At 62.9% G+C, this 56,225-nt stretch carries 56 protein-coding genes (2 of these 56 only partly in view); 49 read left to right on the top strand and 7 right to left on the bottom strand.

Features of this window, described 5'->3' with window-relative positions:
* The 8 genes from AC07SQ_RS16840 to AC07SQ_RS16805 form a co-directional block, all read left to right on the top strand.
* Positions 1–3,619, top strand: the 3' portion of a protein-coding gene (locus AC07SQ_RS16840) for a glutamate synthase-related protein (protein ID WP_495272439.1). Its footprint begins 1,127 nt before the window's first position; the window shows 3,619 of its 4,746 coding nt (coding positions 1,128–4,746); its start codon lies off the left edge, out of view; it ends in the stop codon at positions 3,617–3,619.
* Between the two features lie 35 nt (positions 3,620–3,654).
* A complete protein-coding gene (locus tag AC07SQ_RS16835; RefSeq protein ID WP_070059939.1) occupies positions 3,655–5,133 on the top strand; it encodes a glutamate synthase subunit beta in 1,479 nt (492 codons plus the stop codon).
* Positions 5,134–5,199: 66 nt separating this feature from the next.
* The gene (locus AC07SQ_RS16830; RefSeq protein ID WP_070059938.1) at positions 5,200–6,063 is read left to right on the top strand and encodes an ABC transporter ATP-binding protein; all 864 of its coding nucleotides are present in this window, start codon (positions 5,200–5,202) and stop codon (positions 6,061–6,063) included.
* Positions 6,060–6,842, top strand: coding sequence for a lipid asymmetry maintenance ABC transporter permease subunit MlaE (gene mlaE, locus AC07SQ_RS16825; protein WP_062471733.1), 783 nt, complete (start codon positions 6,060–6,062; stop codon positions 6,840–6,842). The genes AC07SQ_RS16830 and mlaE overlap by 4 nt, the downstream gene beginning before the upstream one ends.
* 41 nt (positions 6,843–6,883) lie before the next feature.
* The gene (gene mlaD / locus AC07SQ_RS16820; protein ID WP_062471729.1) at positions 6,884–7,372 is read left to right on the top strand and encodes an outer membrane lipid asymmetry maintenance protein MlaD; all 489 of its coding nucleotides are present in this window, start codon (positions 6,884–6,886) and stop codon (positions 7,370–7,372) included.
* On the top strand, positions 7,369–8,115 hold the full coding sequence (locus AC07SQ_RS16815; RefSeq protein WP_495272440.1) for an MlaA family lipoprotein: 747 nt from the start codon (positions 7,369–7,371) through the stop codon (positions 8,113–8,115). Before mlaD ends, AC07SQ_RS16815 begins: the two co-directional genes overlap by 4 nt.
* Positions 8,116–8,281: 166 nt before the next feature.
* A complete protein-coding gene (locus AC07SQ_RS16810) occupies positions 8,282–8,944 on the top strand; it encodes an MlaC/ttg2D family ABC transporter substrate-binding protein (protein WP_495272441.1) in 663 nt (220 codons plus the stop codon).
* Positions 8,945–8,956: 12 nt separating this feature from the next.
* Positions 8,957–9,232 carry an STAS domain-containing protein gene (locus AC07SQ_RS16805; protein ID WP_495270009.1) on the top strand — a complete coding sequence of 92 codons (276 nt, stop codon included), beginning with the start codon at positions 8,957–8,959 and terminating at the stop codon, positions 9,230–9,232.
* Between the two features lie 10 nt (positions 9,233–9,242).
* On the opposite strand, the gene AC07SQ_RS16800 is transcribed toward AC07SQ_RS16805, so the two are convergent.
* On the bottom strand, positions 9,243–10,856 hold the full coding sequence (locus tag AC07SQ_RS16800; protein WP_495272442.1) for a serine hydrolase domain-containing protein: 1,614 nt from the start codon (positions 10,854–10,856) through the stop codon (positions 9,243–9,245).
* Positions 10,857–11,008: 152 nt separating this feature from the next.
* Here AC07SQ_RS16800 and AC07SQ_RS16795 point away from each other — a divergent pair, with 152 nt between their 5' ends.
* The 13 genes from AC07SQ_RS16795 to AC07SQ_RS16735 all read left to right on the top strand — a co-directional run bounded on the left by AC07SQ_RS16795 (position 11,009) and on the right by AC07SQ_RS16735 (position 21,934).
* The gene (locus AC07SQ_RS16795; protein ID WP_070059934.1) at positions 11,009–11,956 is read left to right on the top strand and encodes an ABC transporter ATP-binding protein; all 948 of its coding nucleotides are present in this window, start codon (positions 11,009–11,011) and stop codon (positions 11,954–11,956) included.
* 5 nt (positions 11,957–11,961) lie between these two features.
* Positions 11,962–12,717, top strand: a complete 756-nt coding sequence (locus AC07SQ_RS16790) for an ABC transporter permease (RefSeq protein ID WP_354347937.1) — start codon at positions 11,962–11,964, stop codon at positions 12,715–12,717.
* 19 nt (positions 12,718–12,736) lie between these two features.
* On the top strand, positions 12,737–12,979 hold the full coding sequence (locus tag AC07SQ_RS16785) for a BolA family protein (protein WP_062471708.1): 243 nt from the start codon (positions 12,737–12,739) through the stop codon (positions 12,977–12,979).
* A 42-nt stretch (positions 12,980–13,021) separates the two neighbouring features.
* On the top strand, positions 13,022–14,311 hold the full coding sequence (gene murA / locus AC07SQ_RS16780; protein ID WP_062471705.1) for a UDP-N-acetylglucosamine 1-carboxyvinyltransferase: 1,290 nt from the start codon (positions 13,022–13,024) through the stop codon (positions 14,309–14,311).
* Positions 14,308–14,949, top strand: coding sequence for an ATP phosphoribosyltransferase (gene hisG / locus AC07SQ_RS16775; protein ID WP_062471702.1), 642 nt, complete (start codon positions 14,308–14,310; stop codon positions 14,947–14,949). Before murA ends, hisG begins: the two co-directional genes overlap by 4 nt.
* Before the next feature lie 11 nt (positions 14,950–14,960).
* On the top strand, positions 14,961–16,283 hold the full coding sequence (gene hisD / locus AC07SQ_RS16770) for a histidinol dehydrogenase (RefSeq protein ID WP_495272443.1): 1,323 nt from the start codon (positions 14,961–14,963) through the stop codon (positions 16,281–16,283).
* Positions 16,284–16,320: 37 nt separating this feature from the next.
* Positions 16,321–17,148, top strand: coding sequence for a hypothetical protein (locus AC07SQ_RS16765; RefSeq protein ID WP_495262617.1), 828 nt, complete (start codon positions 16,321–16,323; stop codon positions 17,146–17,148).
* A 12-nt stretch (positions 17,149–17,160) separates the two neighbouring features.
* Positions 17,161–17,541: a hypothetical protein gene (locus AC07SQ_RS16760; protein ID WP_095743766.1), complete on the top strand. Its 381-nt coding sequence runs from the start codon at positions 17,161–17,163 to the stop codon at positions 17,539–17,541.
* Entirely contained in the window at positions 17,538–18,641 is a 1,104-nt protein-coding gene (gene hisC / locus AC07SQ_RS16755; protein ID WP_495272444.1) for a histidinol-phosphate transaminase, read from the top strand. The genes AC07SQ_RS16760 and hisC overlap by 4 nt, the downstream gene beginning before the upstream one ends.
* A complete protein-coding gene (hisB, locus tag AC07SQ_RS16750) occupies positions 18,638–19,255 on the top strand; it encodes an imidazoleglycerol-phosphate dehydratase HisB (protein WP_062471688.1) in 618 nt (205 codons plus the stop codon). Before hisC ends, hisB begins: the two co-directional genes overlap by 4 nt.
* Before the next feature lie 19 nt (positions 19,256–19,274).
* Complete coding sequence (gene hisH / locus AC07SQ_RS16745; RefSeq protein WP_062471685.1) at positions 19,275–19,934, top strand: imidazole glycerol phosphate synthase subunit HisH; 660 nt, start codon at positions 19,275–19,277, stop codon at positions 19,932–19,934.
* 63 nt (positions 19,935–19,997) lie between these two features.
* A complete protein-coding gene (hisA, locus tag AC07SQ_RS16740; RefSeq protein ID WP_062471681.1) occupies positions 19,998–20,741 on the top strand; it encodes a 1-(5-phosphoribosyl)-5-[(5-phosphoribosylamino)methylideneamino]imidazole-4-carboxamide isomerase in 744 nt (247 codons plus the stop codon).
* A 20-nt stretch (positions 20,742–20,761) separates the two neighbouring features.
* Complete coding sequence (locus tag AC07SQ_RS16735; protein ID WP_495272445.1) at positions 20,762–21,934, top strand: AAA family ATPase; 1,173 nt, start codon at positions 20,762–20,764, stop codon at positions 21,932–21,934.
* 18 nt (positions 21,935–21,952) lie between these two features.
* On the opposite strand, the gene AC07SQ_RS16730 is transcribed toward AC07SQ_RS16735, so the two are convergent.
* Together AC07SQ_RS16730 and AC07SQ_RS16725 are read right to left on the bottom strand one after the other, a co-directional pair.
* Positions 21,953–22,867: an amino acid ABC transporter substrate-binding protein gene (locus tag AC07SQ_RS16730; protein WP_492743316.1), complete on the bottom strand. Its 915-nt coding sequence runs from the start codon at positions 22,865–22,867 to the stop codon at positions 21,953–21,955.
* Positions 22,868–22,878: 11 nt separating this feature from the next.
* The gene (locus AC07SQ_RS16725) at positions 22,879–24,186 is read right to left on the bottom strand and encodes a dicarboxylate/amino acid:cation symporter (protein WP_495272446.1); all 1,308 of its coding nucleotides are present in this window, start codon (positions 24,184–24,186) and stop codon (positions 22,879–22,881) included.
* 132 nt (positions 24,187–24,318) lie between these two features.
* Between AC07SQ_RS16725 and AC07SQ_RS16720 the strand changes: the two genes are divergently transcribed.
* The 9 genes from AC07SQ_RS16720 (at position 24,319) to tatC (ending at position 29,236) form a co-directional block, all read left to right on the top strand.
* Positions 24,319–25,152: a D-hexose-6-phosphate mutarotase gene (locus tag AC07SQ_RS16720; RefSeq protein ID WP_139701049.1), complete on the top strand. Its 834-nt coding sequence runs from the start codon at positions 24,319–24,321 to the stop codon at positions 25,150–25,152.
* A 29-nt stretch (positions 25,153–25,181) separates the two neighbouring features.
* On the top strand, positions 25,182–25,967 hold the full coding sequence (gene hisF / locus AC07SQ_RS16715) for an imidazole glycerol phosphate synthase subunit HisF (protein ID WP_095743770.1): 786 nt from the start codon (positions 25,182–25,184) through the stop codon (positions 25,965–25,967).
* A gap of 42 nt (positions 25,968–26,009) precedes the next feature.
* On the top strand, positions 26,010–26,399 hold the full coding sequence (gene hisI, locus AC07SQ_RS16710; RefSeq protein ID WP_095743771.1) for a phosphoribosyl-AMP cyclohydrolase: 390 nt from the start codon (positions 26,010–26,012) through the stop codon (positions 26,397–26,399).
* Positions 26,396–26,785, top strand: coding sequence for a phosphoribosyl-ATP diphosphatase (locus tag AC07SQ_RS16705; RefSeq protein WP_095743772.1), 390 nt, complete (start codon positions 26,396–26,398; stop codon positions 26,783–26,785). Before hisI ends, AC07SQ_RS16705 begins: the two co-directional genes overlap by 4 nt.
* A gap of 25 nt (positions 26,786–26,810) precedes the next feature.
* On the top strand, positions 26,811–27,200 hold the full coding sequence (locus AC07SQ_RS16700; RefSeq protein WP_056572726.1) for a DUF4870 family protein: 390 nt from the start codon (positions 26,811–26,813) through the stop codon (positions 27,198–27,200).
* Positions 27,190–27,549: a histidine triad nucleotide-binding protein gene (locus tag AC07SQ_RS16695; RefSeq protein WP_070059922.1), complete on the top strand. Its 360-nt coding sequence runs from the start codon at positions 27,190–27,192 to the stop codon at positions 27,547–27,549. Before AC07SQ_RS16700 ends, AC07SQ_RS16695 begins: the two co-directional genes overlap by 11 nt.
* Before the next feature lie 65 nt (positions 27,550–27,614).
* The gene (tatA, locus tag AC07SQ_RS16690; protein WP_070059921.1) at positions 27,615–27,863 is read left to right on the top strand and encodes a Sec-independent protein translocase subunit TatA; all 249 of its coding nucleotides are present in this window, start codon (positions 27,615–27,617) and stop codon (positions 27,861–27,863) included.
* A gap of 19 nt (positions 27,864–27,882) precedes the next feature.
* A complete protein-coding gene (tatB, locus tag AC07SQ_RS16685; RefSeq protein ID WP_062471652.1) occupies positions 27,883–28,344 on the top strand; it encodes a Sec-independent protein translocase protein TatB in 462 nt (153 codons plus the stop codon).
* 73 nt (positions 28,345–28,417) lie between these two features.
* Entirely contained in the window at positions 28,418–29,236 is an 819-nt protein-coding gene (gene tatC / locus AC07SQ_RS16680; RefSeq protein WP_070059920.1) for a twin-arginine translocase subunit TatC, read from the top strand.
* A 101-nt stretch (positions 29,237–29,337) separates the two neighbouring features.
* On the opposite strand, the gene AC07SQ_RS16675 is transcribed toward tatC, so the two are convergent.
* On the bottom strand, positions 29,338–30,498 hold the full coding sequence (locus AC07SQ_RS16675; RefSeq protein ID WP_495272447.1) for a S1C family serine protease: 1,161 nt from the start codon (positions 30,496–30,498) through the stop codon (positions 29,338–29,340).
* A 291-nt stretch (positions 30,499–30,789) separates the two neighbouring features.
* Here AC07SQ_RS16675 and AC07SQ_RS16670 point away from each other — a divergent pair, with 291 nt between their 5' ends.
* The 3 genes from AC07SQ_RS16670 to pdxA are packed head-to-tail and all read left to right on the top strand — an operon-like array spanning position 30,790 to position 33,949.
* Positions 30,790–32,142, top strand: coding sequence for an MFS transporter (locus AC07SQ_RS16670; RefSeq protein ID WP_070059916.1), 1,353 nt, complete (start codon positions 30,790–30,792; stop codon positions 32,140–32,142).
* Positions 32,139–32,912, top strand: coding sequence for a Nif3-like dinuclear metal center hexameric protein (locus AC07SQ_RS16665; RefSeq protein WP_307584231.1), 774 nt, complete (start codon positions 32,139–32,141; stop codon positions 32,910–32,912). Before AC07SQ_RS16670 ends, AC07SQ_RS16665 begins: the two co-directional genes overlap by 4 nt.
* Positions 32,909–33,949, top strand: coding sequence for a 4-hydroxythreonine-4-phosphate dehydrogenase PdxA (gene pdxA / locus AC07SQ_RS16660; protein WP_495272448.1), 1,041 nt, complete (start codon positions 32,909–32,911; stop codon positions 33,947–33,949). Before AC07SQ_RS16665 ends, pdxA begins: the two co-directional genes overlap by 4 nt.
* A 22-nt stretch (positions 33,950–33,971) precedes the next feature.
* Here pdxA and mscL read toward each other — a convergent pair whose 3' ends face one another.
* Positions 33,972–34,403: a large conductance mechanosensitive channel protein MscL gene (gene mscL / locus AC07SQ_RS16655; protein ID WP_062473649.1), complete on the bottom strand. Its 432-nt coding sequence runs from the start codon at positions 34,401–34,403 to the stop codon at positions 33,972–33,974.
* Positions 34,404–35,154: 751 nt separating this feature from the next.
* Between mscL and AC07SQ_RS16650 the strand changes: the two genes are divergently transcribed.
* The 15 genes from AC07SQ_RS16650 to AC07SQ_RS16580 all read left to right on the top strand — a co-directional run bounded on the left by AC07SQ_RS16650 (position 35,155) and on the right by AC07SQ_RS16580 (position 51,109).
* Positions 35,155–36,231 carry a polysaccharide biosynthesis/export family protein gene (locus AC07SQ_RS16650; RefSeq protein WP_495272502.1) on the top strand — a complete coding sequence of 359 codons (1,077 nt, stop codon included), beginning with the start codon at positions 35,155–35,157 and terminating at the stop codon, positions 36,229–36,231.
* A gap of 139 nt (positions 36,232–36,370) precedes the next feature.
* Complete coding sequence (locus AC07SQ_RS16645) at positions 36,371–37,672, top strand: nucleotide sugar dehydrogenase (RefSeq protein WP_495272449.1); 1,302 nt, start codon at positions 36,371–36,373, stop codon at positions 37,670–37,672.
* Between the two features lie 102 nt (positions 37,673–37,774).
* Entirely contained in the window at positions 37,775–39,193 is a 1,419-nt protein-coding gene (locus tag AC07SQ_RS16640; protein WP_495272450.1) for a flippase, read from the top strand.
* Between the two features lie 17 nt (positions 39,194–39,210).
* Positions 39,211–40,179 (top strand): glycosyltransferase, encoded by a 969-nt coding sequence (locus AC07SQ_RS16635; RefSeq protein ID WP_495272451.1) that lies wholly within the window; start codon positions 39,211–39,213, stop codon positions 40,177–40,179.
* Complete coding sequence (locus AC07SQ_RS16630; RefSeq protein WP_495276202.1) at positions 40,064–41,413, top strand: glycosyltransferase family 4 protein; 1,350 nt, start codon at positions 40,064–40,066, stop codon at positions 41,411–41,413. Before AC07SQ_RS16635 ends, AC07SQ_RS16630 begins: the two co-directional genes overlap by 116 nt.
* 103 nt (positions 41,414–41,516) lie before the next feature.
* Positions 41,517–42,524: a hypothetical protein gene (locus AC07SQ_RS16625; protein ID WP_495272453.1), complete on the top strand. Its 1,008-nt coding sequence runs from the start codon at positions 41,517–41,519 to the stop codon at positions 42,522–42,524.
* Positions 42,524–43,717: a glycosyltransferase family 4 protein gene (locus tag AC07SQ_RS16620; RefSeq protein WP_495272454.1), complete on the top strand. Its 1,194-nt coding sequence runs from the start codon at positions 42,524–42,526 to the stop codon at positions 43,715–43,717. Before AC07SQ_RS16625 ends, AC07SQ_RS16620 begins: the two co-directional genes overlap by 1 nt.
* Complete coding sequence (locus AC07SQ_RS16615) at positions 43,710–44,753, top strand: polysaccharide biosynthesis protein (RefSeq protein WP_495272455.1); 1,044 nt, start codon at positions 43,710–43,712, stop codon at positions 44,751–44,753. Before AC07SQ_RS16620 ends, AC07SQ_RS16615 begins: the two co-directional genes overlap by 8 nt.
* 4 nt (positions 44,754–44,757) lie before the next feature.
* Entirely contained in the window at positions 44,758–45,885 is a 1,128-nt protein-coding gene (wbjC, locus tag AC07SQ_RS16610; RefSeq protein WP_495272503.1) for a UDP-2-acetamido-2,6-beta-L-arabino-hexul-4-ose reductase, read from the top strand.
* Positions 45,886–45,910: 25 nt separating this feature from the next.
* Positions 45,911–47,047: a non-hydrolyzing UDP-N-acetylglucosamine 2-epimerase gene (wecB, locus tag AC07SQ_RS16605; RefSeq protein ID WP_495272456.1), complete on the top strand. Its 1,137-nt coding sequence runs from the start codon at positions 45,911–45,913 to the stop codon at positions 47,045–47,047.
* A 3-nt stretch (positions 47,048–47,050) separates the two neighbouring features.
* Positions 47,051–48,286 carry a glycosyltransferase family 4 protein gene (locus AC07SQ_RS16600; RefSeq protein ID WP_495272457.1) on the top strand — a complete coding sequence of 412 codons (1,236 nt, stop codon included), beginning with the start codon at positions 47,051–47,053 and terminating at the stop codon, positions 48,284–48,286.
* Positions 48,283–48,888, top strand: coding sequence for a sugar transferase (locus tag AC07SQ_RS16595; protein WP_495272458.1), 606 nt, complete (start codon positions 48,283–48,285; stop codon positions 48,886–48,888). Before AC07SQ_RS16600 ends, AC07SQ_RS16595 begins: the two co-directional genes overlap by 4 nt.
* Positions 48,885–49,544 (top strand): acetyltransferase, encoded by a 660-nt coding sequence (locus tag AC07SQ_RS16590; protein ID WP_495272459.1) that lies wholly within the window; start codon positions 48,885–48,887, stop codon positions 49,542–49,544. The genes AC07SQ_RS16595 and AC07SQ_RS16590 overlap by 4 nt, the downstream gene beginning before the upstream one ends.
* A 6-nt stretch (positions 49,545–49,550) precedes the next feature.
* Entirely contained in the window at positions 49,551–50,738 is a 1,188-nt protein-coding gene (locus AC07SQ_RS16585) for a DegT/DnrJ/EryC1/StrS family aminotransferase (RefSeq protein WP_495272460.1), read from the top strand.
* 29 nt (positions 50,739–50,767) lie between these two features.
* The gene (locus tag AC07SQ_RS16580; protein WP_495272461.1) at positions 50,768–51,109 is read left to right on the top strand and encodes a VanZ family protein; all 342 of its coding nucleotides are present in this window, start codon (positions 50,768–50,770) and stop codon (positions 51,107–51,109) included.
* 124 nt (positions 51,110–51,233) lie between these two features.
* Here AC07SQ_RS16580 and AC07SQ_RS16575 read toward each other — a convergent pair whose 3' ends face one another.
* Entirely contained in the window at positions 51,234–53,489 is a 2,256-nt protein-coding gene (locus tag AC07SQ_RS16575) for a polysaccharide biosynthesis tyrosine autokinase (protein WP_495272462.1), read from the bottom strand.
* A complete protein-coding gene (locus AC07SQ_RS16570) occupies positions 53,486–53,920 on the bottom strand; it encodes a low molecular weight protein-tyrosine-phosphatase (protein WP_390346323.1) in 435 nt (144 codons plus the stop codon). The genes AC07SQ_RS16575 and AC07SQ_RS16570 overlap by 4 nt, the downstream gene beginning before the upstream one ends.
* Before the next feature lie 445 nt (positions 53,921–54,365).
* On the opposite strand from AC07SQ_RS16570, the gene AC07SQ_RS16565 reads away from it, so the two are divergent.
* On the top strand, positions 54,366–56,225 hold the 5' portion of the coding sequence (locus AC07SQ_RS16565) for a polysaccharide biosynthesis protein (protein WP_495272463.1). Its footprint extends 144 nt past the window's final position; 1,860 of the gene's 2,004 nt are visible here — the first part of the coding sequence; the start codon lies at positions 54,366–54,368; its stop codon lies off the right edge, out of view.

Here is a 56,225-nt window from a genome sequence, read left to right as displayed (position 1 = left end):
GAACGGCCTGCGTCCCTCGCGCTACTGCGTGACCGACGACGACCTGGTCATCATGGCCTCCGAGTCGGGCGTGCTGCCCGTGCCCGAGCAGAAGATCGTGCGCAAGTGGCGCCTGCAGCCCGGCAAGATGTTCCTCATCGACCTGGAGCAGGGCCGCATGATCGACGACGAGGAGGTCAAGGCCACCCTCGCCAACAGCAAGCCCTACAAGCAGTGGATCGAGAACCTGCGCATCAAGCTCGACAGCGTCAAGGCCGAGCCGGCCGCGATCCCGGTGAGCCAGGTCGCGCTGCTCGACCGCCAGCAGGCCTTCGGCTACACCCAGGAAGACATCAAGTTCCTGATGAGCCCGATGGCGCAGGCCGGCGAAGAAGGCATCGGCTCCATGGGCAACGACAGCCCGCTGGCCGTGCTCTCCAGCAAGAACAAGCCGCTGTACAACTACTTCAAGCAGCTGTTCGCGCAGGTCACGAACCCGCCGATCGACCCGATCCGCGAAGCGATCGTGATGTCGCTCGTGTCCTTCATCGGCCCCAAGCCGAACCTGCTGGACATCAACCAGGTCAACCCGCCGATGCGGCTCGAAGTGAGCCAGCCTATTCTCGACTTCGCCGACATGGCGAAGCTGCGCGACATCGGCCGCTACACGCAAGGCAAGTTCAAGAGCTACGTGCTGGACATCACCTACCCGCTGGGCTGGGGCGATGAAGGCGTCGAAGCCAAGCTGGCCTCGCTGTGCGCCGAAGCCGTCGATGCCATCAAGGGCGGCCACAACATCCTGATCGTGAGCGACCGCGGCGTGGGCCCGACGCAAGTGGCGATCCCCGCCGTGCTGGCGCTGTCGGCCGTGCACCAGTACCTCGTGCGCGAGGGCCTGCGCACCACCGCCGGCCTCGTGGTCGAGACCGGTTCGGCGCGCGAAGTGCATCACTTCGGCGTGCTTGCCGGCTACGGCGCCGAAGCCGTGCACCCGTACCTCGCCATGGAAACGCTGGCGGCCATGCACGCCGACCTGCCGGGCGACCTGAGCGCCGACAAGGCGGTCTACAACTACGTCAAGGCCATCGGCAAGGGCCTCTCGAAGATCATGTCGAAGATGGGTGTCAGCACCTACATGAGCTACTGCGGCGCCCAGCTGTTCGAAGCCATCGGCCTGAACACCGAGACGGTGAACAAGTACTTCACCGGCACCGCCAGCCGCGTGGAAGGCATCGGCGTCTTCGAAATCGCCGAGGAAGCCATCCGCATGCACAAGGCCGCCTTCGGCGACGACCCCGTGCTCGCCCACATGCTGGACGCCGGCGGCGAGTACGCCTGGCGCACGCGCGGCGAAGAGCATATGTGGACGCCCGACGCCATCGCCAAGCTGCAGCACAGCACGCGCTCCAACAACTGGAACACGTACAAGGAATACGCGCAGCTCATCAACGACCAGAACCGCCGCCACCTCACGCTGCGCGGCCTGTTCGAGTTCAAGATCGATCCGGCCAAGGCCATTCCGGTGGACGAAGTCGAAGCGGCTGCCGAGATCGTCAAGCGCTTCGCCACCGGCGCGATGTCGCTCGGCTCGATCAGCACCGAGGCGCACGCCACGCTCGCCATTGCCATGAACCGCATCGGCGGCAAGAGCAACACGGGCGAAGGCGGTGAAGACCCGGCGCGCTACCGCAACGAACTGAAGGGCATCCCGATCAAGCAGGGCGACACGCTCAAGAGCGTGATCGGCGCGGCCAACGTCGAGGTCGATCTGCCGCTGAACGACGGCGACTCGCTGCGTTCGCGCATCAAGCAGGTCGCGTCGGGCCGCTTCGGCGTCACCGCCGAGTACCTGCACTCGGCCGACCAGATCCAGATCAAGATGGCGCAAGGTGCCAAGCCGGGCGAGGGCGGTCAGCTGCCCGGCGGCAAGGTCACCGAGTACATCGGCAAGCAGCGTTATGCGGTGCCGGGCGTGGGCCTCATCTCGCCGCCGCCGCACCACGACATCTACTCGATCGAAGACCTCGCACAGCTCATCCACGACCTGAAGAACACCGCGCCGCACGCCAGCATCAGCGTGAAGCTGGTGAGCGAGATCGGCGTCGGCACCATCGCCGCGGGCGTGGCCAAGTGCAAGAGCGACCACGTCGTGATCGCGGGCCATGACGGCGGCACGGGCGCTTCGCCCTGGTCGTCGATCAAGCATGCGGGCAGCCCGTGGGAAATCGGCCTGGCCGAAACGCAGCAGACGCTGGTGCTCAACCGCCTGCGCAGCCGCATCCGCGTGCAGGCCGACGGCCAGATGAAGACCGGCCGCGACGTCGCCATCGGCGCGTTGCTGGGCGCCGACGAATTCGGCTTCGCCACCGCGCCGCTGGTGGTCGAGGGCTGCATCATGATGCGCAAGTGCCACCTGAACACCTGCCCGGTGGGCGTGGCCACGCAAGACCCGATCCTGCGCAAGAAGTTCTCGGGCAAGCCCGAGCACGTCGTCAACTACTTCTTCTTCGTTGCGGAAGAAGTGCGCCAGATCATGGCCCAGCTGGGCATCCGCAAGTTCGACGACCTGATCGGCCGCGCCGACCTGCTCGACATGCGCAAGGGCATCGAGCACTGGAAGGCCTCGGGCCTGGACTTCAGCCGCCTGTTCGCGCTGCCGATCGTGCCGGCCGACGTGCCGCGCTTCCATGTCGAGAACCAGGACCACGGCCTCGAGCGCGCACTCGATGTGAAGCTCATCGAGAAGTCGCGTCCCGCCATCGACAAGGGCGAGAAGGTGCAGTTCATCGAGGTGGCACGCAACGTCAACCGCTCGGTGGGCGCGATGCTCTCGGGCGCGCTGACCAAGGTGCATCCGCAGGGCCTGCCCGACGACTCGATCCGCATCCAGCTCGAAGGCACGGGCGGCCAGTCGTTCGGCGCCTTCCTGGCACGCGGCATCACGCTGTACCTGATCGGCGACGCCAACGACTACACCGGCAAGGGCCTCTCGGGCGGCCGCGTGGTGGTGCGCCCCAGCCTGGACTTCCGCGGTGAAGCCGCGCGCAACACCATCGTCGGCAACACCGCGCTGTACGGCGCGACCACCGGCGAGGCCTACCTGTGCGGCGTGGCCGGCGAGCGCTTCGCGGTGCGCCTGTCGGGCGCCACGGCGGTCATCGAAGGCACCGGTGACCACGGCTGCGAATACATGACCGGCGGCACGGTGGCCGTGCTCGGCAAGACGGGCCGCAACTTCGCGGCCGGCATGAGCGGCGGCGTCGCTTTCGTCTACGACGAAGACGGCCAGTTCGCCTCGCGCTGCAACCTCTCGATGGTGTCGCTCGACAAGGTGCTCACCTCGGCCGAGCAGACCGCCAGCGTGCATCGCAAGATCTGGCACGGCGGCGAGACCGACGAAGCGCAGCTGAAGAAGCTGCTCGAAGAGCACCACCGCTGGACCGGCAGCAAGCGCGCGCGCGAGCTGCTCGACAGCTGGGCCGAGTCGCGCACCAAGTTCGTCAAGGTGTTCCCGAACGAGTACAAGCGCGCCCTGGCCGAACTGCACGACCGCCAGGTCGAGCTGGCCAGCAGCGGCAACAACGCCCACGTCGGCCTCGAGCCGCACGCACTGGCCGCGCCCGCCACGGCCGCCGTCTGAGCGCGCCACAGATACGAAGAACAGAGGAAAGCACGATGGGAAAAATCACCGGCTTCATGGAGCATGAGCGCATCGAAGAGGGCTACAAGCCTGTCGAAGAGCGCGTCAAGCACTACAAGGAATTCGTCGTCGGCCTGAACACCGACCAGGCCAAGGTGCAGGGCGCACGTTGCATGGACTGCGGCACGCCGTTCTGCAACAGCGGCTGCCCGGTCAACAACATCATTCCGGACTTCAACGACCTCGTGTACCGCGACGACTGGCAAAACGCCTTCGCGGTGCTCGACTCGACCAACAACTTCCCCGAGTTCACCGGCCGCATCTGCCCCGCGCCCTGCGAGGCCGCCTGCGTGCTCAACGTGAACGACGACGCGGTCGGCATCAAGTCGCTGGAACACGCGATCATCGACCGCGCCTGGGACGAAGGCTGGGTGGCGCCGCGCGTCGCCAAGCACAAGACCGGCAAGAAGGTTGCCGTGGTGGGCTCCGGCCCGGCCGGCATGGCCGCCGCGCAGCAACTGGCGCGCGCCGGCCACGACGTCACGCTGTTCGAGAAGAACGACCGTGTCGGCGGCCTGCTGCGCTACGGCATTCCCGACTTCAAGATGGAGAAGTCGCACATCGACCGCCGCGTCGAGCAGATGAAGGCCGAGGGCGTGACCTTCCGCACCGGCGTGATGGTCGGTGCCGCCAAAGACCCGCTAGGCAAGGGCTCCAAGGTCACCAACCTGGCCAAGGAAACCGTCACGCCCGAGCAGCTGCAGAAAGACTTCGACGCCGTGGTGCTCACCGGCGGCGCCGAGCAGTCGCGCGACCTGCCGGTGCCCGGCCGCGATCTCGACGGCATCCACTTCGCGATGGAGTTCCTGCCGCAGCAGAACCGCGTCAACGCAGGCGACAAGGTCAAGGGCCAGCTGCGCGCCGAAGGCAAGCACGTCATCGTCATCGGCGGCGGCGACACCGGCTCCGACTGCGTGGGCACCAGCAACCGCCACGGCGCCGTGAGCGTCACGCAGTTCGAACTGATGCCGCAACCGCCGGAAGAAGAGAACCGCCCGCTGACCTGGCCCTACTGGCCGATCAAGCTGCGCACCAGCTCCAGCCACGAAGAAGGCTGCGAGCGCGAGTTCGCCATCTCGACCAAGGAGTTCATCGGCGAGAAGGGCAAGGTCACCGGCCTGAAGACCGTGCGCGTCGAGTGGAAGGACGGCAAGATGCAGGAAGTGCCCGGCAGCGAGCAGATCCTCAAGGCCGACCTGGTGCTGCTGGCGATGGGCTTCATCAGCCCCGTGGCCACCGTGCTCGACGCCTTCGGTGTCGAGAAGGACGCCCGCGGCAACGCGCGCGCCACGGTCGACTTCATCGGCGGCTATGCCACCAATGTGCCCAAGGTGTTCGCCGCAGGTGACATTCGCCGCGGCCAATCGCTGGTGGTGTGGGCAATTCGCGAGGGCCGTCAAGCGGCGCGTTCGGTCGACGAATTTTTGATGGGATTCAGCGACTTACCGCGCTGATTTTTGTTTCATTTGAAGCGGCGCCGTTCGCGGCCCCGTTATCATCCGCGGAAACCGCATGCCGGGATGCCTGAGAAGGCGCCCGGCTTTTTTATTGAGATGGACCCAGCCACACCCACGTCTTCCTCCTTCGTCGAATTCCGCGATGTCACGTTCGGCTACGGCGCGCGCGCGATCCTCGACGGCGTGTCGTTTTCCGTGCCGCGCGGCAAGGTGACGGCGTTGATGGGGGCATCGGGTGGCGGCAAGACCACCGTGCTGCGCCTCATCGGCGGCCAGCAGCGCGCCCAACGCGGCGAGGTGCTGTTCGACGGGAAGGATGTCGGTCACTTCGATGTCGCGACGCTGTATGCGGCGCGGCGCCGCATGGGCATGCTGTTCCAGTTCGGTGCGCTGTTCACCGACATCAGCGTGTTCGACAACGTGGCCTTTCCGCTGCGCGAGCACACGCAGCTGTCGGAAGCGCTGGTGCGCGACATCGTGCTCATGAAGCTGGACGCCGTCGGCCTGCGCGGCGCGCGCGACCTGATGCCCAGCGAGGTGTCGGGCGGCATGGCGCGGCGCGTGGCGCTGGCGCGTGCGATCGCGCTCGACCCCGACCTCGTGATGTACGACGAGCCCTTCGCGGGGCTCGATCCGATCTCGCTGGGCACGGCCGCGCGGCTGATCCGCCAGCTCAACGACGCGCTCGGCCTCACCAGCATCATCGTGTCGCACGACCTCGAGGAAACCTTCCGCATCGCCGATCACGTGATCATCCTGGCCAACGGCGGCATCGCCGCGCAGGGGCGGCCCGACGAGGTGCGCGAGAGCGTCGATCCGCTGGTGCACCAGTTCGTCAATGCACTGCCTGACGGGCCGGTGCGGTTCCACTACCCCGGTGTCAGCATCGAAGACGACTTCGGCAATGGCGAAGGAGGGCGCTCATGACCTGGTGGAAGCCCGCCGACGTCGGCTTTGCCGTGCGCAGCCAACTGGCCGACATGGGCCATGCGGCCAAGCTCTTCCTGCGCCTGCTCGGCCCGGGCGCGCAGATCATGCGCCGCTTCGGGCTGGTGCGTGACCAGATCCATTTCCTGGGCAACTACTCGCTCGCCATCATTGGCGTGTCGGGTCTGTTCGTGGGCTTTGTGCTCGGGCTGCAGATGTACTACGCGCTGCAGCGCTACGGCTCGTCCGAGGCGCTCGGCCTGCTGGTCGCGCTGAGCCTCGTGCGCGAACTCGGTCCCGTGGTGGCGGCCCTGCTGTTCACCGGCCGGGCCGGCACCTCGCTGACGGCCGAGATCGGTCTCATGAAAGCCAACGAGCAGTTGAGCGCCATGGAAATGATGGCGGTCGACCCGGTGCAGCGCATCCTCGCGCCGCGCTTCTGGGCCGGCGTCATCACCATGCCGCTGCTGGCGGCCGTGTTCAGCGCGGTCGGCATCATGGGCGGCTATGTCGTGGGCGTGCTGATGCTGGGCGTCGACCCGGGCGCGTTCTGGGGCCAGATGCAGGGCGGCGTCGATGTCTGGCGCGACGTCGGCAACGGCGTCATCAAGAGCATCGTGTTCGGTTTCACCGTGACCTTCGTCGCGTTGCTGCAGGGCTTCGAGGCCCAGCCGACGCCCGAGGGCGTGTCGCGCGCCACCACGCGGACCGTGGTGATGGCGTCGCTGGCGGTCTTGGGGCTCGATTTCTTGCTCACCGCCATGATGTTCAGTATCTAAAGGGGCCTCGGCTCCATCGTTCTAGACAGAGAGTGCAAACCATGCAACGTTCCACCAACGACATCTGGGTCGGCCTGTTCGTGCTGATCGGCGGCGCCGCCTTGCTGTTCCTGGCGCTGCAGTCGGCCAACCTGTTGAGCCTGAACTTCCAGAAGACCTACACGGTCACCGCGCGTTTCGACAACATCGGCGGGCTCAAGCCCCAGACCGCGGTCAAGAGCGCTGGCGTGGTGGTCGGTCGTGTGGAATCCATCGCGTTCAACGACAAGGCCTTTCAGGCCGATGTGACGCTTGCGCTGCAAAACCGTTACAGTTTTCCCAAGGACAGCTCGCTCAAGATCCTGACCAGTGGCCTGCTCGGCGAGCAGTACATCGGCATCGAGGCGGGCGCCGAGGAAAAGAACCTGCAAGCCGGCGACACCATCACCGCGACCCAATCGGCCGTGGTGCTGGAGAACCTGATCAGCCAGTTCCTGTACAGCAAGGCCGCCGAGGGGAATACGGCGCCGGGAACAGCCAACAAGAAATGACCACACGACTTTTTTCGTCGACTGCTATTAAAAGTGTAGCTAGCTCCGCCCGTTGGGCCACCGCCACCGTCGGTTTCGCCCTCGTGGCCGGATGCGCCACCGGATCCGGCGCAAGCCCGACCGACCCCTTCGAGCCGTACAACCGCGGCATGACGCGCTTCAACGACACCGTCGATGAGGCCGTGCTGGAGCCCGTGGCCACTGCCTACCAGAACGTGGTGCCCTCGCTGGTGCGCCAGGGCGTGACCAACTTCTTCAGCAACCTCGGTGACATCTGGAGCCTGGCCAACAACGTGGCCCAGCTCAAGCTGCAGAACAGCGCCGAGACCTTCATGCGGCTGAACGTCAACACCTTCTTCGGCCTGGGCGGCCTGCTCGACGTTGCCTCCGAGGCGCGCCTGCCGCGCCACGAGGAAGACTTCGGCCAGACACTGGGCTACTGGGGCGTGGGCGCCGGTCCGTACGTCGTGCTGCCATTGCTCGGCCCTTCCACGCTGCGCGACACGATCGCCCGGCCGCTCGACATGTACGGCGACGCGCAGGGCCACATCCACGACATCGCCTGGCGCAATTCGCTGGCCGGCCTGCGTGTCGTGGACACCCGCTCGCGCTACCTGGGCGCCACGCGCCTGCTCGACGAAGCCGCGCTCGACAAGTACTCGTTCACCCGCGATGCGTTCCTGCAGCGCCGCCGCAACCAGGTCTACGACGGCAACCCGCCGGACGACAACGCCGGCAAGTGACGGCAAAAGGGGGCGGACGGGGTGGTCCTGCTTGCATCCGGTTGCAAGGCTTCACCTCCGCTTCAGGAACCCGGTCGGCCTGGCGCCTGTCGAAACCGTTCCTGTCTCAGCACGGGGCCATTGGCTGCACCGTGCAGGGAAGACAATTCAACCTGAGGGACTCACCATGAACAACAAGATCTTGCTGCAACGACGCGACCTGGGCCGCCTGGCATTGGCCGGCGCGCTGCTGTTCGGCGCTGCCACCGCCTTCGTGCATCAGAGCGCATTCGCGGCCGACGAAGCCCCCGACGCGCTCGTCAAGCGCCTGTCGACCGACGTGCTCGAGACCATCAAGGCCGATTCGTCGATCAAGGCCGGTGACATCAACAAGATCATGCTGCTGGTCGACAGCAAGATCATGCCCAACGTCAATTTCCAGCGCATGACCGCCTCGGCCGTTGGCCCGGCCTGGCGCCAGGCCACGCCCGAGCAGCAAAAGCGCCTGCAGGACGAGTTCAAGACCCTGCTCGTGCGCACCTACGCCGGCGCGCTCGACCAGGTGAGTGACCAGACCGTCATCATCCGCCCGTTCCGCGGCGCGCCCACCGACACCGACGTGCTCGTGCGTACCGAGGTGAAGGGCCGCGGCGATCCGGTGCAACTGGACTACCGCCTCGAAAAGACGCCGGGGCAGGGCGCCGGCTGGAAGGTCTACAACCTGAATGTGCTGGGCGTGTGGCTGGTCGACACCTACCGCACCCAGTTCGCGCAGGAAATCAACAAGAGCGGCATCGATGGCCTGATTGCCGCGCTGGCCGCGCGCAACAAGGGCAACGGCAAGGGCTGACGGGCGCACGCCATGCTGGTCCTTCCCTCCCGACTCACCCACGACGAGGCTCCTGCCTGCATGCGCATGCTGCAGCAGGGGCTCAAGGGCCAGGCCGATTCGTCGTCCACCGTGGTCGACGCCACGGCACTGGCCCAGTTCGATTCCTCCGCGCTGGCGGTGCTGCTCGAGTGCCGGCGCGAATCCAGCGCGCTGGGCCGGGGGTTCTCAGTCAAGGGCCTGTCGCCGCGCCTGCGCGAGCTGGCCGCGCTGTACGGCATCGCGGGCCTTCTGCCCGCTGCACCCTGACCCCCACACCCTAGCGCGTGCGTGGCACTGCTGCGGTCAGCAGCGTGAGTGCCTTGTTCAGGGTCGAGGTCGCGAATCGTTCTCCCTTGGAGTGGCCGATGCGCACGACGACGAGATCGTGCGACGGAATCACGAGCACGAACTGGCCCCCTGCGCCGAGCATGTAGTAGGCCGTCGTCGGCGCCGCCAGTGCGCCCGTTCCATTGATCCAGAAAAATCCCCCGTAGATGGGGCGCTGGTCTGCGGTCCAGGCCGGTGCGGCCGTGCTCACAAAATTGACGAACCCCTCGGGAAGAATGCGCTCCCCGTTCCACACGCCGTCCTGCAGGTAGAGGTTGGCCAGCCGGGCCCAATCGCGGGCCGACATGAAGTCGTAGCCTTGCGTGAGGAAGTTGCCGTAGGGGTCGGTCTCGATCACCATGGAGCGGATGCCGATCTTGTCGAAGATGGTGCGCTGCGGGAACGAGAGGTACTCTTCGCCGCGCTTCTCGACTCCAAGGCGGACCAGGTAGTTGGCAAGCACCGGATCGGTGTTGCGGTAGCGGCCCACCGTGTTGGGCGGCCATTGCTGCGGTCGGGTCGCGGCGTAGTTGAATGCGTTGATCCGGCCCGTGTAGTAGTAGATGTGATCGGGGTAGGCGCCGTTGGGATCGAAGTCCGGATCGTCCGGGGCCTTGATGCGCAGCCCGCTGGACATGCGCAGGATGTCGGCAATGCGGATCTGCTGGCGGCCGTCGCCGGCACCTTGCCATTCGGGAATCGGCGCGGGCTGGTCGAGCTTGTACACGCCCTGCTTGATCAGCACGCCCATCATCGTGGCCACGACGCTTTTGCCCATCGACCATGATTCGAGCGGCGTTGTCGCGTTGATGCCGCTCATGTAGCGCTCGCCGATGAGCCGCCCCTTGTGCGTGACCACGAAGGCCGCGGTGTAGGCCTCCGTGGTTTCGAAGGCGGCGCCGATGGCCTGGTTCACCTTGGCCATGTCGACGTCGGCGGGCGGCGGGTCGTTCGGCAGCACATCGCCCATGGGCCAGGGCACGGTCGTGGGGTCGGCCAGCGCGCTCTTGACATTGACGGGTGTGAAGAAAACGTCGTCCTTGCCGGGCGGCAGCGTGATGCAACCCTGCGATCCGAAGTGGCGGGCCACCAGCGTCGGGCCGCCGTTGGGCATCGTGATGCGGACCTCCTTCTTGGTGCGGTCGACCACCGGCGCACCCACCTTCTTGCGCTGTTCGTACGGCCCCGTGAAATACCCGATGGTTTCGGCGGCGACTGCAGGATCGAGTCCGGTGATGAAGACCGCCGAGCACATGGCCTTGGCATAGCCGGACGTGTTGTGCTCCAGCACATCGCCGGGTGGTGGCACGTAGGGCGTGTCCAGCTCCAGGCACTTGGCGCGTGCAATGAGTGCATCGCGGGCTGGCAGCTGGGCCGAACCGGCAGATGAAGTGCAAGGTTGGGCGGTGCCGCCCCCTGCGCCAGCGCCTGCGCCGCCGCCGACAAGGGCGATGCCGCCACCTCCGCCGCCACCACCTCCACCTCCTCCCCCACAAGCGGTCAGCACCATCGCCAGGAGCAGGGCGGCAACGGTTGGGAAGGGGCTGCGGGTCAAACACTTCATTGGCGTTCCTCGCGATGGGCGGTTGTGGTGCGCAGAATCGGCACCGGCGGGATTGTGGGTGAACTCCGGGCCGATGCCTAGCGCGGCCGGCTCCCCGCGTTCACCCCTGAACAGCGCCGAAAAACCCATCGCCCGTAAAATCGCGGGCTCCCATGCCCGCGATCTCATTCCAGTCGGTCTCCAAGACCTACCCTCCCTCCCGTCAGCAACGCGCCCAAGGCAAGCAGGGGCTGCGTGCGGTCGACGAGGTTTCCTTCCAGATCGAGCCGGGCGAGTTCTTCGGCCTGCTCGGCCCCAACGGCGCGGGCAAGACCACCCTCATCAGCATGCTGGCGGGCCTGTCGCGGCCCACGGCGGGCGCGATCAGCGTGCACGGTTTCGACGTGCAGCGCGACTACGCCGAGGCTCGGCGCCAGCTCGGCATCGTGCCGCAGGAGCTGGTGTTCGACCCCTTCTTCAACGTGCGTGAGTCGCTGCGCATCCAGTCGGGCTACTTCGGCATCAAGAACAACGAAGCCTGGATCGACGAGCTGCTGCAGAGCCTGGGCCTGGCCGACAAGGCCACCGCCAACATGCGCCAGCTCTCGGGCGGCATGAAGCGCCGCGTGCTGGTGGCGCAGGCGCTGGTGCACAAGCCACCGGTCATCGTGCTCGACGAGCCCACGGCCGGTGTCGACGTCGAGCTGCGTCAGACGCTCTGGCAGTTCGTCGCCAAGCTCAACAAGCAGGGCAGCACCGTGCTGCTGACCACCCATTACCTCGAGGAAGCCGAAGCCCTGTGCAGCCGCATCGCGATGCTCAAGCTCGGCAAGGTGATCGCCCTGGATCGCACCAGCGAGCTGCTGAAATCGGCCGCGAGCAATGTGCTGCGCTTCAAGACCGATGCCATGCTGCCCTGGGCCATCGCCCAGCATGCGCGCATCACCGGGCGCATCGTGCAGCTGCCGGCGCAGAACGCGCATGAAGTCGAACAACTGCTGGCCGCGATCCGCGAAGCCGGCGTCGCGGTGGAAGACGTGGAAATGCGCAAGGCCGACCTGGAAGACGTGTTCATCGACCTGATGGCGGGCGAGCAGACGCCGCTGGAGGTGTCGCGATGATGGCCGTGACCGGGTGGCGAGCGCTGCTCTACAAGGAAACGCTGCGCTTCTGGAAGGTCGGCTTCCAGACCGTCGGCGCGCCGGTGCTCACCGCGCTGCTGTACCTCATGGTGTTCGGCCATGTGCTCGAAGGCCGCGTGACGGTCTACGGCACCGTGGGCTACACCGCCTTCCTGATCCCCGGCCTCGTGATGATGAGCGTGCTGCAGAACGCGTTCGCGAACAGCTCGTCCTCGATCATCCAGAGCAAGATCATGGGCAACCTCGTGTTCGTGCTGCTCACGCCGCTGTCGCACTGGGGCTGGTTCTTCGCCTACGTGGGCTCCTCGGTGATCCGCGGGCTGGCGGTGGGCGTGGGCGTGTTCGCCGTGACCGTCTTCTTCGCCGTGCCGAGCTTCGTAGCGCCGGTGTGGATCCTGGTGTTCGCGCTGCTGGGCTCGGCCATGCTGGGCACGCTCGGCCTCATCGCCGGGCTCTGGGCCGAGAAGTTCGACCAGATGGCCGTGTTCCAGAATTTCCTGATCATGCCCATGACCTTCCTGTCGGGCGTGTTCTATTCGATCGGCTCGCTGCCGCCGTTCTGGCAGAGCGTGAGCCACCTGAACCCCTTCTTCTACATGATCGACGGCTTCCGCTACGGCTTCTTCGGGGTGAGCGACGCTTCGCCCTGGCTGAGCTTCGGCATCGTCGGTTCCGCCTGGCTGGTGGTGAGCGCCATCGCTGTCCACCTGCTGCGCATCGGCTACAAAATCCGCGGCTGAACCCGCCTTGCAAGACCCCATGACCGCTGACGAACTCCAAGCCATCATCGCTGCCCATCTGCCGTGCGAGCACATCACGCTCGAGGGCGACGGCCGACATTGGTACGCGACCATCGTCTCGGCCGAATTCGAGGGCAAGCGCGCCATCCAGCGCCACCAGCGGGTCTACGCCACCCTCGGTGCGAAAATGCACACCGACGAGGTGCATGCGCTCTCGATGAAGACCTACACGCCGGCCGAATGGGCCGCCGTGGACAAATGACTTTCCGGCCCCTGCGGGCCTCCTGATTTCGCTGGATCCTTCATGGACAAACTTCTGATTCGCGGCGGGCGTGAGCTTCGCGGCGAAGTGCTCATTTCCGGCGCCAAGAACGCCGCGCTGCCCGAGCTGTGCGCGGCGCTGCTGACCGACCAGCCCGTGGTGCTGCACAACGTGCCGCGCCTGCAGGACGTGTCGACCATGCTCAAGCTGGTGCGCAACATGGGCGTGACGGCCGAGGCCGACGACAACGGCACCGTGCGCCTGAACGCCGGCGAGCTCGGCAACCCCGAGGCCCCCTACGAACTCGTGAAGACCATGCGCGCCTCGGTGCTGGCGCTGGGCCCGCTGCTGGCGCGCTTCGGCCACGCCAAGGTGTCGCTGCCGGGCGGCTGCGCCATCGGCTCGCGGCCGGTCGACCAGCACATCAAGGGCCTGCAGGCGATGGGCGCCGAGATCGTGGTCGAGCACGGCTACATGGTCGCGCGCCTGCCCGAGGGCCGCACGCGGCTGAAGGGCGCGCGCATCCTGACCGACATGGTCACCGTCACCGGCACCGAGAACTTCCTCATGGCCGCCGCGCTGGCCGAGGGCGAGACGCTGCTCGAGAACGCAGCGCAGGAGCCCGAGATCGTCGACCTGGCCGAAATGCTGATCCGCATGGGCGCGAAGATCGAAGGCCACGGCACCAGCCACATCCGCATCCAGGGCGTCGAGAAGCTGCACGGCTGCGAACACGCCGTGGTGGCCGACCGCATCGAGGCCGGCACCTTCCTGTGCGCCGTGGCGGCCACGGGCGGCGAGGCCTTCCTGCGCCACGCGCGCGGCGACCACCTCGACGCGGTGATCGACAAGCTGCGCGACGCCGGCTGCACCGTCGTGACCGAGCCCGACGGCATCCGCATCGGCTCGCAGGGCCCCGCGTACGACCACCTGAAGGCGCAAAGCTTCAGCACCACCGAATACCCCGGCTTCCCGACCGACATGCAGGCCCAGTTCATGGCCCTGAACGTGATCGCGCGCGGCGCCTCGATGGTCACCGAGACCATCTTCGAGAACCGCTTCATGCACGTGAACGAGATGGTGCGCCTGGGCGCGCGCATCCACGTCGAAGGCAAGGTCGCGATGGTCGAGGGCGTGCAGCAGCTCTCGGGCGCCACCGTGATGGCCACCGACCTGCGCGCCTCCGCCAGCCTCGTCATCGCCGGCCTTGTGGCCGAGGGCGAGACGCTGGTCGACCGCATCTACCACCTCGACCGGGGCTATGACCGCATGGAATCGAAACTGCGCGGCCTCGGTGCCGACATTGAACGCGTGACGGGAGCCGCCGCATGATCACTTTGGCTCTTTCCAAAGGCCGCATCTTCGAAGAGACGATGCCCCTGCTGGCCGCCGCCGGCATCGAGGTCACCGAAGACCCCGAGAAATCGCGCAAGCTCATCCTCGACACCACCCGCCCCGACGTGCGCGTGGTGCTGGTGCGCGCTTCCGACGTGCCCACCTACGTGCAGTACGGCGGCGCCGACCTGGGCGTGACCGGCCTGGACGTGCTGCTCGAGCACGGCAACCAGGGCCTGTACCAGCCGCTGGACCTGCGCATTGCGGCCTGCCGCCTCAGCGTGGCCGTGCGCGCCGACTACGACTACGCCTCGGCCGTGAAGCAGGGCTCGCGCCTGCGCGTGGCCACCAAGTACGTGGGCCTGGCGCGCGACTTCTTCGCCAGCAAGGGCGTGCACGTCGACCTGATCAAGCTTTACGGCAGCATGGAGCTGGCGCCGCTCACGGGCCTGGCCGACGCCATCGTCGACCTGGTCTCCACCGGCAACACGCTCAAGGCCAACCACCTCGTCGAGGTGGAGCGCATCATGGACATCAGCGCCCGGCTGGTCGTCAACCAGGCCGCGCTCAAGCTCAAGCGCGAACCCATCCGCCGCATCATCGACGCCTTCGCGTCCGCCATTCCCTCCGCCTGAACCTCAAGCCCATGACTCTGCAAGCAGCCCCCGCCCGACTGTCCACGAACTCAGCCAGCTTCGACGCTGAATTCAAGGCGCGGCTGCATTGGTCCGCGGACGCGGACGCGGCCATCGAGAAGGTGGTGGCCGACATCCTCGCCGACGTGCAAAAGCGCGGCGACGAGGCGGTGCTGGAGTACACCAACCGCTTCGACAAGCTCGACGCGAAGACGTTGCCCGAGCTCGAACTCACGCAGGCCGAGCTGAAGGCCGCGTTCGAGGGGCTCCCGGCCGCGCAGCGCGATGCGCTCGAAGCCGCCGCGCGCCGTGTGCGCAGCTACCACGAGGCGCAGAAGAAGGCCTCCGGCGAAAGCTGGAGCTACCGCGACGCCGACGGCACGCTGCTCGGCCAGAAGGTCACGCCGCTGGACCGCGTCGGCATCTACGTGCCGGGCGGCAAGGCCGCGTACCCGTCGAGCGTGCTGATGAACGCCATTCCCGCGCACGTCGCGGGTGTGGGCGAGATCATCATGGTCGTGCCCACGCCGAAGGGCGAGAAGAACCAGCTCGTGCTCGCCGCAGCCTACGTGGCCGGCGTGACGCGCGGCTTCACCGTCGGCGGTGCGCAGGCCGTGGCCGCGCTGGCCTACGGCACGGCCACCATCCCGGCCGTCGACAAGATCACCGGCCCCGGCAACGCCTACGTGGCCGCTGCCAAGCGCCGCGTGTTCGGCACCGTGGGCATCGACATGATCGCGGGCCCGAGCGAGATCCTGGTGCTGGCCGACGGCTCCACGCCGCCCGACTGGGTGGCCATGGACCTGTTCAGCCAGGCCGAGCACGACGAGCTGGCCCAGAGCATCTTGCTGTGCCCCGACGCCGCCTACATCGACCGCGTGCAGGCCGAGATCGACCGCCTGCTGCCGACCATGCCGCGCGCCGAGATCATCGCCGCCTCCCTCAACGGCCGCGGCGCGCTGATCCACACGAAGAGCATGGAAGAGGCCTGCGAGATCAGCAACCGCATCGCGCCCGAACACCTCGAGGTGAGCAGCAGCGAACCGCACCGCTGGGAGCCGCTGCTGCGCCACGCCGGTGCGATCTTCCTGGGCAACTTCACCAGCGAGAGCTTGGGCGACTACTGCGCCGGCCCGAACCACGTGCTGCCGACCAGTGGCACGGCGCGCTTCTCGAGTCCGCTGGGCGTGTACGACTTCCAGAAGCGCTCCAGCCTCATCGAGGTGAGCGAGGCCGGCGCGCAGGTGCTGGGCCCGATCGCCGTCACGCTGGCCGAAGGCGAGGGCCTGCAGGCGCACGCCGAAGCCGCGCGCATGCGCCTGCGTAAGATCTGAGGCTCCAACAACCCCGCTTCAGGGAGGAGCACGCCAGATGATTCAACGCCTCTATCGTTCGCGATTTTTCCGCTTCGCCACCGGCCTCGTTGCCGGTGCCGCCTTGCTGGCCGCCTGCACCCAGATGCCGCAGAACCGCGCCGAAACGACGGCGATGGCGGCCACGTCCAGTGCTGCAAAGCCCGCACCGGCGCCGGCCCAGCTCGGCACGCAATGGGGCGAGGGCATCGAGTCGAAGACCCGCACCGTCGCCGCCAAGCGCCTGTCCGACCAGCCCGACGACGTGGCCTCGATCGGCTACAACGACGCGGCCAGCGTGCGCCGCGATACGGGCAGCAACCCTGAGCGCCGGCTGAACCTGCAGCTGGCCCAGGGCGACATCGAATGGTCGGTGCTCGACGAGAACGACCGCCCGCTGCCGTTGCAGCGCGCACGTCGAAGCGGCAATGACATGTTCCGCCTCGCCGGCGTCGAAGGCGCGCGCTACACGCTGCGCTTTCGCAACCTCAGCGACCGCAGCTACGAGGTGATCGCCACCGTCGACGGCCTGGACGTGCTCAACGGCAAGCCCGGCAGCCTGCGCAACGGCGGCTACGTGCTGCGCCCGCAGCAGACGCTGAACATCGAGGGCTTCCGCAAGAGCCAGAGCGAAGTGGCCGCCTTCCGTTTCGCCACGCCGGGCCGCGCCTACGCCGCGAACACCGAGGCCGGCGACGTGCGCAACATCGGCGTGATCGGCGCCGCGCTGTTCGAACTCGAAGAGCCGAACGCCCCGCGCCGCACCCGCCGCGACGCCTCGCCGTCGCAGCCCAGCGCCTTCCCGGCCGACGGCGCGTATGCGCCGCCGCCGCGCTACCGCAAGTAAGCCGGCGAGGCCATGCAACGCGCCGCCGTCCTGCTGTTGCCGCGCCTGCCGGCGCTGCTGCTCGCCCTGGCGGCCGGTGCGATCGGCGTCGGCGCGCAGGCCATGAGCATCCGCGAGCTGCGCACCCTCGAAGCCAACGAGAAGGACGGCAAGGCCTACGCCAGCTACTACCTCGTCGGCGTGCTTGAAGGCCTGCGCGAGGGCGTCGAGTCGTCGCAGCGCAACGGCCAGGTGCCGCCGTTCTGCATCGAGGGCCGCCGCCTCGAACCCTCGATGGCCCGTTCGCTCTACCAGACCGAGCTGAGCCGCAACGCCGACAGCTACGAAGCCGACATGCCCGTGCAACTGGTCATGGCCGGCGCCCTCCGCAACAGCTACCGCTGCACCCGATGACCGTTTCCGACTCTTCCGCCTCCGACACCCGCCTGCCGCTCGACCGCATCCGCGCCGACGTGCGCGCCATGCACGCCTACGCGGTGCAGGACGCGCGCGGCTTCCTCAAGCTCGACGCGATGGAGAACCCCTACGGCCTGCCGCCCGCGCTGCAGGCCGAACTGGGCGCGCGCCTGGGCGCGCTGGCGCTCAACCGCTACCCCGGCGACCGCGGCGCCGACCTGCAGCGCGCGCTGGCCGCCCATGCGGGCTTGCCCGAAGGCTTTGGGCTGATGCTGGGCAACGGCTCGGACGAACTGATCTCGCTGCTCGGCATCGCCTGCGACCAGCCCGGCGCCGCCGTGCTCGCGCCCGTGCCCGGCTTCGTCATGTACGCGATGAGCGCCCAGTTGCAGGGCCTGCGCTTCGTGGGCGTGCCGCTCACGGCCGATTTCGAACTCGACGAGGCCGCCATGCTGGCCGCCATCGCGCGCGAGAAGCCCGCCATCGTCTACCTCGCCTACCCGAACAACCCGACCGCCAACCTCTGGGATGACGCCGTCATCGAGAAGATCGTGCAGGCCCAGGGCGCGCAGGGCGGCCTGGTGGTGATCGACGAGGCCTACCAGCCCTTTGCCGCCCGCAGCTACATCGACCGGCTCGCGAACCACCGCCACGTGCTGCTGATGCGCACCCTGAGCAAGTTCGGCCTGGCCGGCATCCGCCTGGGCTACCTCATGGGTCCCGCGGCGCTGGTCGCCGAGATCGACAAGGTGCGCCCGCCGTACAACATCAGCGTGCTCAACTGCGAGGCCGCGCTGTTCGCGCTGGAGCACGCCGCCGTGTTCGAGGCCCAGGCGCGCCAGATCCGCGAGGGGCGCGGCCAGCTCATGGCCGCGCTGGCCCGGCTGCCGGGTGTGAAGACCTGGCCCAGCGACGCCAACATGATCCTGCTGCGCGTGCCCGATGCCACCCGTACCTTCGAGGGCATGAAGGCCCGCGGGGTGCTGGTGAAGAACGTTTCTAAAATGCATGAACTGCTCGCCAACTGCCTGCGCCTCACCGTCGGAACGGCCGACGAGAACGCGCAGATGCTGGCGGCGCTCGAAGCCTCACTATGACCACCCCCACGACCCCGGGCAGCACCGATCGCATCGCGACGGTCACCCGCCACACCGCCGAGACGAAGATCACGGTCAGCGTCAACCTCGACGGCACCGGCAAGGCCAAGCTCTCCACGGGCATCGGCTTTTTCGATCACATGCTCGACCAGATCGCCCGCCACGGGCTGATCGACCTGGACATCGACTGCGAGGGCGACCTGCACATCGACGGCCACCACACCGTGGAAGACGTGGGCATCACGCTCGGCCAGGCCGTGGCCAAGGCCATCGGCGACAAGAAGGGCATCCGTCGCTACGGCCATGCCTATGTGCCGCTGGACGAGGCTCTGAGCCGCGTCGTCATCGACTTCTCGGGCCGCCCGGGCCTCGTGATGCACGTGCCCTTCACCAGCGGGATGATCGGCACCTTCGACAGCCAGCTCACCTACGAGTTCTTCCAGGGCTTCGTGAACCACGCCTTTGTCACGCTGCACATCGACAACCTGAAGGGCGTGAACGCGCACCACCAGTGCGAGACCGTGTTCAAGGCCTTCGCGCGCGCCATGCGCGGCGCGCTGGAGCTCGATCCGCGCTCCGTGGGCGTCATTCCCTCGACCAAGGGTTCGCTCTGAAATTCCTCAGCGAACAGCTATGAAATCTGTAGCAAAGAATTCCGTCGCGGTCGTCGACTACGGCATGGGCAACCTGCACTCCGTGTCGCAGGCCGTGCGCCATGCGGCCGACCAGGTGGGCGTGGAGGTGTTCGTCACCTCCGACCCGGACGTGGTGCGCCAGGCCACCCGCGTGGTGCTGCCGGGGCAGGGCGCCATGCCCGACTGCATGCGCGAGCTGCGCGACTCGGGCCTGCTCGAATCGGTGCTCGAGGCCGCGGCCAGCAAGCCGCTCTTCGGTGTGTGCGTGGGCATGCAGATGCTGCTGTCGCGCAGCGACGAAGGCCCAACCGACGGCCTGGGGCTCATTCCCGGCGAGGTCGTCAAGTTCGACCTGGCCGGCCGCCTGCAGCCCGACGGCAGCCGCTTCAAGGTGCCGCAGATGGGCTGGAACCAGGTGCGCCAGGCCCAGCCGCACGCGGTGTGGGCGGGCATTCCCGACCAGAGCTATTTCTATTTCGTGCACAGCTTCTACGCGTGTCCGGCGGATGCCCGGCACAGCGTGGGCGAGGCCGATTACGGGGCATGCTTTACCGCGGCCATCGCACGCGATAACATTTTTGCAACCCAGTTCCACCCGGAGAAGAGTGCGGACCATGGGCTGCAGCTGTATCGCAACTTCCTCCACTGGAATCCCTGACCTTATATTCCCGCCCGGGCCGCACCGTTCGCAGCCCGGCTTTCGCACACTCGCGTCACTTCCATGCTCCTCATTCCCGCCATTGATCTCAAAGACGGCCACTGCGTTCGCCTCAAGCAGGGCGACATGGACCAGTCCACCATCTTCAGCGAAGACCCCGCCGCCATGGCCCGCAAATGGGTCGAGGCCGGCGCCCGTCGGCTGCACCTGGTCGATCTGAATGGCGCCTTCGCCGGCAAGCCGCAGAACCACGCGGCCATCAAGGCGATCCTGAAGGAAGTCGGCGACGACATCCCGGTGCAGCTGGGCGGCGGCATCCGCGACCTGGACACCATCGAGCGCTACATCGACGACGGCCTGCGCTACGTGATCATCGGCACCGCCGCGGTCAAGAACCCGGGGTTCCTCAAGGACGCCTGCAGCGCCTTCGGCGGCCACATCATCGTGGGCCTGGACGCCAAGGACGGCAAGGTCGCCACCGACGGCTGGAGCAAGCTCACGGGCCACGAGGTGGCCGACCTGGGCAAGAAGTTCGAGGACTACGGCGTCGAATCGATCATCTACACCGACATCGGCCGCGACGGCATGCTCTCGGGTATCAACATCGACGCCACCGTCAAGCTCGCGCAGGCGCTGACCATCCCCGTGATCGCCTCGGGCGGCCTGTCGAACATGGCCGACATCGACCAGCTCTGCGCGGTCGAGTCCGAAGGCGTCGAGGGCGTGATCTGCGGCCGCGCCATCTACTCGGGCGACCTCGACTTCGCCGCCGCCCAGGCGCGCGCGGACGAGCTGGCCGGCGCCTGACGCCTTTGCCGTAGCGGCGCGTGCTCTCCGCGCTCGCCATCGCCAACTACCGCTCGCTGCGCCAGCTGACGGTGCCGCTGGGCCGCCTCACGGTGGTCACGGGCGCCAACGGCAGCGGCAAGTCGAGCGTGTACCGTGCGATGCGCCTGCTGGCCGACATCGCCAACGGCGGCGTGATCCGCTCGCTGGTGCGCGAAGGCGGGCTGTCTTCCACGCTGTGGGCCGGGCCCGAGCGCTTTTCGGCGGCCATGCTGCGCGGCGAACAGCCGGTGCAGGGCACCACGCGCAGCGAGCCGGTGGCGCTGAAGCTGGGCTTCGCCGGCGCCGAGGCCGACGATTTCGGCTACGCCATCGACATCGGCCTGCCGCCGCCGATCCCGTCCTCGGCCTTCTCGCACGACCCGCAGATCAAGCACGAGGCGATCTGGAGCGGCCCGCTGCTGCGCCCTTCCACGCACCTGGTCGACCGCAAGGGCGCCGCGCTGCGCCTGCGTGACGGTAAGGGCTGGCAGGCCGTCGGCCGGCCGATCCCGGCCTTCGCCAGCATGATGACCGAGCACGCCGACCCGCGCGACGCGCCCGAGATGCTCACGCTGCGCGAGCAGATGCGCTCCTGGCGCTTCTACGACCACTTCCGCTCGGACGCCGAGGCGCCCGCGCGCCAGCCACAGCTGGGCACCTACACGCCCGTGCTCGCCAACGACGGCGCCGACCTGGCCGCCGCCCTGCAGACCGTCCGCGAGATCGGCGACGGCGAGGTGCTCGACAGCGCCGTGGACGACGCCTTCCCGGGTGCCCGCATCGAGGTGCACGCGAACGGCGACCGCTTCGAGACGCTGATGCACCAGCACGGCCTGCTGCGGCCCCTGACGGCCGCCGAGCTGTCGGACGGCACCCTGCGCTACCTGCTGTGGATCGCGGCGCTGCTGACGCCCCGTCCGCCCGCGCTGCTGGTGCTCAACGAGCCCGAGACCAGCCTGCACCCCGACCTGCTGCCCGCGCTGGGCCGCCTCATCGCGCAGGCCGCGCGGTCGTCGCAGGTGATCGTGGTGTCGCATGCGGCGCGCCTGATCGCCGCCCTGGACGACAGCGAAGGCCTGCAGCCGGTGGTGCTCGAAAAGCGCTTCGGCGAGACCCGCATCGCGAACCTCGACATGAGCGAGATGCCGCGCTGGGAGTGGCCGGCGCGGTAGAGAAAAGGGCAGGCGGGCCTACTCGGCCTTCACCGCCATCGTCTGGATGATCGTTTCCAGCTGCGCGCTCATCGGCAAATTGAGGCTTTCCCCCGAAGGCAGCTTGCGCATGAACCAGCGTTTGTACTGCCGGTGGATCTCGCCGTCTTCCGCCAGCACCTGGAAGGTGTCGACCACGACCTTGTTGAGCTGCGGGTCGCCCTTGCGGTACATGACCGCGTACGGGTCGTAGGAGAGGAAGTCGCCCACCACCTCGTACTGCGCCTTGGCGGCGTCGCGGGCGATCAGGCCGTAAAGCAGCACGTCGTCGGTGGCGAAGGCGTCGGCCTGGCCTTCTTTCACGAGCGCGAACGACTCGGCATGGTCGCGCGCCACCTTCAGCTCGATGTTGAGCTTGAACTTCTGCGACAGGTCGCGCAGCGTCTTCTCGTTGGTGGTGCCGGCCGTCACGGCCACTTTCTTGCCGGCCAGGTCGCGGAACGACTGGATCGGCGCGCCCTTCTTCACCAGCACCTTGGTGCCCGAGACGAACATCGTCGGCGAGAAGGCCACGCGCTTCTGGCGCTCCAGGTTGCTGGTGGTGGAGCCGCACTCAAGGTCGACCTGGCCGCTCACGACTGCGTCGATGCGCGAGTCAGAGGTGACGGGCACCCACTTGATCGTGAGGCTCTTGTTGACCGTGTCCTCGATGGCCGTGACGAGCGCGCGGCACAGCTCGATGGAATAGCCGATCGGCTCCTTGCGCGCATTGAGGTACGAAAAAGGCACCGAGGCCTCGCGGTGGCCGATGGCGATGGTACCGCTCTCGCGCACCTTGGCCAGCGTGCCGGTGAGGAGCTCCTGTGCCTGCGCGGGGCCGCCCGGCAAGGCCAGGGCCACGGCCGCCAGCAGCCATGCGGCGACGGCGGAGGGCAGCGTGGCGATGCGCGTCATGGCGTGGCGCCTCACGCGTGCGCCGGATGGGCGAGGGTGGCGGCGGCTTCCTCGTCGAGCACCTTGGCGTTGGCCTCGGCATCGCTCTCGGACAGCAGTTCGCCCTCCCACTTGGCGACCACGGCCGTGGCGATGGAGTTGCCCACCGCGTTGGTGGCCGAGCGGCCCATGTCCAGGAAGGTGTCCACGCCCAGGATCAGCAGCAGGCCGGCCTCGGGAATGTCGAAATGGTTCAGCGTGGCGGCGATCACCACCAGCGAGGCGCGCGGCACGCCGGCCATGCCCTTGGAGGTGAGCATCAGGATCAGCAGCATGGTGATCTGCGTGCTGATCGGCATGTGGATGTCGTAGGCCTGCGCGATGAACAGCACGGCGAAGGTGCAGTACATCATCGAGCCGTCGAGGTTGAACGAGTAGCCCATCGGCATCACGAAGCTGGAGATCTTGCGCTTCACGCCGAAACGGTCGAGCGCCTGCAGGATCTTCGGGTAGGCGGCTTCGGAGCTTGCGGTGGCGAACGACAGCAGGAACGCCTCCTTGATGAGCACCAGCAGCTTGAACACGCGCGGCCCCAGGAACAGCAGGCCGGCCATGATGAGCACGCCCCACAGCACGAACAGGCCCAGGTAGAAGTCGCGCATGAACACGGCGAACTTGACGAGAATGCTCAGCCCGTTCACGGCCACGGTGGCGGCCATGGCCGCCAGCACCGCCAGCGGCGCGAGCTTCATGACGTAGCCCGTGATCTTGAGCATGGCGTGCGACAGCTCCTCGATGGCGGCCACCAGCGTCTTGGCCTTGTCGCCGAGCGAGGCCAGCGCCACGCCGAAGAACATCGAGAACACCACGATCTGCAGGATCTCGTTGTTGGCCATCGCCTCCACGAACGACTTGGGCACCGTGTGGCTCACGAAGTCCTTGAAGGTGAACTTGTTGGTCGCCAGGTTGGCCGAGGCGCCGATGTCGGGCAGCGGCAGGCCCAGGTTCTCGCCGGGCTTGAGCAGGTTGGCCATGACCAGGCCGATCACCAGCGAGATCAGCGAGGCCGTGAGGAACCAGCCGATGGCCTTGCCGAACACGCGGCCCACCGACTTGGCGTCGCCCATGTGCGCGATACCCACCACCAGCGTGGAGAACACCAGCGGGCCGATCAGCATCTTGATCAGGCGCAGGAAGACGTCGGAGACGATGGAGACGTAGTCCGCGATCTCCTTGGCGGCCTTCTTGTCGGGAAAGCTGGTGAAGATCATGTAACCGACGATGATGCCGAGCACCATGGCGATCAGGATCCAGGCGGCCATGGGCAGCTTTTTCTTCATGCGTATCCCCTTTGTCGTGTGAGAGTGGTTCTTTTCGAGTGCACGGGACCGACCCGGCACAGGGTATCCAAGAAAGGCGGATGCACGCAATGGCCCGCTGTCAGGATGCGGCGGCTGCCTACAATTCCTCACATGGATATCCGCTCGATCGAGTTTCGAGGCCAGCCGGCGTTGCACGCCGTGGCGGCCGATGGCAGCACGCTGACGGTGGCGCTGCATGGCGCCCAGGTGCTTTCCTGGGCCCCGGCCCGCGGTGGGGAGCGACTGTATCTGAGTCCGAAGGCCGTTTTTGACGGCCAAACTGCCATCCGCGGCGGCATTCCCCTGTGCTGCCCCCAGTTCAACCAGCGCGGCATGCTCCCCAAGCATGGCTTCATGCGCAATCTGCCTTGGATTCGCGAGGAATCGGGCGCGCCCGACACGCTGCGGCTGGTGCTGCGCGACGACGACGCCACCCGCCGGCTCTGGCCACATGCGTTCGAGGCGCGGATGGACGCCACGCTCGCCGCTGGCCGGCTGCGCACCGCGCTCACCCTGACCAACACCGGCGACGCACCCTGGCCGTTTTCGGCCGCGCTGCACACCTACCTGCGCGTGGACGACATCGCCGCCGTGCGCCTCGAAGGCCTGCAGGGCGCCGCCCGCTGGGACGCGGTGCGCGACGTGCGCCAGACCGAATCGGCCGCCGCGCTGCAGTTCGACGCCGAGTTCGACAGCGTCTACACCGCCCCGGCGCAGCCGCTGCGGCTGGTGCAGCCCGGCGGCACGCTCGAAATCACCCAGAGCGAAACCTGCACCGAAACCGTGGTCTGGAACCCCGGTGCCGCGCTCGGTGCGACACTCGCGGACATGCCCCCAGAGGGCTTCCGCCACATGCTCTGCGTCGAGGCGGCCCGCATCGACGAACCCGTCGTGCTGGCGCCCGGCGCCCAATGGCAGGGCTGGCAACAGCTTTGCGTTCTCTGACCGACTGATTTCTCCTGGTTCACCACCCCATGCTTGCCAAACGCATCATTCCCTGCCTCGACGTCACCGGCGGCCGCGTCGTCAAGGGCGTCAATTTTCTCGAGCTGCGCGATGCCGGCGACCCGGTCGAGATCGCGGCGCGCTACAACGCACAGGGCGCCGACGAACTGACCTTCCTGGACATCACGGCCACCAGCGACGGCCGCGACCTGATCCTGCCGATCATCGAGGCGGTGGCCTCGCAGGTCTTCATTCCGCTGACCGTGGGCGGCGGCGTGCGCACCGTGGCCGACGTGCGCCGGCTGCTCAACGCGGGCGCCGACAAGACCAGCTTCAACTCGGCCGCCATCGCCGATCCGCAGGTGATCAGCGACGCGGCCCAGAAGTACGGCTCGCAGTGCATCGTGGTCGCCATCGACGCCAAGCGCCGCAGCCCCGAAGACGCCGCCACGCGCGGCGCGGGCTGGGACGTGTACAGCCACGGCGGGCGCAAGAACACCGGCCTGGACGTGGTGCAGTGGGCGACCGAGATGGCGCGCCGCGGCGCGGGCGAGATCCTGCTCACCAGCATGGACCGCGACGGCACCAAGAGCGGCTTCGACCTGGCCCTGACGCGCGCCGTGAGCGACGCGGTCAACGTGCCCGTGATCGCCTCGGGCGGCGTCGGTAGCCTCGACGACCTGGCCGACGGCATCCAGAAGGGCGGCGCCGACGCGGTGCTGGCCGCGAGCATCTTCCACTACGGCGAGCACACCGTGGGCGAGGCCAAGGCGCGCATGGCCGAGCGCGGGATTCCCGTGCGCATCGACGCCTGAGCGGGACCGGAAGGGTCTTTTCCTATCCTTGACAATATCCCCATGAATTGGCTCGATGAAGTGAAGTGGGACGCGAACGGGTTGGTGCCCGTGATCGCCCAGGAACAAGGCACGAACGACGTGCTCATGTTCGCGTGGATGAATCGCGAGGCGCTCGAGAAGACCGCCGAGTTGGGCCGCGCGGTGTATTTCAGCCGCTCGCGCAGCAAGCTGTGGTTCAAGGGCGAGGAGTCGGGCCACGTGCAGACCGTGCACGAGATCCGCCTCGACTGCGACAACGACGTGGTGCTGCTCAAGGTGACCCAGCTCGGCCACGAGCCCGGCATTGCCTGCCACACCGGCCGCCACAGCTGCTTCTTCAGCAAGTACGAAAAGGGCCAGTGGACCGTGGTCGAACCGGTCTTGAAAGACCCGGAGTCGATCTACAAATGACCGCCACAGTGAACGATTCGAACACCTCCGACGCGCTCGCCCGCCTGGCCGCGGTGCTCGAGAGCCGCCTGCCCGCGAACGGCGGCGACCCCGAGAAAAGCTACGTCGCCCGGCTGCTGCACAAGGGCCCCGACGCCTTCCTCAAGAAGATCGGCGAGGAAGCCACCGAGGTCGTGATGGCCGCCAAGGACGCGGACCACGGCGGCGACCGCTCGAAAATAGTGAACGAAGTGGCCGACCTGTGGTTCCACACCATGGTGGCGCTGGCCCACTACGGTTTCTCGCCAGCCGACGTCGTCGCGGAGCTCGAGCGCCGCGAAGGCACCAGCGGCATCGAGGAAAAAGCCCTGCGCAAGGTGCAGGCCCGCGAAGCTTCCAACGACTGAATGATCGATTGAAAGGGCATCGACCATGGCCAATGACATCGTGAACGTGGAACCCGACGACTCCCTCAAGACCTGGGGCTGGGTCAGCTACGTGCTGCACCTGATCGTGGCCATCGGCGCGGTCGTGCCGGGCGCGCAGGCCTCCGTGCTGCTGCTGCTCATCGCCCTCCTGATCGATTTCGTGAAGCGCGACGACGCGGCCGGCACCTGGCAGGCCTCGCACTTCAGCTGGCGCATCCGCTCGGTGCTGTGGGCCGGCCTGCTGTACATCGTCACCTCGTGGCTCTGGCTGCTGCTGTTCGTGCCGGGCTGGATCGCCTGGAGCCTGATTTCGCTGTGGTTCCTCTACCGGATCGTGAAGGGCATGATCCGGATGAACGACGGCCGTCCCATGGAACCCAAAGATGTCATCTGATCCGAACTGCGTCTTCTGCAAAATCATCGAAGGCAAGATCCCCTCGCGCAAGGTCTACGAAGACGACGACCTGTTCGGTTTCCATGACATCTCGCCCTGGGCGCCGGTGCATTTCATGCTGGTGCCGAAGAAACACATCGCCTCGATGGCGCAGCTCACGCCCGAGGATTCGGCGCTCATGGGCAAGATCATGACGCTGGCCCCCCAGCTGGCGCTGGAGCAGGGCTGCAGGCCCTATCCGGACGGCGGCTATCGCGTCGTCGTGAACACCGGCGCCGAGGGCGGGCAGGAGGTTCACCATCTCCATGTGCACGTCATGGGCGGCCCCCGGCCCTGGCTTCGCGGCTGAGCAGGGTTAAGCCAAACTGTCACATTCCCCCCGACTAAAATCGGACACATTCTTAGGAGTTCTCCATGGGTTCTTTTTCCATCTGGCACTGGCTGATCGTGCTGCTCGTCGTGGTCATGATCTTCGGCACCAAGAAGCTGCGGAACATGGGTTCGGATCTCGGTGGCGCCGTCAAGGGCTTCAAGGACGGCATGAAGGACGGCTCGGCCTCCCCTGACGCCTCCGCTGCACCGGCCCCCACGCAGCAAGTGACCGGCCAGCCGGCCAACAGCGACAAGTCGACGATCGACGTCGAAGCGCGCCAGAAGTCCTGAGCACCGCAGGCACACATCCGTGATCGACCTCGGCATTGAGAAGCTGGCGCTCATCGGCGTCGTGGCGCTGATCGTGATCGGGCCGGAGAAGCTGCCGCGCGTTGCTCGCACGGTGGGCGCCCTGCTCGGCAAGGCGCAGCGCTACGTGAACGACGTCAAGGCCGAAGTCAACCGTTCGATGGAGCTCGACGAGCTTCGCAAGATGAAGACCACGGTCGAGGACGCGGCGCGCGATGTGGAGCACAGCATCCACACCGGCGCCAGCGAGTTCGAGAAGCAGTTTTCCGGCGCGTCCGGCGACACCCTGTCGGCACTGGCCGAGCCCGAGCAGGCGGTGCCCGAATACAGGCACCCCCGCAAGAACTGGCGCCTGAAGCAGGGCGCCACGCCGAACTGGTACAAGGCGCGCAACGGCGTGCGTACCAAGGCGCTGTCGGGCGCGGCGCGGGTCGCCCGCTTCCGCCCCCACAAGATCAACTGACGCACGCGCACGCCCCGCGGCGTTCCCGTGCGCCCCGTGCGCCTGTGTCTTCTCCCACGCTTTCTCCTCTCCCATGGCCGATTCCGACAACAAGAACAAAGAAGAAGACGAGCTGGCGGGCACCGAGCAGCCGTTCGTGCAGCACCTGGTCGAGCTTCGGGACCGGCTGCTGTACTGCGTCTACGGCCTCGTAGTCGCGGGCATCCTGCTGGCGATCTGGCCCGGCCCGAGCGGGCTCATGGACATCATCGCCATGCCGATCCGCGCGCACATGCCGCCGGACGCCAAGCTGATCGCCATCGGCGTGTTCTCGCCGTTCTTCGTGCCGCTCAAGGTGCTGATGATGGCGGCCGTGCTGCTGGCGCTGCCCTGGCTCATGTACCAGGCCTGGATGTTCGTCGCGCCGGGCCTGTACAGCCACGAGAAGCGCTTTGCGCTGCCGCTGATCTTCTTCGGCAGCGTGCTGGCCTACGGCGGCATCGCCTTCGTGCAGCTGTTCGTGCTGGACAAGATGTTCGGCTTCATCCAGAAATTCACGCCTGCGGCGGTGGCGGCCACGCCCGACATCTCGTCGTACGTGGAGGCCATCCTGTCGCTGTACATCGCCTTCGGCGTCGCCTTCCAGGTGCCGATCGTGGTGATGCTGCTGGTGCGCTTCGAGATGGTCACCATCGAGAAGCTGCGCTCGTTCCGCGGCTACTTCATCGTGATCGCCTTCGTGGTGGCCGCGGTGCTCACGCCGCCCGACGTGGTCTCGCAGCTCGCGCTGGCGGTGCCGATGTGCCTGCTGTACGAGGTGGGGATCATCGGGGCGCGCTACTTCGCAGGAACGGGCAAGGCGCCCGAGGGTGAAGAAGAGGGCGCGGGTTCGGGGTCTTCCGGCAGTTCCTGATCCGCCGGATCGATCGGCTCCTGCCCCCAAAACAAAAGCGGCCCTCGGGCCGCTTTTTTGTTGCTGTCTGATCTGCGGCCGGAGCCGCTGTCGTTTCCCGCCTATTCGTTGTTGGGCAACTGCTGCCGGATCGGACTCTTCGGTCGCAGTCCTGGCGTCACGTCCAGTTCCATCTTGTCGGTGCCGCGCTGCAGCGCGAAGCGTGCGGTGTCGCCCGGCTTGAGGCCGGCCACGGCGGTCAGCAGGGCCTGCACGCTGTCGGTCTTCTTCTCGCCCACCGAGGTGATCACGTCGCCCGGGCGGATGCCGGCCTTGGCGGCGGGGCCGTTCTGCAGCACGCCAGTGATGATCACGCCGGCGTCGGCCTTCACGCCGAAGGTCTCGGCCAGTTCGGGCGACAGGTCGCTCGGCTCGACGCCGATCCAGCCGCGGCGCACCTGGCCTTCCTTCACGATGCCCTCGAGCACGATCTTGGCCATCGACGCCGGGATGGCGAAGCCGATGCCCATGCTGCCGCCCGAGCGCGAGTAGATCGCGGTATTGATGCCCTGCAGGTTGCCGTTGACGTCGATCAGCGCGCCGCCCGAGTTGCCGGGGTTGATGGCCGCGTCGGTCTGGATGAAGTTCTCGAACTGGTTGATGCCCAGCTGGTTGCGCCCCAGCGCCGAGACGATGCCGCTGGTCACGGTCTGGCCGACGCCGAAGGGGTTGCCGATGGCCAGCACCTGGTCGCCCACCAGCAGCTCGTCGGAGTTGCCCAGCACGATCACCGGCAGCTTGTCGAGCTCGATCTTGAGCACGGCCAGGTCGGTGTCGGGGTCGGTGCCGATCACCTTGCCGCGCGCGTGGCGGCTGTCGTTCAGGGTGACCTCGATTTCGTCGGCGCCCTCGACCACGTGGTTGTTGGTGAGGATGTAGCCGTCGGTGCTGACGATGACGCCGCTGCCCAGGCCCACCTGCGGCTGGTCGGCCTGGTCGCCGAAGAAAAAGCGGAACCAGGGGTCGTTGCTGCGCGGGTGGCGCTGTGCGGCCTTGCTGGTGTTGATGCTCACGACCGCCGGCGAGGCCTTCTTGGCCGCCGCGCTCAGGCTGCCCGCGGCGGGCACGGCCGGCGCGCCGCTGGGCGCTTCCACGATGGACACCACGCCGCCCAGCGAGGTCGAGCGCTTGTGGATCCACTCGGGCTTGAGCGTCGCGACGACGAAGTAGGCCGCCAGCAGGACGGTCACGGCTTGGGCAAAGAGCAGCCAGGTGCGTTTCATGAAAGCTTGAAGAAAGAGCGTTGGAAAAGCGCTGAAAGACGGCGCCGGTTGCAATTGTCCCTCAACCGGCCTGGCGCCATAGACCGCGCGGCAGGGTCGAGATTGCGCGGCCTGCGGGGCGTGAATACGGGCTAACCCTTAGTATCGGCAGGCGATCCGACCCGGATCGCCCCCTCAGGCCTTCCGCGTCGCCCACCCGGCGGACGCGGCCAGGCGATTCCTTCGTCGGCGTGCCACGCTCTGCCCCTATCCGGTTCAAGGCAGGCGAGCGGCCACGATACCCCTGCTGCCATGACCTCAGAAGCTACCTACACGGACGGCGCCACGCCCGCTCCGGCGCGCACGCTCGATGCGCGCGACTACAAGACCCTGGCCCTGTCCGCCCTCGGCGGCACGCTCGAGTTCTACGACTTCGTCATCTACGTCTTCTTCGCGACCGTGCTGGGCGCGCTGTTCTTCCCCGCCGACATGCCCGACTGGCTGCGCCAGCTGCAGACCTTCGGCATCTTCGCGGCGGGCTACCTCGCGCGGCCCGTGGGCGGCATCGTCATTGCGCACTTCGGCGACCTGCTGGGGCGCAAGCGCATGTTCACGCTGTCGATCTTCCTGATGGCGGCGCCCACGCTGGTGATCGGCCTCTTGCCCACCTACGCGAGCATCGGCGTCGCGGCGCCCCTGCTGCTGCTGGCGATGCGCGTGCTGCAGGGCGCGGCCATCGGCGGCGAAATGCCCGGTGCCTGGGTGTTCGTGGGCGAGCACGTGCCGGCCAAGCGCTACGGCTTCGGCATCGGCACGCTGACTTCGGGCATCACCGGCGGCATCCTGCTGGGCTCGCTGGTGGCCGTGGCCATCAACCGCCATTACTCGCCGGAGCAGGTGAACGACTTCGCCTGGCGCATTCCCTTCATCCTGGGCGGTGTGTTCGGGCTGTTCTCGGTCTACCTGCGCCGCTTCCTGCACGAGACGCCGGTCTTCAAGGAACTGGCCGGCCGCAAGACGGTCGCCCGCGAGCTGCCGCTGCGCACCGTGCTGCGCGAGCACCGCCTGGCGAGCGTGTACGTGGGGCTGCAGACCTGGGTGCTGTCGGCTGCCATCGTCGTGGTGGTGTTGTACACGCCCACCTACCTGCAGAAGGTGCACCACATTCCGGCGGCGCTGGCGCTCGAGGCCAACGCGCTCGCCACGCTGACCCTGACCATCGGCTGCGTGATCGTCGGCTGGGCCAGCGACCGCATCGGCACGCGCGCCGTGATGCTCATCGGCTGGGGCGGCCTCTTTGCCACCGCCTACCTGTTCTACACCGGGCTGCCCGGCACGCCGGCCACGCTGTTCTGGCACTACGGGCTGGTGGGCCTCTTCGTGGGCACCATCGCCACGGTGCCGATCGCGGGCGTGCGCGCCTTTCCGGCGCCGGTGCGCTTCACGGGGCTTTCGTTCGCCTACAACATGTCTTATGCCGTCTTCGGCGGCCTGACGCCGGTGATCCTCACGCTCTGGCTGCAGCACGACACCATGGCGCCGGCCCACTACGTCGCCGCGCTGGCGGCGCTGGGCTTCCTGCTGGCCCTGTGGCCCCTGGCCGCACGCGGCCACCCGATGCGCGATGGCGCGCCGGCCGCGGGGAGCGCGACAATGTCGCGATGAGCACCACACGCCACGAACTGCTTCACGCATTCGACCTGCTGCTGGCCCCCGGGCGCTTCAAGGATTACGGACCCAACGGCCTGCAGGTCGAAGGGCGCACCGTGGTCCGCAAGATCGTCTCGGGCGTGACCGCCAGCCGCGCGCTGATCGAGGCCGCGATCCACGCCGAGGCCGATGCCATCTTCGTTCACCACGGCCTGTTCTGGCGCGGCCAGGACGGCTGCGTCACCGGCTGGATGAAGCAGCGCCTGGGCCTGCTGCTGGGCGACGACGTCAACCTGTTCGCCTACCACCTGCCGCTCGACGCGCACCCCGAGCTGGGCAACAACGCGCAACTCGGCCTGCAGTTGGGGCTCGTGGCGCACCCGGGGTCGGCAGGGCGCTTCGGCGAACAAGAACTGGGCTTCCTGGGCGCGCGCGAGAACGGTGAGAACTTCGCCAGCGCCAAGGCCCTGGCGACCCATGCCGAGAAGGTGCTGAAGCGGCCCGTCACGCTGGTCGACACGGCCCACCGCCCGATCAAGAACATCGCGTGGTGCACGGGCGGCGCCCAGGGCTACTTCGAGGCCGCCATCGCGGCCGGCGCCGACGCCTTCATTACCGGCGAGATTTCCGAGCCGCAGGCGCACTACGCCCGCGAGCTGGGCGTGGCCTTCCTGGCCTGTGGCCACCACGCCACCGAGCGCTACGGCGCACAGGCCGTGGCGGCCCATGTGGCGGCGCAGCTCGGGCTGAAGCACGAATTCATCGACATCGACAACCCCGCATGAAGGCGCCGATCGCGATCACGCTCGGCGACCCGGCGGGCATCGGCCCCGAGATCATTGCCAAGGCCTTCCACGACGCGCCCGACGCCGTGCGCGGGGCGTTCGTGGCTGGCGACGTCGGCACGCTGCGAAAAGCCTCGCAGGCGCTCGCGGCGCCGAGGCGGCTGGCGTGGCCTGTCGTGGAGATCGCCAGCGTCGCTGAAGCGGTTGCCGTGCCGCCGGGGTGCATCCCGGTGCTGCAGGTGATCGCGCCGCCGACGGGCATCGAACAAGGGCGCATCAGCGCCGAAGCCGGCCGCGCCGCCGGCGACTGTGTGGTGTGGGCCGCGCGCGCCGCATTGCGCGGCGAGATCTCGGCCCTTGTCACCGCGCCGCTGCACAAGGAAGCGCTGGCCGCGGCCGGCTTTCCGTACCCCGGCCATACCGAGCTGCTGCAGGCCGAGGCCGCCGCCCACCTGGGCCGCACCTTGGCCGACGTGCCCGTGCGCATGATGCTGGCCAACGACGAGTTGCGCACCGTGCTCGTGAGCATCCACATGTCGCTGCGCGACGCCATCGAGGCCGTGCGCTTCGACGGCGTGCTGGACACGCTGCGCATCACCCATCGCGCGCTGACCCACGCGCTCGGCCGGCCGCCGCGCATCGGCGTGGCGGGGCTCAACCCGCACGCGGGCGAGGGCGGCCTGTTCGGTTCGGAAGAGCGCACCGTCATCGCGCCGGCCATCGAGGCCGCACGCGCCGAGGGCATCGACGCCCAGGGGCCCCATGCGCCCGACACCGTCTTCATGCGCGCGCGCGCCAAGGCCGGCGTGCCGTCCAGCGGCGAGTTCGACGTGGTGATCGCGATGTACCACGACCAGGGCCTGATCCCGGTCAAGTACCTCGGGGTGGAGAAGGGCGTGAACGTGACGCTCGGGCTGCCGCTGGTGCGCACCAGCCCGGATCACGGCACGGCGTTCGACATTGCGGGCCAGGGCGTGGCCGATGCCTCTAGCCTCGTCGAGGCGTTGCGCATGGCGCGAACGCTGGCCGGCGCCTGAGCGCGCGGCCGGAAAGAAAAGCTCAGGGGCGCTTCAGGCTGTCGCGGATCTCGCGCAGCAGCGTGATGTCTTCCGGCGTGGCGGCCGGCGCTGCCGGGGCGGCCTCTTCGGTCTTGCGCAGCTTGTTGATCTGCTTGACCATGATGAAGATGATGAAGGCGAGGATCACGAAATTGACAGCAATCGTGATGAAGTTGCCATACGCCAGCACCGGCACGCCGGCTTTCTTCAGTTCCGCCAGCGTGTTCGTCACGCCCGGCGGCACCGTGCCCAGGATCACGTAGAGGTTCGAGAAGTCGAGCTTCCCGAACACCATGCCCACGAGCGGCATGATGATGTCGGCCACGAGCGAGTCGACGATCTTGCCGAACGCCGCCCCGATGATCACGCCGACGGCGAGGTCGATGACGTTGCCCTTGACGGCAAACTCCTTGAATTCGCTGAGGATGCTCATGATTCAGAAAGGGTGCTGAAGACCTGCTGTTGAAAGGGGTGCCAGTATGCCTGCGGAAGCGGGAGGGCAAGACGGCGGCGCGGCGGGTGATGCTGGACTGCAACTGAGGCATGACCGCTGGCGGCGCCTGCCTGGAACGGACGGAGGGTACCCAGTCTCCGTAGCCAAACCTTGCCGACTGCGCTTTGGAACGTCTTGTTTCCAATTTCGCGGGATGGGTAGAACCGGTCGGATACGTTGTGTTTTGCTCTCGAAAAGAAGGCAAAACGGCGCCGTACGGGCATTCCGGAAGCATCCTGGAACGCAGGCAAAGCCCCATTGACAGTGCACTGCACTGGTACGATGAGAGGGGAGCAGTGGGGAGCGGCCGCGCGAAATCGACCTTCAAGACTTCTGTCTGTCAGAGCGCATTCGCCCTGGGTGCGCCAGATTCTTGCGTGACCCCGCGATGAATTCTGCACCTTTGTTGCCTGAATTTGCCAGTTTCAGCGCGACTATAGCTGTTCAAATTTTTACATAAATGGTGCCGCGTAGTGGTGGCGATCACAAGTGTTTGAAAAAGAAGCGCGATACAAAAGAGCGGATGTGCGAGCCTCGCATGCCTCCGGGAATTGCCGTTCTATCGCCGCTTCGTTGTTGATACGACTGACTGACTTTCAAGGGACCTGAATTGAGAAGAGATGCGAAAGCCCTCGCGTGGGTAGCGCTTGCCGGCGCGGTGTTGCTCCAGGGCTGTGCCGTGGTGCCCGGCATGGGTTCGGTGGAGCCTTACGAAGCAGGCGGTGAGTTGCCGTCGCAGTTCCGGTACCTTCCCGATGAAGCGCCGGAAGGCGAAATCACTCCGATCTCGCTGGCGCTGGTGCGTACGCTGGCGGAGGTGTCGCCCAAGGGCGTGCCGCCTGAGGTGCAGGCGTTGTTTGGCAAGGGCGCGCGCTACACCATTGGCCCCGGCGATGTGGTGGGCGTGATCGTGTATGACCACCCTGAGCTGCTGCCCAATGCCGGAGCCGTGATTTCGCAGTCGGTAGACCCTACGGGTGTTCAGGTTGCGCCTGGTTTTATCGTCGACGCCAACGGAGAAATATCCTTCCCGTACATCAAGGGCCGGGTCCGGGTTGCGGGTTTGAGTGAGAGCGAAGCTTCGGAGTTGTTTGTCAAGTTACTCGCGCCGCATATCCGGGATCCGCAAGTGACGGTGCGGATTCAGTCTTTCAGAAGCCGTCGTGCCTATGTGGAGGGCGAAGTCCGGAATCCTGGTTCTCAGATCTTCACCGACGTGCCCATGACGTTGAATGAAGCGATCAATCGAGCCGGCGGCATTACTTCCGATGGCAATCGGTCTGCGATTACCTTGGTCCGGGATGGTCGCTCGATCCCCATCGACATGACCCGACTGCGGGAGGCAGGCTATGACGGAAACAGCATCCCGCTGAAGAATGGCGACACCGTACGTGTGGCGCACAGAGAAGATTCCAAGGTCTTCGTCATGGGGGAAATCATGGCAACAGCGGCGTTGCCCATGCGCAGCAATGGCCGGCTGAGCTTGAACGAGGCTTTGGGAGAGGCCGGAGGCCCTATGGCCTCGACGTCCAATCCCGGGCAAATCTATGTCATCCGCCAAGGGGCAACGGGTAGGCCGGCCATTTTTCATCTGAATGCCAAAAACCCGGCTGCGTTTGCGCTGGCGAGTCAATTTCGGTTGCAGCCACAGGACGTTGTTTATGTCGACCCGGTGCCGCTGGTCAAGTGGAACCGTGTGGTCAGTCTGATTCTGCCGTCCGCATCGGTGGCGAACACCGCCAGCGAGATGTATGTCAGGCACCGTTAGCCTTGCCAAGAGTTCAATCGAATTCTTGGGGTTCACAGTGCGAGTCAGCTTACCTTGAAGTCGGCGGCCGCGAATGCGGTGTGGCGGCATGACCCTTGTCAGGGTCTGTCGCCAATTTTTTGTCTCCAGTGCTTTCAACATGCAAGTCATTCAATCAACTCAATCCATCGCGATCATCGGTCTCGGCTATGTGGGGCTCCCCCTTGCTGTGGAATTTGGCAAGAAGCGCCGTGTGATTGGCTTCGACATCAATGCCAAGCGCATCACCGAACTACAGAGCGGAAACGATCACACGCTCGAGACCACCAGTGCAGAGTTGGCGGCGGCAACGCAGCTGGCGTTCACGTCGCATGCCGATGATCTGCGCGAATGTGCCGTCTTCATCGTGACCGTGCCTACGCCGATTGACAACGCGAATCGGCCCGACCTGACGCCGCTGGTCAAGGCCAGTGAAACCATCGGCAAGGTCCTGTCGAGCGGGGCGATTGTCATCTTCGAATCGACGGTGTATCCCGGCGCAACGGAAGAGGTGTGTGTACCTGTGCTGGAGAAATTCAGTGGTAAGAAATTCAATGTAGATTTCTTCTGCGGATACAGCCCGGAGCGGATCAATCCGGGGGACAAGGTCAACACCCTCACCAAAATCAAGAAGATCACCAGCGGAAGCACGCCTGAAGTGGCCGACCTAGTGGACGCTCTCTACAACGAGATCATTACCGCAGGCACGCACAAGGCCGCCAGCATCAAGGTGGCCGAGGCCGCCAAGGTGATCGAGAACACGCAGCGAGATCTGAACATCGCGCTGGTCAATGAACTGTCCGTGATTTTCGAGCGTCTGGGCATTGACACTCTAGACGTGCTCGAGGCCGCGGGTAGCAAATGGAATTTCCTGCCCTTTCGCCCAGGCCTCGTGGGCGGACATTGCATTGGCGTGGATCCCTACTACCTCACGCACAAGGCTGAGCAGGTCGGCTACCTTCCACAGGTGATATTGGCCGGGCGACGAATCAACGACAACATGGCGCGCTACGTGGCTCGCAACACCATCAAGCTGATGCTGAAAAACGGCATGGATGTACCGCGTTGCCGCATCGGCGTGCTGGGCATCACTTTCAAGGAAAACTGCCCCGACATACGTAATAGCAAGATCGTAGACATGGTGCGCGAGTTTCAAGCGTGGGGCGCGTCAGTTGCAGTCGCTGATCAGTGGGCGGATGCAGAAGAGGTTGTCCGAGAATATGGCATTGAACTTGGTTCTGTTGACGAAAAAAACCCAGTCGATGCTCTCGTTGTCGCCGTTGGTCACCGCGAATATCGTCGTGCGGAAATAGACGAACTGCGCACATTTTGCAGGGGAGAGCTCCCAGTGCTAATCGATGTAAAAAGTCTTTTCAATCCGCAAGAGGCGCGTGATGCAGGTTTTACGGTTTTTCGACTCTGAAAGAATCAGGCTGCCGAAAAATAAAAAAAATTAATGTGAATGAAGAATGAAAATTCATCGAGTCGATACGCAGTTTCCTGCAATCGTATGAATCGAAGCTAGATGAGCATAAGAAAAAATAGCGTCATAAATTTCATTGGGGCAGCGGTTCCTTTGCTCCTCACGTTATTTACACTACCGTTGTACGTTCAAACGATTGGAGAAGAGCGGTTTGCTGTCGTATCAATCGCTTGGATAATTTTGGGGTACTTCGGATTTTTTGACCTAGGTCTGAGTCAGGCTACAGCGTCAACAGTCGCAAAAACGGGCGACCAAAATATTTCCGAAAGAGGCGAAATCTACTGGACAGCTCTAACCATAAATGGGTTCTTTGGATTGATCGGCGGAGCCCTTGCATGGGTAGTCGGATATGTATTTTTTCGTGATTATTTTGCAACCTCGTTTGAGTTAAAGAAAGAAATTTTAGGGGTACTTCCTTGGTTGGCCATTGCGGTTCCCATTGCGACCATTTCGGGTGTTCAAATCGGTTGTCTACAGGGCAGGGAGAAGTTTCTTGCAATCAACAAAATTTCCATAGCAGGCAGCTTTCTTCTGCAGCTACTCCCATTGGCCGCAGCGATTATGATCTCTCCAAGGCTCAATGTAATCATGCCAATTACTGTTTTGAGCCGCATTGCTGTGTTGATTCTCTTGGGTGCTTCGGTTAATAAGGATTTTCAAATCGCAAGGCGCCCAGTATTCAAAAAATCGCTTGCGAAGGAGTTATTGAGTTTTGGTGGATGGGTTACCGTTAGTGGAGTCATTAGCCCGATATTAACCACCTTCGATCGATTTGTAATCGGCGCTATCGCTGGGGCGAAAGCGGTAACTTACTATACGGTGCCGTATAACTTGGCCAGCCGAGTAAGCATATTTCCCACAAGTCTCACAACCGCGCTATTCCCGCGGCTCTCGAGCGCAAATTCTTTGGATCGTCGTGCCTATGCCAGAAATGCTGTTGCGGCGCTCATCTTGATAATGTTGCCATTGCTTGCTTTTGGAATTTTGAATTTCAATACGTTTCTGACGATTTGGATGAGCCCCGAGTTCTCAAAAAAAGCAGGCGGCATAGGAGAGGTGATTTTGCTCGGGATGTTTTTTAATTCGCTTGCGCGAATTCCATACGTTTCATTGCAGGCGTCGGGGCGCCCTGATTTGGTCGCGAAGTGCCACATGGTGGAAATAATTCCTTATTGTTTGATTTTGTACTTCGGGACACTTTATTTCGGTGTAGTTGGCGCCGCTGCCGCATGGGCTCTCCGGAGTTGCGTTGATGCTATTTTTCTTTTCTTCCTTCATGGTATTGAAAAGAGAATTTTATTGAATGCGATTGCCGCATCTGCTTTTTTGCTCGGATTGACACTTTACTCGATCTCCAAGTCTGATGCGACAATTGTCGAGAAAATCGGATTGAACACATTCTTGATGGTTCCGCTTTTGCTCTGGAGCGGGCTGATGATTAGAAAAATCAGACGCGGATAAGCCAGGCATCGTTCCAAATGAAAATTTCCGTTGCTATAGCTACATTTAACGGCGCGCACTTTTTGGAGGCGCAGCTAAATAGTATATTAAACCAGAAGTGTGTACCGGATGAGATAGTCGTTAGCGATGACAACTCCACTGATGGAACTTTCGAGATACTGGAGAAATTTCAACGCGATGCAAATCTTGAGGTAATTGTGTTTAAAAATATGGGGGCATCTGGATATACTCAGAATTTTGCCAGCGCGCTTGCTCGAACAACCGGTGATTTGATATTTCTGAGTGACCAAGATGATGTTTGGAATACAGAAAAAATCAGAAAAATTGTTGAGCTTTCGAGTCGCTTTCCTAAGCACCTTGCATTTCTAAATGATGCTGAGCTGACTGATGCGAAGCTCAACCCAACGGGCCTTACCAAGCTTGGCCAAATTAGAGCGGCCGGCCTGAGTTGCGACTCCTTTGTTATGGGCTGTTGTGCCGCAATAAGACGCGAGCTTTTGGAGTATTGCCTTCCTATTCCTGCTTCTTTTAAGGGGCATGACAATTGGATTGTCGGCGTTGCGAACGGACTCGGCGCTACATATATAAGCGAAGAGATTTTGCAATACTACCGAAGGCACGGCGACAACACGTCGATCTTGTTGGTCAATAGTTTGAAGCCAGTCAGCCTGCGCAGGGTATTAATGAGCGCGATGAGTCGAATAGTGAAAAATCGAGGCGACGCGGAATTGGTGGATCTGAAATCGAGAACTCAAATTATTTTGAGTCGAGTGAGAAATCTAAAAGGAAAAGTCGGCGAATACCATGAGGCACTCGCTTCTTTTGAGAACTCTCTTCTTAGAGATTTGGAATTGACCGAAGTTCGCATACGTGCTCGACGCGGCAGCCTGGCGCAAAGGATCGCGTTTGCCCTATCAAAAAAAAATAGGCAGCTCTATGGAAGGGCGGGGGCCGTTAAAAAGATTCTCAGAGATATTTTGGCTTGACGAGTTTTGCCTAGGCTTCAAAAAAATGAAGAAAAAAAAAATCCTCTATATCCATCATTCAACAGGAATAGGCGGGGCGCCGATAAGTTTGATAGAAATAATCAAGACGCTTCCTCCTTCTGAATTTGACGTGGAGGTGCTGCTGCTTAAGCGATCTGATGTATGCGGTCTTTTTGAGGCAGCCAAAATTGATTACAAGGTCGCCGATCATTGGTTTTATAGGCGGTGGTACTTGCCATACGCTCACATAGAAGTCGGTTGGGTGAAGGTCTTTCAGCCGATGAAGTTTTTATATTTTACTTTTTCTTGGCTGATTTCCAGATTCTTTGGCGCGCAAGCCTTGTTGAAAGATCATGAGGCTGACATAGTTCATTTGAACTCGTATGCGTTAACTGATTTTTTATGTGCGTCAAAAAAAATCGCAAAAACCGTAATTCATGTAAGGGAACCTGCAACCCGTGGCCATTTTGGAATTCGACAAAGAGTTGCAAGAGGGCAAATCCAAAAATACGCAGACGATGTCATCGCCATTAGCAAGGATAATCTTGCTCGTTTGAAAATTGATGGACTGGGGCATGTAGTCTACAACTCCTTTTCACCAGTGCTTGCTTCTTCAAGATCACCTAGCAGTCTGCCAAACTCTGTGATTTATCTCGGAGGCGCATCTCCCCATAAGGGATTCTTGACGCTGGCGGCCGCTGCGGAAAAAATTGATCCTAGAATTAAAATAAAAGTGCTCGGATACATTGAAACTAACCTTGGATTAGAGGAGTCTTTGATTGGAAGAGTGAGGCACGGACTGAAAAAAATCACTTCTTTGGAATACAGAGGAGTATTGCAAGCTCTGGCTAAATTGAAGGGGCTGAGAAATGTTGAATTTGTCGGGGTGGTAAAAAATACAGAAAAATACCTCGAGGAAAGCCGCCTTTTGCTAAATTTATTTACGATAACTCATTTTTCTCGTCCGATTATTGAGAGCTATGCAGTTGGTCGAGGAGTCATTGCTACAGATGTAGATGGCATCGACGAGATCGTAGACGCAGGCCTGACGGGATTTTTGGTGAATAAAAATAATCCCGAAGCTCTTGCGGAATTGGTTAATCGCGTCGCTTTGGATGATGGGCTATTAGATCGAATTGGAAGAAATGCCCGCGAACTTGCTGCAGTTCGATTTTCTTCAAAAAACGTTAGCAAAGTTGTTGAGATATACAACGCACTGCTTCGAGTCGCTTGATCTGCATTGGTTTTCATCTTCAAAAAATTTAACGTATGGTATATCAGGAGCGAAAATTTCATGCCTTCATCGAAATGATGGCTACAGATGAGAAGGCATTCTGATGGCAGGGTCGGAGCTTTATGCGTCGCTGAACTATCTCGCTCTTTTGGTTGGGTTTGTACTATATTTCTGGATGGTGCGACTTGATGGGGACTGGGTCGAAATCTTTGTCGTCCTATGTTTGGTGTCCATGTCTTTGGCGCTATTTTTGGTATCCGATCTCTATCCGATACTGAACTCATTGTTGCTTTTTTTGTGTTTACGGCACATTTTTTCCAATAAAAATACAATGGGGCGTGTTTATGCGCGTCTTGCTGAAAGACGAATGGCGACTTGGCTGGTGTTGCTTTTCCTAATTGCCCTGACTTATGTTTTTAGCGGGATAAGAGGTTGGCAGAGCGTTATGGTCACCTCCTTGCGCTACTGGATAATATTCTTGGCATTTTTTGCTTGGCGTGGTACCGATTCTGTTAAAGAAAAAACGGCCTTGACTACGATGCTCCTGGTTTTGGGGATGGTATGGGGCTCAAAAATTGTTCTTGTTTGCGGTGCTGTACTTTTCTTTTTTCAGTTCATCCGACTTTCTTCGTTAAAAAAACGCCTGCTTCTTAGTGTGTTTGTGATTCTTGCATTGATATTAATTTGGGTTCTGTTTAACGAACAAGTGCAGGTTTTCCTAACAGAGAGCGTACTTCGTCCGGACTACGATCGAGATGTAAAAATTTTAGGCCTTTCGGACGGATCGAGGCTCACGCTTTGGAGTGATTACTTGCAAGGAGCTCGACTTTTTGGAAAAGGTGACTATTTGGGGCAAGACCTGGCGCCTACACACAATATATTTGTGTACTTGGTCTATGAATTTGGTGCAGCACCCGCCTCAATAGCCTCTGTATTCCTGCTGCGTATTGCATTTGGATGTGCGAAAGCCAGTGGGGTGGAGTTTCTGCTGATCCTGGCGTTCTGTTTTTTGCTTTCCTCGGTCTTTGAATACGGAACTGGATGGGTTTTTCCGTTGATTGCGCTTCCTTTTTTTGTGATGAAGGAATTTCGATTTAAGTTGGAAAAATAATGGCTGATGTGCTACTAATTACAACGAAGTACAGGCACGAAAATGGTTCGCCTTGGCTGGTGAGTGAGTTGGCGGAGGAAATGGTCGCGCAAGGCTCACGGGTCACGGTGCTGAATTTGAACTGGACAAGTGCGTCAGTGTTGAAGAACGTTGAATTACAGGGCTTAAGGGTTGTTAATTTTGTTGCTGTACATCCAGCACGAGGGAGTGGGGGGCTCTTGGGGAAATGGGGATTTTCGTCATTCAAGTTAATTCCGTTTTTGCTAAAAGAGATTGTGTTGGGAGGTAGATATGATCTACTTGTATCTTTTTCTCCTTGTACTGCTCTTTGGGCCGCCCTTTTTCTGGCAAAAAAGATTAGTCGAAAATCGTCTTTGATTTACTGGGATATTTTCCCTCTTCATAATCAAGCGATTGGGAAGTCTATTCCAAAGAAATTTCTCCCTATTTTGAGAGGCATGGAGAAACGTTTGATCTCTTCGTTTGACTTGGTCGGATGCATGGGTAACGGAAATCGAAATGCCTTTCTGAAGTATTTCGGTGATGAAATTAACTCGGTGAAAATTGTTCCTCTTTGGACTTCATTGTTGAATCCTCCTCTTGTAGAAAAAAACCAAACTAGACGCCGCCACGGTTTTTGTGAAGAGTCCCTGGTATTCGTGTTCGGTGGGCAACTAGTGGCTGGGCGTGGAATCGAGAATTTGTGCGAAGCGTTTTTTCAAGTCGCTGCGGAGATCAAGGGTATTTCTCTGGCTTTTTGCGGCACAGGCCCATTGGAAGAGGTCGTTCGAATGTATGAGAAAGAAAGTCTTGGCGCAATTCGGTTGATCGGATCATTGCCTAGGGATAAGTATATGGATTTCTTGGCCGCATCCGATGTCGGTGTAGTCTCTGCCATATCCAGTAGTGGAACGTCGTCGTTCCCATCAAAAAGTTTGGACTATATGGCTTGCAATTTGCCAATGCTCGCAATATTGGAGCCCAAAAATGACCTCAGCCTTCTTGCGGTTGAACATGATTTTGGGGTGATTTGCATTGCGGATAAAAGCGCGGAGATTGCTCTTTCGGTCAAAGAAATGGTTAAAAAAAGAGCTGAATTTGCAAAAATGGGTTTAAATGGAAATGCTTACTTAAAATCCAGGCACTCTGTGTCTAATGTTGTTGAAGAATTCATGAGGATGTCAAATGTTTGAGCGAAAGATTTTGTGCATCACCGGAGGAACCGGCTCTTTTGGTAATGCTGTGCTTAATCGATTTCTAGATACCGAAATTTCAGAGATCCGCATCTTCAGTCGCGATGAAAAAAAGCAGGATGACATGCGCAAGCGCTACAACCATCCCAAGCTCAAGTTCTATATCGGCGATGTGCGCGATTCGCGAAGCGTGAGCGCGGCAATGCGCGGTGTGGACTACGTCTTCCACGCGGCCGCCCTCAAGCAAGTACCGTCCTGCGAATTCCACCCCATGCAGGCAGTCCGCACCAACGTCCTCGGCACCGAAAACGTCTTGGAAGCCGCAATCGCCGCAGGCGTGAAGCGCGTCGTCTGCCTCAGCACCGATAAAGCGGTCTATCCCATCAATGCCATGGGCATCAGCAAGGCCATGATGGAAAAAGTGATGGTCGCCGCCAGCCGGAACCTAGAGAGCACCAACACCGTCATCTGCGGCACCCGCTATGGCAATGTCATGGCTTCCCGCGGCTCGGTCATTCCGTTGTTCGTAGAGCAGGTGCTGGCGGGCAAGCCCATTACCGTGACCGACCCGTCCATGACCCGCTTCATGATGACCCTGGAGGACGCTGTGGAACTGGTGCTGCATGCCTTCGAGCACGGCAACAACGGCGACATCTTTGTGCAAAAGGCGCCTGCCGCCACGGTGCAGGTCCTGACCCAAGCCATCCTGGAACTGATGGGCAAGCCGGATCACGAAGTGCGCGAAATCGGCACCCGCCATGGCGAGAAGCTCTATGAAGCGCTGCTGAGTCGGGAAGAAATGGCCTGCGCCGAAGACCAGGGCGACTACTACCGCGTGCCGCCCGATGGCCGCGACCTGAACTACGCCAAGTTCGTGGAGCAGGGCGAACAGCGCATCACGCGCAGCTCGCACGGTGAAGACTACAACTCGCACAACACCACCCGCCTCGATGTCGACGGCATGAAGAAGCTGCTGCTTAAGCTTGACTTCATGCAGCGCATCGCGCGCGGTGAGCCTGCTGAAGCACAGGGGTGATCCGATGAAGGTGTTGATTACCGGCGCCGGCGGCTTCGTGGGCAAGAACCTGCAGTTGCACCTGGCCGAGCGCAAGGACGTGCAGGTGGTCTGCTTCACGCGCGACCACAGCGTGGAGCAATTGCCAGCCCTGCTGGAAGGCGTGGACTTCGTGTTCCATCTCGCTGGTGTCAACCGCCCGCAAGATCCGCAGGAATTCGCCACCGGCAACGCGGAGCTCACGCAGAGCCTCTGCCGCGCCGTCGGCGACGTGGCGAAGGCGACTGGCAAGAAGGTGCCGATCGTCTACACGTCGTCTACGCAGGCGGGGCGCGACAACCCGTACGGCAACAGCAAGCGCGGTGCGGAAGAAGCGCTGCGGGCTGCAGCGGCGGGCCTTGGCATTCCGGTGCACGTCTTCCGTTTGCCCAATGTGTTCGGCAAATGGTGCCGACCCAACTACAACTCTGCCGTGGCCACCTTCTGCCACAACATCGCGCGCGACCTGCCGATCCAGGTCAACGACCCGGCCGCACCGGTCACGCTGGTGTATGTCGACGATGTCATCGAGCGTTTCGTCCAGCTCATGGACGGCGCTGACACCACCGTGGACGCAGACGGTTTTGCGACGGTCACGCCGCAATACACCACCACGGTGGGCGAGCTGGCCCGGCAGATCCAGTCGTTTAAAGACAGCCGCAACACGCTCATGACCGACCGCGTGGGAGCGGGCTTGGTGCGCGCGCTCTATTCGACTTACGTGAGCTACCTGCCGCCCGATTCGTTTGCCTACACCGTGCCGCAGCACGGGGACGCGCGCGGTGTGTTCGTCGAAATGCTCAAGACGCCGGACGCCGGCCAGTTCTCGTTCTTCACCGCGCACGCGGGCATTACCCGGGGTGGCCACTATCACCACAGCAAGACCGAGAAGTTCCTCGTCATCAAGGGGCAGGCGCGGTTCAAGTTCCGGCACATGCACACCGGCGAAACCCACGAGCTGGTGACTGCGGGCGACAAGTCTGAAATCGTCGAAACCGTGCCCGGCTGGACGCACGACATCACCAACATCGGCACCGAAGAAATGGTAGTGATGCTCTGGGCCAACGAGGTGTTCGATCGCGCGCGGCCGGACACCTTCGCTTGTCCGCTGTAGTCCCTCGGCTTTGGATCCATCTCCCATGAAAAAACTCAAAGTCATGACCGTGGTCGGCACCCGGCCCGAAATCATTCGCCTGTCGCGCGTGCTGGCTCGCCTGGACGAGCATTGCGAACACGTGCTCGTGCATACCGGCCAGAACTACGACTACGAACTCAACCAGGTCTTCTTCGACGACCTGGGCGTGCGTAAGCCCGACCACTTTTTGAACAGCGCGGCCAACGCCACCAGCGCGGCGCACACCATCGGCAACCTCATCATCGCGGTGGACCAGGTGCTGGGCGAGGTGCAGCCCGAAGCCATGCTGGTGCTGGGCGACACCAACAGCTGCCTCTCGGTGATTCCGGCCAAGCGCCGCAAGATTCCGATCTTTCACATGGAAGCGGGAAACCGTTGCTTCGACCAGCGCGTGCCCGAAGAAACCAACCGCCGCATCGTGGACCACACGGCGGACGTCAACCTCACTTACAGCACGATCGCGCGTGATTACCTGTTGCGCGAAGGGCTGCCGCCCGATCTGGTCATCAAGACCGGCAGCCCGATGTTCGAGGTGCTGACGCACTATCGCCCGCGCATCGAGGCGTCCGGCGTGCTGGAGCGGCTGGGTTTGCAGGCGGAGCAGTACTTCGTGGTCAGTGCCCATCGCGAAGAGAACATCGAGTCGCCGCAGTCCTTTAGCAAGCTGGTGGCGGTGCTGAATGCCGTGGCCGAAGACCACGACATGCCGGTCATCGTCTCGACGCACCCGCGCACGCAGAAGCGCATCGACGCGACCGGCGCGCGCTTTCATCCACAAGTGCGCCTGTTGAAGCCGCTGGGCTTTCACGACTACGTGAAGCTGCAGCTCTCGGCGCGCGCCACGTTGTCCGACAGCGGCACGATCAACGAAGAGTCGTCGATCCTGAATTTTCCGGCGCTCAACTTGCGTGAAGCGCATGAGCGGCCCGAAGGGATGGAAGAGGGGGCCGTGATGATGGTCGGCCTCGAGGTGGACCGAGTGCGCCAGGGCCTGGCCATTCTGGAGAGCCAGCTGCGAGGCGATGCGCGCGGCCTGCGCCAAGTGGCCGACTACAGCATGCCCAATGTGTCGGACAAGGTGCTGCGCATCGTTCACAGCTACACCGATTATGTGAACCGCGTGGTCTGGAAGAAGTACTGACGCATGGCAATTCGCGTGTTGTTGCTGATGCAGTGGTTCGATCCGGAGCCGACGTTCAAGGGCATCGTGTTCGCCCGCGAACTGGTGCGCCAGGGCTTCGAGGTCGAAGTGTTGACGGGCTTCCCCAACTACCCGGGCGGCAAGGTGTATCCGGGCTACCGCATCAAGCTGCTGCGGCGCGAAACGATCGACGGCGTGCAGGTGACGCGCGTGGCGCTCTATCCCAACCACGACCAGTCGGCGATCAAACGGGTGTTGAACTACGCGAGCTTTGCCACGTCGTCGCTGGTCTATGGCCTGTTCATGGCGCGCCGGCCCGACGTGATCTATGCCTACCATCCGCCGCTCACGGTGGGCATCACCGCCGGCCTGCTGCGGCTGTTGCGCCGCGTTCCCGTGGTCTACGACATCCAGGACATGTGGCCCGACACCTTGCGTGCCACGGGCATGGTCAACAACGCCCGGGCCTTGAGTGCAGTGGCTGCGGTGTGCCAATGGGTGTATCGCCGCGCGGACCACATCGCGGTCCTGTCACCGGGTTTCAAGCGCCTACTATTGGAGCGCGGCGTGCCTGAGGCCAAGGTGGGGGTGATCTACAACTGGGCCGACGAAGTGGCGCTGGCTTCGCCGCAAGGCCAGCCGCCGACCAGCTTTCCGGGGCCGGATCAGTTCCGCGTTCTCTTTGCGGGAAACATGGGCAAGGCCCAGGCGCTGGACGCTGTGCTCGAAGCGGCGGTTCTGCTGCAGGCGCGCAGTTCGCGGGTGTGTTTCGTGCTGCTGGGTGGCGGCGTGGAAGTGGGCCGGCTCAAGCAGCGCGCCGCAGACCTGCAGTTGCGTAACGTGGTCTTTCTGCCGCCGGTGCCGATGTCGGAAGTGGGTGCGTTGCTGAACGCAGCCGACACGCTGCTGGTGCACCTTCGCAAGGACCCGCTCTTCGAGATCACTATCCCTTCCAAGACACAGGCCTACATGGCCGTCGGCAAACCGCTGTTGATGGCGGTCGATGGCGATGCGGCCGGGTTGGTTGCGCAGTCGGGCGGTGGCGTGGTCGTTGAATCCGAAAACGCCAGCGCGCTGGCTGATGCCGCCGATGCGCTCGCAGCGATGCCGCCTGATGCCTTGGCGGCCATGGGGCAGCAGGCGCAGCACTACTACCGTAAACAACTGGCCTTGAAGGTTGGCGTCGAAAAATTCGGTGCCATCTTCACGCGGCTGGCGAACAGGTCGAAATCCAGATGAAGCGCCTTTTTGACATCGTGCTCGCTTGCGTGGCGCTGCTGCTCCTCGGTCTTCCGCTGTTGTTCCTGACATGGCAGGTGCGCCGCAAGCTGGGCAGCCCTGCCTTCTTTCGTCAAACGAGGCCTGGCATGCGCGGGCGGCCGTTCAACATGGTCAAGTTCCGCACGATGACAGATGCGCGTGGTGTTGACGGAGAGTTGTTGTCCGACGCCGACCGCTTGACGCCCTTCGGCCGCTTCCTGCGCGCCAGCAGCCTCGACGAGTTGCCCGAACTCTGGAACGTGCTCAAGGGCGACATGAGCCTGGTTGGCCCGCGTCCGTTGCTGATGGACTACCTGCCGCTTTACTCCGCCGAGCAATCCCGCCGCCATGAGGTGCGTCCCGGCATCACCGGCTGGGCGCAGATCAACGGGCGCAATGCGTTGAGCTGGGACGAGAAATTCAAACTCGACGTCTGGTACGTGGACAACCGTTCACTCTGGCTCGACATCAAGATCCTGTGGCTGACGGTGCGCAAGGTGCTAGTGCGTGATGGCATCAGCGCGGCGGGCGAGGCCACGATGCCTCGATTCGTAGGCTCGCAAACTGGAGGCAAACAATGACTCTTCCTCTCTTTGCCGTTTATGGTGCCAGCGGATATGGCCGCGAAGTGATGCCGCTGGCGCGCGAGCAATTGCGGCGCGAGGGCATTCCGGCCGAGCAATTGGTGTTCGTTGACGATCATCCCGAGGCGCAGATGGTCAATGGTCAGCGCGTGCTCCGCTATGCGGAATTCATGCAGGCCGAAGCCAGCACGCGGTATGCGGTGCTGGCCATCGCCAACAGCACAGTACGAGAAGAACTGGCCGCACGTTGTGCCGCGGATCAGGTGTTACCGTGGACTGTGGCAGCCGCCAACGTGGTGATGCTCGACGATGCTGTGCTGGGAGAAGGGGCCATATTGAGCCCCTTCGCCATGCTCACCTCCAATCTCCGGATAGGGCGGCACTTTCACGCCAACATCTATAGCTATGTAGCCCACGATTGCGTGGTGGGCGACTTCGTGACCTTTGCGCCCGGCGTCAAGTGCAATGGCAATGTCGTCATTGAAGACCACGTCTACATCGGAACCGGCGCGGTCATCAAGCAAGGCAAGCCCGGGCAGCCCCTGGTCATCGGCCGTGGTGCGGTGGTCGGAATGGGCGCTGTCGTTACCCGCGATGTACCGCCGGGCGCCACCGTGATCGGAAATCCCGCCAAACCATTTCTCAAAGGTTGAACTGTTGTGTTGAACACCCCTTTCTCCCCGTGGCCGAGCTTCACTGCCGAAGAGGCCGATGCCGTGCAGCGCGTGCTCCTGTCCAACAAGGTCAATTACTGGACGGGGCAGGAATGCCGCCTGTTCGAAAAGGAATTCGCCGCTTGGGCAGGCACCGCGCATGCGCTCGCACTGGCCAACGGCACGCTGGCCCTGGACGTGATCCTCAATGGAATGGGCATCGGGCCGGGTGACGAGGTCATCGTCACGCCACGCACCTTCATCGCGAGCGTGTCGTGCGTGGTGAATGCGGGGGCAACGCCGGTGTTTGCGGACATCGATGCAGAAAGCGGCAACCTGTCGGCCGAGACCATTGCGCAGGTCGTCACGCCGCGCACCAAGGCTGTCATCTGCGTGCACCTGGGTGGTTGGCCGTGCGACATGGATCCGATCATGGCGCTTGCGGCCAAGCACGATTTCAAGGTGGTCGAAGACTGCGCGCAGGCGCATGGTGCCCGCTACAAGGGGCGGCCCGTCGGTTCCCTCGGTCATGCCGGCGCCTGGTCGTTCTGCCAAGACAAGATCATGACGACGGGCGGGGAGGGCGGCATGGTCACGACTAACGATGAAGCGTTGTGGCGTTCCATGTGGCAGTACAAGGATCACGGAAAGAGCTACGAAGCCGTCTACGAGCGCGAGCATCCGCCGGGCTTTCGTTGGGTGCATGAGAGCTTCGGCACCAACTGGCGAATGCTGGAACTGCAAGCGGTCATCGGGCGAATCCAGCTGCGCCGGATGAGCGACTGGACTTCTGCACGTACGTGCCATGCACAGGCCCTGTGGAAGGCTGCCAGTCCTCATCCAGCGGTGCGTGTGCCTGCCTTTGTAGAGCAAGATGCGGCGGGCAGTGCCCATGCGCACTACAAGTGCTACGTTTACGTGCAGCCGAAAAAGTTGGCGGTTGGCTGGAGCCGTGATCGGATCGTTGAGGCGATCCAAGCACATGGCGTGCCCTGCTATCAGGGGTCTTGCTCCGAGGTCTATCTTGAGCGAGCGTTCGACGATACGGGTTGGCGGCCGACTGCGCGATTGCCTGTCGCGCGCGCAATGGGGGAAACCAGCCTGATGTTCCTTGTGCATCCGACACTTACTTCAATCGAGATGGACAAGAGCTGCCAAGTCATCGGGCAGGTACTGGCCGAGGCGTCGGCTTGAGTGCGTTGTGGGCTCGCATCGCAGCCGACATGATCTTGTGGCGCTGGCTGCTGGCCATTGCCATGCTGGCGTTGTTGGTGCTCAGTTTGATGCCCGCCGCTATTCCGGTGCCGAGTACGGGCTGGGACAAGAGCAATCACGCGCTAGGTTTTGCGGTCCTGGCATTCCTTGCGTATTGGGCGTGGCAGGGGCGCATCCCGCTATCACTGTTGGGGCTGCTTGGCTACGGAGCTCTGATTGAAGTGCTGCAGTCGCTCACGCCTGATCGCATGGCCGAGTGGAGCGATCTTTGGGCAGATGGCGTTGGCCTGCTGGTCGGCACTGCCGTTGCATGGTTGTTGCAACGGTTGGCGGTGATTCGACAGGTCTGAGGCGGCGAGGCTCATGCTGGTTGCCGCCGAGGCAACTGCGAGACTGGCTTCGTCGAGGTTCGGCGCGAAGGGTGAGGCACTTTGATAGTCCTCTCCCCTCACTGCTGGCTCATTGATCGCTCGCTCAAGCTTCTTTGTACTTGTACTCGGTATAGCGGTAGCCGCCGTACTTGTAACCGTAGCTGCCATAGTGTCGGCGAGAGAGGTCCATGCCGTTGAAGACCACTCCGTTGACCTGCTGGCCCGCATGCGCGAGGCGTTTGACGCTCTCATTCAGTTCGCCGAGTTGGGTCAGGTTGTCACGGGCAACCAGCAGGACAGCGCCAGCATGTGCTGCAACCGCCGCGGCGTCGGCCGCCACCAGCACGGGCGGACTGTCGATCACAACCAGGTCGTAGCGCTCCGAGAAGTCGTTCAGCAGTTCGCCCAACTTTGACGAAAGCATCATGTTGGCTGGGTTGAACGGATAGTTTCCGGTCGTCAAAACATCCAGGTTGGGGATCACTTGCCCGTGAATGGCCTGCTCGGGAGACATATCACCTGCCAAGACGTCGGCCAAACCCCCTTTGCGCGGGAGACCAAATGCCTTTTGGAGGTGACCCTTTCGCAAGTCGGCGTCGATCAGCAACACGCGCTTGCCCGCCTGCGCCATGATGACGGCGAAGTTGCCAGATACGAAGCTCTTGCCCACCCCAGGGGTGGCACCTGTGATGAGCACGCGATTGTTGCCACTCTCCATCAATGTCAGCTGCAGGGACACCCGCAGGTTGCGGAGGCTTTCGATGGCAAGGCTTTCGGGAGAGGTTACGGCCAACAGTTGCACGCCCTTCGCGCCACCTGCGATGTGTTCCAGGATCGTTTCTTGCTCAAGCGCCAATGGAACGACGGAGTAGACGTTCAGGCCGAGCCGATCTTCGATCTCTTGAGGATTGCGGATGCCGCTCGACAACTTGGTGCGCAGGATTGCCAACGCGACGCCTGCCAGAAGGCCGAGTACCAGCGAGAGCGCAACGATCAGAGGCTTTTGAGGTTTGACCGCGCTTTTGGGTTCTATGGCCGTGTCGAGCAGACGCACATTGCCGATCTTGCCTTCCTTGACGAGACGCAGTTGCAAAGAGCTGTTGAGCAGCGACTTGTAGAGTTCGCCGTTGACGCGGACGTCGCGCTCCAACCGCAAGGCGTCCCGCTGTACGGCGGGCATAGCACTCACTCGAGTTTCCAGGCCATTGATTTCATGGTTGATGGCTGCAATTTGGCCATCCACCATGCGGACCTTCGGGTTGGTCTCGGTAAATCGCGCAAGCAGTTCGCGCCGCTGTTGCTGGGTTTCTAGCAGCTTGGTCTGCAGCTGCACCGACATTCCCAAAACAGCCTTGGCTTCTTCGTCAAAGGCGACCGTACCGTTCTTGTTGCGGAAGCGGGCATAAATGTCTTCCGAGTCTTCGAGTTGCCGTTTGAATTCGGGCAACTGTTGGTCGAGGAATTCAATGGTCTTCTCTGCCTCTGCAGCTTTGCGCTCGACGTTCTGGCGAACATACTGTGTGCCGATTTCGTTAAGCGTGCGCCGCAGGCGACTACGGTCGCTACCTTCGAGGGTGACATTGATTACGTTCGATTGCTTGCCTTGCTCGCTGAGTTGTACGCGTTTTTGCAAGCTCTCAGTCGTGGCGAGGGACGACGCCCTCGAGACAAGAAATTCGGCACCTGGTTTCCCGTCGATCCGCGAAACCATCAGCGTGATGGTGCCGCCAGGCACTTGCTGACTGAGCATCTTGCCAGCAGTGCCCGTCAATGGCTCAGGAAGGCCAGGGTGCGAGACCGTGTAATGGCCATCTGCCTGCGCAGTGATCGTGAAGGGCTGCTGATCTTCGAGTGCAGAGGGCACATCGAACTTGGCAATGTCGATAGCTTCGGTGCCAGAAACGTAGCCCCCCATGCCCAGAAAGCCAGGGTTTGACAGTTCCGTGGAACGTCGCGAGAGCCATTCGCCAATGACGGGGACATAGCGCGGCTGAGCGTTGATGTACAGGCGCATCGCTTCCACAGCGCCCCCGATGACCATTCGCGAACGGATGATCTGGATTTCGCCAATGGCGGGCGTCTTCACATCAAAGAGGTTGGCCGTATCACCAAGAAAATTCTTGGAATCTGGTGCTGAGTCTTCAACCTGGATCAAGAGGTTGGACTCATAGATTGGGGTGGCCAGAAGCGCATAGGCAAGCCCAAGCCCAAGAGCCACAGCCGTGACACCTGCCACCAGCCACTTGCGGTCAAGCAGGATGTCGAAGTACTCGGACAAGTTGATGACGTCATCGTCATCGTCGCGCGGACGAATCGTGTTGGGTGTCAAAGGGGCCGATGTGGAAGCGGAAGGGGTCATGAGAGTTTGCGGATGCGTTCAGCCCAGGCGTGGGCACCATCAGCGATGAGTTGCAGGGCGTGTTCGAAAGCTGGAAGGCCCAGGCGGTAGGGGTCGGGAATGTCGACGCGCGCAACCTCTCCCAGCCGGAACAACTTGCCGCGGGTCAGCGGATGGCGTTGACCAATGTGGATACGTTGCGCTTCGTCCATCGCAAGAATGAGATCGGCCTGCTGGCACATTTGCCCTGTGAGTTGGCGTGCGCGGTGGTCCTCGATGTCGATGCCGCGTGCGGCCATCAACTTGCGTGCGATCGGATCTGCGGGGTGACCGACCAACGCGCCCGTCCCGGCAGACGTGACTTGAACCTGTGGCAATGCTGCAGCGATCAGTGCTTCCCCCATGGGACTGCGACAGATGTTGCCAATGCATACCACCAGAACGGATTTCATGAGACTTGGCTCCCTGCGAAGGCTTGTGCCTCTGTTGTCAGACTCAACGTATTGCGTGCCGCGCACTTCATGTTTCGCATGAATCATGTGTCGTACAGAAATTCCCTTATTTCTTAGTTGAGGCGATCGGATCGCGTCATCTAGACGGGCGGGCTGAAGGCTAGGCACGTCCTGGGCATTGTAGTCAGGGCGTTTGGAGTCACCGCCCAGTGGATGTATGCCAAGCGGTGAGCGTTCTGGGCCCGAATCGGTCATAGCTGCCAAAGTGGCCGCCGATCCAAAACGCTGATGAGCGGCTCTATGACTAAAGTCATGTCGATGCAAAAGATACAAAAAATGACATTTTGAATGTCGCAAATCCCCTGAATTGGGGGGGAGGGGTGGGTACCCTTCACGGACAATTGTTGCAGCGCGGCACCCTGTAGGTGCCGCAGGAGTTTTCAGTGTGATCAATCGTCTGGCTGCGCCCTTGCTTGCCTTGCCGCGCCCCGTGAAGCGCATGCTGGCTCTAGGGGTCGATGCAATGCTCTGCATCCTGTGTGTCTGGTTGGCATTCAGCTTTCGCTTCGAGCAATGGATGGCTCCGCGCGGCGTTCAGTGGTCGGCTGTCGCGGTGGCCGTCGCCCTTGCGCTTCCCCTCTTTGTGGTTTTCGGGCTCTACCGAGCCATCTTTCGATATGCAGGCACAGCTGCAGTCATGGCTATCGTGCGCGCGTGCGTGCTCTTTGGCCTCGGCTATGCGTTGATTTTTGCGGTGGTCGGTGTGCGAGGGGTACCGCGCACGGTCGGTCTGCTGGTCCCGTTGCTCTTGTTCCTGGCCATCGCCGGCTCGCGCATGTTTGCGCGCTATTGGTTGGGTGGTCTCTACATGAGCGCTCTGCAGCGCAAGCAACTGCCTCAGGTTGTGATTTACGGTGCCGGTAGCGCGGGTTTGCAACTGGCTGCAGCGTTGGCCCAAAGTCGGGACATGGTCGTCCGCGCTTTCGTTGACGATGACTCGCATCTCCAAGGCAACACGATCAACGGTTTGCGCATTCAGTCTTCGGATTGGCTGAGCAACAACGCTGCCAGTTGGGGCATCACGGACGTGCTCTTGGCGATGCCTTCGGCCAGCCGCGGGCGTCGTGTTGAAATTCTGAACCAGTTGTTGCCATTGCATCTGCATGTACGCATGCTCCCGGGGTTGCTTGATTTGGCCAACGGCAAGGTGCAGGTCAATGATCTGGTTGAGGTCGACATCGAAGACTTGCTGGGGCGGGATCCTGTCGAGCCGGTGGCAGACCTGTTGCACAAGCACATCCGCGGTCGGGTGGTGTTGGTCACCGGGGCCGGTGGCTCCATCGGCAGTGAACTGTGCCGGCAGATCGTTCAGCTGTCGCCTTCCACGCTGCTGCTTGTGGAGTTGAGCGAGTACGCGCTCTATGGCATCCACCAGGAGCTGGAACAGTTGGCGCCGAACGTCCGTGTCGTCCCTCTGCTCGCTTCGGTGTGCGATGCGGCGCGGCTGCGTGAAGTGATGCGCGCCTGGCGCCCTGACACGGTCTATCACGCGGCGGCATACAAGCATGTGCCACTCGTCGAGCACAACCCGGCAGAGGGTGTGCGAAACAACGCGATGGGCACGCTCACGACGGCGCGGATCGCGATGGAGTGCAAGGTTCCCAACTTTGTCCTGATCAGCACCGACAAGGCCGTGCGGCCGACGAACATCATGGGGGCCAGCAAACGGGTCGCCGAAATGGCATTGCAGGGGCTGGCGCAGCAGAGTTCGGATACCTGCTTCTCGATGGTCCGTTTCGGTAACGTGCTCGGCTCCAGTGGTTCAGTGGTGCCGTTGTTTCGAAAGCAGATCGAGGCGGGCGGCCCGATCACGTTGACGCATGCAGACATTACCCGCTATTTCATGACCATTCCCGAGGCCGCCCAGCTGGTGATTCAGGCGGGTGCGATGGCGCTGGGCGGCGATGTCTTTGTGCTCGACATGGGCGAGCCGGTGAGGATCATCGACCTCGCTCGTCGGCTGGTGGAGCTTTCGGGGCGCACGGTCCGTGACGCGCATTCGCCGAATGGCGATATCGAACTCCAGGTGACCGGGTTGCGGCCCGGCGAGAAGCTCTACGAAGAGCTCCTGATTGGCGACAGCGCGATGCCTACAGCGCATCCTCGTGTCATGAAGGCACACGATCCCTGTCTGCCTTGGAATGAGCTCTGGCGCCAGTTCGAGACGCTGAATGCGGCACTCGAAAGCAGCGATGTGCCGATGTTGAAGCAGACGCTGACGCAGATGCTGCCCGGCTATCGGCCC

The sequence above is a fragment of the Variovorax sp. GW821-FHT06D12 genome, assembly GCF_059419205.1.
The sequence above is the reverse complement of the archived record's forward strand: the minus strand, read 5'-3'. Positions and strand labels throughout refer to the sequence as shown.

Bases quoted from the DNA above. Each gene is read 5' to 3' on its own strand.
- AC07SQ_RS16665 (WP_307584231.1), top strand. From the start codon at position 32,139: ATGAGCACCACACGCCACGAACTGCTTCACGCATTCGACCTGCTGCTG.
- AC07SQ_RS16705 (WP_095743772.1), top strand. From the start codon at position 26,396: ATGACCGCCACAGTGAACGATTCGAACACCTCCGACGCGCTCGCCCGC.
- AC07SQ_RS16760 (WP_095743766.1), top strand. From the start codon at position 17,161: ATGCAACGCGCCGCCGTCCTGCTGTTGCCGCGCCTGCCGGCGCTGCTG.
- hisH (WP_062471685.1), top strand. From the start codon at position 19,275: ATGAAATCTGTAGCAAAGAATTCCGTCGCGGTCGTCGACTACGGCATG.
- hisB (WP_062471688.1), top strand. From the start codon at position 18,638: ATGACCACCCCCACGACCCCGGGCAGCACCGATCGCATCGCGACGGTC.
- AC07SQ_RS16650 (WP_495272502.1), top strand. From the start codon at position 35,155: ATGGGTTCGGTGGAGCCTTACGAAGCAGGCGGTGAGTTGCCGTCGCAG.
- AC07SQ_RS16830 (WP_070059938.1), top strand. From the start codon at position 5,200: ATGCCTGAGAAGGCGCCCGGCTTTTTTATTGAGATGGACCCAGCCACA.
- hisF (WP_095743770.1), top strand. From the start codon at position 25,182: ATGCTTGCCAAACGCATCATTCCCTGCCTCGACGTCACCGGCGGCCGC.
- hisA (WP_062471681.1), top strand. From the start codon at position 19,998: ATGCTCCTCATTCCCGCCATTGATCTCAAAGACGGCCACTGCGTTCGC.
- AC07SQ_RS16725 (WP_495272446.1), bottom strand. From the start codon at position 24,186: ATGAAGAAAAAGCTGCCCATGGCCGCCTGGATCCTGATCGCCATGGTG.
- AC07SQ_RS16785 (WP_062471708.1), top strand. From the start codon at position 12,737: ATGACCGCTGACGAACTCCAAGCCATCATCGCTGCCCATCTGCCGTGC.
- AC07SQ_RS16600 (WP_495272457.1), top strand. From the start codon at position 47,051: ATGGCAATTCGCGTGTTGTTGCTGATGCAGTGGTTCGATCCGGAGCCG.
- AC07SQ_RS16805 (WP_495270009.1), top strand. From the start codon at position 8,957: ATGCTGGTCCTTCCCTCCCGACTCACCCACGACGAGGCTCCTGCCTGC.
- AC07SQ_RS16810 (WP_495272441.1), top strand. From the start codon at position 8,282: ATGAACAACAAGATCTTGCTGCAACGACGCGACCTGGGCCGCCTGGCA.
- AC07SQ_RS16620 (WP_495272454.1), top strand. From the start codon at position 42,524: ATGGCTGATGTGCTACTAATTACAACGAAGTACAGGCACGAAAATGGT.
- mlaD (WP_062471729.1), top strand. From the start codon at position 6,884: ATGCAACGTTCCACCAACGACATCTGGGTCGGCCTGTTCGTGCTGATC.
- AC07SQ_RS16720 (WP_139701049.1), top strand. From the start codon at position 24,319: ATGGATATCCGCTCGATCGAGTTTCGAGGCCAGCCGGCGTTGCACGCC.
- AC07SQ_RS16730 (WP_492743316.1), bottom strand. From the start codon at position 22,867: ATGACGCGCATCGCCACGCTGCCCTCCGCCGTCGCCGCATGGCTGCTG.
- murA (WP_062471705.1), top strand. From the start codon at position 13,022: ATGGACAAACTTCTGATTCGCGGCGGGCGTGAGCTTCGCGGCGAAGTG.
- AC07SQ_RS16795 (WP_070059934.1), top strand. From the start codon at position 11,009: ATGCCCGCGATCTCATTCCAGTCGGTCTCCAAGACCTACCCTCCCTCC.
- AC07SQ_RS16640 (WP_495272450.1), top strand. From the start codon at position 37,775: ATGAGCATAAGAAAAAATAGCGTCATAAATTTCATTGGGGCAGCGGTT.
- AC07SQ_RS16675 (WP_495272447.1), bottom strand. From the start codon at position 30,498: ATGAAACGCACCTGGCTGCTCTTTGCCCAAGCCGTGACCGTCCTGCTG.
- wecB (WP_495272456.1), top strand. From the start codon at position 45,911: ATGAAAAAACTCAAAGTCATGACCGTGGTCGGCACCCGGCCCGAAATC.
- AC07SQ_RS16800 (WP_495272442.1), bottom strand. From the start codon at position 10,856: ATGAAGTGTTTGACCCGCAGCCCCTTCCCAACCGTTGCCGCCCTGCTC.
- hisD (WP_495272443.1), top strand. From the start codon at position 14,961: ATGACTCTGCAAGCAGCCCCCGCCCGACTGTCCACGAACTCAGCCAGC.
- tatC (WP_070059920.1), top strand. From the start codon at position 28,418: ATGGCCGATTCCGACAACAAGAACAAAGAAGAAGACGAGCTGGCGGGC.
- AC07SQ_RS16580 (WP_495272461.1), top strand. From the start codon at position 50,768: ATGATCTTGTGGCGCTGGCTGCTGGCCATTGCCATGCTGGCGTTGTTG.
- AC07SQ_RS16625 (WP_495272453.1), top strand. From the start codon at position 41,517: ATGGCAGGGTCGGAGCTTTATGCGTCGCTGAACTATCTCGCTCTTTTG.
- AC07SQ_RS16645 (WP_495272449.1), top strand. From the start codon at position 36,371: ATGCAAGTCATTCAATCAACTCAATCCATCGCGATCATCGGTCTCGGC.
- AC07SQ_RS16835 (WP_070059939.1), top strand. From the start codon at position 3,655: ATGGGAAAAATCACCGGCTTCATGGAGCATGAGCGCATCGAAGAGGGC.
- AC07SQ_RS16590 (WP_495272459.1), top strand. From the start codon at position 48,885: ATGACTCTTCCTCTCTTTGCCGTTTATGGTGCCAGCGGATATGGCCGC.
- AC07SQ_RS16670 (WP_070059916.1), top strand. From the start codon at position 30,790: ATGACCTCAGAAGCTACCTACACGGACGGCGCCACGCCCGCTCCGGCG.
- mscL (WP_062473649.1), bottom strand. From the start codon at position 34,403: ATGAGCATCCTCAGCGAATTCAAGGAGTTTGCCGTCAAGGGCAACGTC.
- AC07SQ_RS16700 (WP_056572726.1), top strand. From the start codon at position 26,811: ATGGCCAATGACATCGTGAACGTGGAACCCGACGACTCCCTCAAGACC.
- AC07SQ_RS16570 (WP_390346323.1), bottom strand. From the start codon at position 53,920: ATGAAATCCGTTCTGGTGGTATGCATTGGCAACATCTGTCGCAGTCCC.
- hisI (WP_095743771.1), top strand. From the start codon at position 26,010: ATGAATTGGCTCGATGAAGTGAAGTGGGACGCGAACGGGTTGGTGCCC.
- AC07SQ_RS16575 (WP_495272462.1), bottom strand. From the start codon at position 53,489: ATGACCCCTTCCGCTTCCACATCGGCCCCTTTGACACCCAACACGATT.
- mlaE (WP_062471733.1), top strand. From the start codon at position 6,060: ATGACCTGGTGGAAGCCCGCCGACGTCGGCTTTGCCGTGCGCAGCCAA.
- AC07SQ_RS16595 (WP_495272458.1), top strand. From the start codon at position 48,283: ATGAAGCGCCTTTTTGACATCGTGCTCGCTTGCGTGGCGCTGCTGCTC.
- AC07SQ_RS16765 (WP_495262617.1), top strand. From the start codon at position 16,321: ATGATTCAACGCCTCTATCGTTCGCGATTTTTCCGCTTCGCCACCGGC.
- pdxA (WP_495272448.1), top strand. From the start codon at position 32,909: ATGAAGGCGCCGATCGCGATCACGCTCGGCGACCCGGCGGGCATCGGC.
- hisC (WP_495272444.1), top strand. From the start codon at position 17,538: ATGACCGTTTCCGACTCTTCCGCCTCCGACACCCGCCTGCCGCTCGAC.
- AC07SQ_RS16635 (WP_495272451.1), top strand. From the start codon at position 39,211: ATGAAAATTTCCGTTGCTATAGCTACATTTAACGGCGCGCACTTTTTG.
- AC07SQ_RS16695 (WP_070059922.1), top strand. From the start codon at position 27,190: ATGTCATCTGATCCGAACTGCGTCTTCTGCAAAATCATCGAAGGCAAG.
- hisG (WP_062471702.1), top strand. From the start codon at position 14,308: ATGATCACTTTGGCTCTTTCCAAAGGCCGCATCTTCGAAGAGACGATG.
- tatA (WP_070059921.1), top strand. From the start codon at position 27,615: ATGGGTTCTTTTTCCATCTGGCACTGGCTGATCGTGCTGCTCGTCGTG.
- AC07SQ_RS16615 (WP_495272455.1), top strand. From the start codon at position 43,710: ATGTTTGAGCGAAAGATTTTGTGCATCACCGGAGGAACCGGCTCTTTT.
- AC07SQ_RS16815 (WP_495272440.1), top strand. From the start codon at position 7,369: ATGACCACACGACTTTTTTCGTCGACTGCTATTAAAAGTGTAGCTAGC.
- wbjC (WP_495272503.1), top strand. From the start codon at position 44,758: ATGAAGGTGTTGATTACCGGCGCCGGCGGCTTCGTGGGCAAGAACCTG.